Raw genomic sequence first — 56,947 nt, forward strand, 5'->3', positions numbered from 1 at the left:
CCCGAACTACAAAAGCAAGCAAGTGGATTTTCAATCGATCTTGAATAATGCAGCAGCCAACCAAAAAATGACTAGCTACAAAACCGATGCAAAACATATCGAGTTTAGTGGAGGGGCTTTGAATGCTACTCCTGGGATAAAGGAAAATAATTCCACTTCTTATAGTCCGAATGGCAACAACGTCGATATGGATCATGAAATGGCGGAGTTAGCGAAAAATCAACTACACTATAATGCATTGACAGAGCGAATTGGTGGAAAACTTAGCACTTTAAGCACTGTTATTAACGGAGGTAGGTAAGTAAAATGAGCTTGTTTAATGGATTGAATATTAGTGCTTCAGGTTTAACGGCAAACCGCTTGCGCATGGACGTAGTATCCTCTAATATTGCAAACGCAAATACGACGAGAGCTGAATTGGTGAACGGGGAATGGGTTCCTTACCGCCGTAAATCAGTTCAATTGTCCCAAAGCGGCATCTCACCTTTTCAACAACAACTTCAATCGGCCATGAGCAAAGGGAACTCCCAAGTCTCTGGCGTCGCCGTTTCCAAAATTGAAGAAGACCAAACCCCTTTCGTCCAGACTTACGATCCAACCAATGCTGATGCGGATGAAAATGGTTATGTCCAATCACCGAATGTAGACCCGATCAAAGAAATGGTCGACCTTATGTCTGCAACTCGTTCATATGAAGCGAATGTCACTGCAATGAACGCTTCGAAAAGCATGTTCATGAAAGCATTGGAAATCGGAAAATAATACCTAATATAAGTTGAATTGAAGAATTAGCTTTTACACACCGCTTCGGCCGCTCTGGGCAAAGCTCCCGCAATAAGCCGAGAAGGACGCTCGTCTTATTGCTCCGCTCAGCCCGGGGACGCGCCGGCGCTAAAAGATACCTTGATATGGAGCAAAACAGCGGAGACTCCTGCGGGACTAGCGAAGTGCTGAGATCCACTCGGGCGTATAGCCCGAGTTAGCTTAGCGCGAGCCCGCGGAAAGCGTAGCTGTTTTGTGGAATATCAGTTACAGCTATTCAGTTCAACTTATATAATCACATCGTAACGGAGGCCATGATGGAAAAAATAAGTCAGATCCAAACCCCTTTTATCCAAAACCAATCAATCGCAAAACCCCAAACTGAAAACAAGACAGAAGGATTTAGCGAAATTTTTAAAAACCAATTAGAAGAAGTCAATAAGCTCCAAAACACGTCAGATAAATTAACGAATCAGCTCGTGACCGGTGAAGTGGAAGATGTTTCACAAGTAATGGTCGCGGCTCAGAAAGCCAGTCTTTCTTTGCAGCTTACGGTACAAGTCCGCAACAAAGTAGTGGAAGCCTACCAAGAAGTGATGAGAATGCAATTATGATTCTTAATGCAAAGAAGAGGGATGTATGATTCATGAAAGAAAAATTAACCGGTTATAAAAACAAAGCTCAAGAGTCCTGGGGCAATTTATCACCGACGATCAAATGGACGGTGGCAGGATCGTTTTTTGCAACAATTGTGCTGATTTCTGTTTTTGTGTTCATGAATTCCAAGACCGAATACGCGGTTCTTTATTCTGACCTGTCCGCATCAGAGGCGGGCGAAATCAAAGCTGCCATTGAAGGGCAAGGGATTCCTGTCGAAGTTTCGGCAGACAGCAAAACGATCAGCGTTCCGGCAGAACAAGTTTCTAATTTGAAAGTAAGCCTAGCGGCGGATGGCATTCCAGAGAGCGGCAACGTAAACTACAGTATTTTCAGTGAAAATATGGGCTTGGGAATGACCGACCGCCATTTTGATGTCGTCGAACGCGATGCGATGCAAAATGAACTTGCAGGTTTGATTAAACAAATTGACGGTGTGAATGAAGCGAACGTCATGATCACACTTCCAAAAGAAAATATCTGGATCACTGAAGAAGAGCAAGTCGCGACAGCTTCTGTTGTTGTTCAAGGAGATCCTGGTTTTCAATTGGACCAAAAACAAGTAAATGGCTTATACCACTTGATCAGCAAGAGTGTACCGAGCTTGCCCGCAGAAGAAATTGTCATCATGGACCAGAACGGACAAGCTTTTGAAATGATAGAAGAAGGCCAGATGGACACCACCTTGTCTGTCTATCAGCAGCAAAGAGAAATCAAGCAGGATATCGAAAAAGACATCCAGCGCGAATTGCAGCAAATGCTCGGCATGACGCTCGGCCAAGATAAAGTGGTTGTATCGGTTATGGCGAGTGTGGACTTTACAAAAGAAAAGCGCGAAGAAAACTTGGTGGAGCCGGTCAATACAGAAACCGGTGAAGGCATAGATTTGAGCGTTGAGCGAATTGTTGAGTCGTATTCGAGCGAAGGCGCAGTTGTAGAAGAAACAACCGGAACCGGTGATACGGAAATTGCGAACTACCCGGCAGCTGGAGAAGGCGGAACGAGCGAATCTGAAAAAACAGAAGAGCGGATCAACCGGGAAGTCAATCGCATCAACCGGCAGATTGAAGCAAGCCCTTATATCATTGATGATTTGACGGTAAACGTAGGAGTTGAACCTCCGAATCCGCAGAACGTTGCGAGTTTGACGCAGGAAAATATCGATGATATCAGCAACTTATTGAAAAACACAGTAGCGACAGCATTAAGCATGAACGGTACCGAAGTGACGGAAGAAGACTTGGACGACCGGATATCGGTTTTTGCAACGGAATTCCAAGGGAAACCGCAACTTGTTGAAGAAAAACCGGTAGTGACTTCATGGTGGAGCAAAATCCCGGACGGCATTCTTTTAGGAGTTGCTGGAGCGATGGCGCTATTGATCATCGTATTGATCGTTGTATTAGTGAAACGCAGAAGAAAAGTCGACGAATATGACGATGTAGATCTTGACTTCGATATGTTTGAACAGCCAGTCCTTGATGGCGGCGGAATCAACGAAATCGAAGAGATCGATTTGTCGGAACTGGGCTCAAAATCAAATCCGAAGCGTAAGACAATTGAGAAACTGGCTAAAGAACGCCCGGAAGATTTCGCGAAATTGTTGCGCTCATGGATGGCAGATGAATAGGAGAATGGCGCATGTCTAAACGGACAAAAGGATTAAGCGGCGTCCAGAAAGTAGCCGTTTTACTGGTCGGATTAGGGCCGGAAGTATCTGTTGAGATATTCAAGCAGCTGACTGAGGCGGAAATCGACCAATTGACTTTGGAAATTTCAAATGTGCGGCAGTTGAAAAACAGCCAGACGGAACAAGTACTCAATGAATTTTACGGCATGATTCTTGGGCAGGATTTTATGAATGAAGGCGGTTTGGATTACGCGAGGGATATTTTGGAAAAAGCGCTCGGGAAAGATAAGGCGCTCGAAACGATCGGCCGTTTGACGAGCCGTTTGGAAGTGAAACCGTTCAGTTTCGCCAGAAAAGCAGACCCCAATCAGATCTTGACAATCTTGCAGCATGAACATGCGCAGACGATTGCTTTAGTCTTATCTTATCTTGATCCGAAGCAGGCATCATTAATTATTTCGCAATTGCCGCCTGCTAAGCAAGCAGAAGTGGCGAAGCGAATTGCCATGATGGAAAGCACTTCTCCGGAAGTGATCCATCAAGTAGAACAGATTTTAGAACGCAAACTTTCAGCAACGGGTTCACAAGATTACACATCCACCGGCGGCGTAGAAGCCATCGTCAAAGTGTTGAGCAAAGTGGACCGCGGTACGGAAAAAGCGATTCTGACAGAACTCGAAATGGAGTCTCCGGAATTGGTCGAAGAAATCAAGAAACGCATGTTTGTCTTTGAGGATATTGTTCTTCTCGATACACGCACCATTCAGCGCATTATTCGCGAAGTGCAGGACATCGATTTGGTGTATGCATTGAAAGTGGCGAACGAAGACGTCAAAGAAGGCATCTACCGCAATATTTCAACGCGCCGTGCAGACAGCATCAAAGAAGAAATCGACACAATGGGCCCGATCAAGCTGAAAGATGTCGAAAATGCCCAAACGAATATTGTTTCCTTGGTTCGCAGCTTAGAAGAAAAAGGTGAAATTACAGTAGCCCGCGGAGAAGGGGAGGAAATGATTGTCTAATATCATTCGTTCCTATCCGTCTTCCAAACTGGAAAAGAAAATTATTCGCACAAAAAAGATTGAAAATAAGGTATTCCAAATAGAGGTCCCAGAATTGGACCCCGTGCAAAAAAAACAGAGTTTATTGCAGGAAATTGAATCGCTGCAATTGCAGCATGAAAACTTGCGGAACCAAATCAATCTTGACCAGCAACAAGCACAGCTTGAGATGGCAAATTGGCGTGATTCGCAGCGGGAACAAGCTGAAATCGAAGCGAAGAACTTGGCCGAACAAGCGGCAGAACAAGGTTTTCAATCGGGTTTTGATGCCGGTATGGCTCAAGCTTCAGAAGAATACCGGGAAAAACGTATGTATATGCAAGAACTGATCGAACAAGCTTATGAAGAAAAAGCGAAAATCGTTAAACAGGCTGAACCGTTCCTGTTATCAATGAGTGTCCGGATTGCTGAAAAAATCGTAAAAAAAGAACTCAAACAGCATAACGATCAATTATTGAACATCGTCCAGCTTGCACTTAAGCATCTCGAAGAGTCGGAAGATGTCGTGATGCAAGTGGCTTTAGAAGACTACCCGATACTGTTACCCTTCCTCGATGAACTTAAAACCTATATTCGCGGAGATTCCGAATTAAAATTAATTCCGGTCGCCAATCTTTCAAAAGGCGGCTGCATGATTCATACAGCGAGCGGCTCTTATGACGTCACAGTCAGCGGGCAGCTCGAAGAAATTAAACGCCAATTACTCGCTTATAGTGAGGAGCAGACAAATAATGAACCAACGCACAGATGAGTACCTGGAGCTATTAGAAGAAATCGAACCGGTGAAAAAGCACGGCAAAGTGATTCAAGTCATCGGACTTACGATTGAATCGAAAGGGCCTTATGCGAAAATCGGTGAACTTTGTCTTTTGTACCCAAACCATTACGAGCGGCCGATCGAAGCGGAAGTGGTCGGCTTTAAAGAGAATAAGATTTTATTGATGCCGCTTCAGGATCTTTCGCAGGTCGGACCGGGCTGTTTGGTCGTCGCAACGGGGGTTCCGCTGCAGATCAAAGTAGGACCGTCCATTCTCGGGAAAATCCTGGACGGCACCGGCAAACCGCTCGATGAGAGCACATTGCCTGCCGGATTAACGAAGTATTCGACGAACAACATGCCGCCGAATCCGTTAAAGCGCGCGCATCACCAAGTCTTTGGAAGTCGGAGTCCGCGCCATTGATGGACTCTTGACAGTCGGACAAGGCCAGCGCATCGGCGTATTTGCCGGAAGCGGCGTCGGAAAAAGTACCTTGCTCGGAATGATCGCACGAAATACCGAAGCGGACATCAACGTCATCGCATTGATCGGTGAGCGGGGACGTGAAGTCCGGGACTTTATCGAACGCGACCTCGGTCCTGAAGGGTTGAAGAAATCTGTGGTCGTCGCAGCGACATCCGATCAGACACCGCTTCAGCGCATCAAAGGGGCATTGACAGCGACAGCCATTGCGGAATATTTCCGCGACCAAGGCAAAAACGTCATGCTGATGATGGACTCTGTTACGCGTTTCGCGATGGCGCAGCGTGAAGTCGGCCTCGCAGTAGGGGAGCCGCCGACCAGTAAAGGCTACACGCCTTCTGTATTCGCGCTGCTGCCGAAGCTGCTGGAACGGTCCGGAACTTCAAGCAAAGGATCGATCACTGCATTCTACACCGTCCTCGTTGACGGTGATGATATGAACGAACCGATTGCCGATGCAGTCCGCGGGATTCTCGACGGCCACATTGTACTCGACCGGAAGATTGCCCAAAAAGGGCAGTTCCCGGCGATCAATATCATGTCGAGCGTCAGCCGTGTCATGCACGAAGTCGCAACAAAAGAACACAACCAGGCTTCAGTGGAATTCAAACGGCTGCTTGCAGCATACGAATCTTCCGAAGACCTGATCAATATCGGTGCTTACAAGAGCGGCGCCAATAAAGAAATAGACGATGCCATCCGTTCCTATCCGCTGATCCGTGAATTCCTGCAGCAGGATATCTACGAAAAAGCCAAGCTTGATGAAAGTGTTGAACGGTTAACCGCACAATTTGGAGGAATCAAAACGTGACACAATTCAACTTTCGATTTCAAAAGATCCTTGATTTAAAAGGAAATGAAAAAGGGTTTGCCCAAATCCAAATGGCCGATGCCATCAAACAACAAGAAGCAGGATACGAACGCAATGCGATTATCTATCAAAAGCTTGCAGAAGCTGAACACATGAAAAATGAGAAGCAAGAAGACGGCGTCAACATCTCTGAACTCCGCATGCTTGTCAATTACATCCACCAGCTGCAAGAGCAATTGCTTTCTTCCAACCGTGAACTGGAGCGGCTGCAGAACAATGTCTCCAGATCCCAAAATCATTTGCAGGAAAAAGCACAGGAAGAAAAAACCTGGGACAATTTGAAACAGCATAAAGCCGACCTGTTCCATGAGCAGAATAAAATCATCGAACAGAATTTCTTCGATGAACTGGCCAGTACGCGTTTCTACCGCACATCCCAATCCAATATCGCTGAAAGAAGGTGAATCCGATCGACGCCTTGAAGGTATCTTTTCAACCAGCGGTCAACCAGACCGCAAAAGCTTCTAAAACAAAAACAGAAGGAACAGCTGCAGAACTTGGCGCCTTTTCTCAGCTTTTAGCTTCTGCTACCGCTGAAACAACGGAAACAGGCTCTGAACCGACGGCGGAAATCCAAGCGCAGCTGGAAGAAATCTTGGAGGCCCTTCAGGATTTGCCCGAAGAAGAATTAGCTCCTGAGCAGCAGGAAATGCTATCAGCCATGGTCCAGCTCTTATCCCTTCAAGTGAAACAGCTTGAAACAAGTCTGGAAGAACAAAATTTGATTCAAGCAAAACCGATAAATCCAGAAGTTGTCCCCGCCGCACAATCGGGAGACCAACAAAAAACATCGGTTTTATTGCAGCAGATTCAACAGAAACTCCAGCAATTGATGAATAACGATAGTACAGAGTTCGATATACCTAGAGAATTTGTGGGGGTTGAAACAGAAATTCTTTCTGCAGATCCTGAACAGCTTGAACAAGCAGTAAAACAATTAACCCAAATGGTCCAAGAGCTTGAAAATGCAGAAGCGGTGAGCGGGAAACCGACTGCTTCTCAACAGTCAGAGAAGATGGAGCAAGTAATGAAACAACTGGCTCAATTAAATCTGGATGTTGAAGCCCAAGGCCTACCTGCAGAAGCGGCTAAGCCGCCGCTAGCTGAAGCTGGGCGAATGGCTCAAACACCCTCTGCTTTTCAAGCCTTAGAAATAGAGAATTTTTCAGTAGAGTCGGCTCCGCAAACAGAAGCTCCTGCAGCTCCGGTTGAAAGTGCAAAAGCACAAGCTGTTCAACCGGCACCTCGGGCGGAAACGCCGGTAGTGCGCATGGCCAATTTAGTGGAGGACTTAAGCGGACTGCTTCGCGGATCGATGCGCTTGAGCGGAACTGGTGAAAACGCCCAGATCAAGGTGAGCATTTTCCCTGAACATCTCGGACACTTGGATATCCGGTTGACGACAGTTGACGGCAAAGTGGCAGCGCAGATTTTCACGAGCAGTTTGATGGCAAAAGAAGCGATTGAAATGCAGCTGAACCAGCTGCGCAATACAATGCTTCAGCAAGGCGTCAATCTCGACCGCATCGAAATCACACAGCAAAGCGCGGAGCAATCATTTGGACAGCAAACGGCGAACCCGGAACAGCGCTCCGATCAGCAGCAAAAGCAAGGCACGCCGAACAATAAAAACGGTTATCAGCGAATTGAAGAGGAAGTGGCCGCCGCAACTAGCCGCCGCCAAGCTCCAGACGGTTCAATGATGAAAGTCGACTACACAATTTAACCGGAGAAAGGAGCGTTTCCATGAATGTAGCCAATTCAACTTCAGTAAGCACCCAAGCTACCGCCGCAACAAAAGCGACCGAGCCAAGCAACGCGCTCGGCAAAGACGCATTCCTGCGGATTCTGGTGACACAAATGAAAAACCAGAACCCGCTTGAACCGTTGAAAGATACCGAGTTCATCGGCCAGATGGCCCAGTTCAGCAGCCTTGAGCAATTGACGAACTTGAACACGACGATGACCAAATTCGTCGGCGGCCAAGGCAACTCATCCTTAAGCGACTACGCGGATTTGATCGGCAAGAAAGTTTCTTATGAACAAACCGAAAACGGAGAAGTGAAATCAGGGGAAGGCATTATCAAAGCCGTATCGATGAAAAACGGCGAAGTGGTGTTTGAACTTCAAGATCTTGACGCAAAACTGCCAATCGGTTCTATCCAACGCATCGAACAAGCCACGGACCTAAAAAATGAACAGGAGACCGTCTGATCCAGCCGGTACTCGAAAGGGGAAAATCACATGTTGCGTTCAATGTATTCAGGTGTTTCAGGTATGAAAGGCTTCCAAACAAAATTAGACGTTATCGGAAACAATATTGCTAACGTCAATACAATCGGCTACAAAAAAAGCACAATCAACTTCCAGGATCTGCTGAGCCAGAACTTATCAGGCAGCGGCGTGAACCCGATGCAAGTTGGATTGGGCTCAATGACTTCTTCGGTTAATACAATCCATACGCCAGGTTCTTCAATGACAACTGGAGTTGGTACAGATATGTCGATCATGGGCGAAGGTTTCTTCGTTGTCCAAGATCCTGACAATGCAGCTAATCGGTTTTTGACGCGAGCAGGCAATTTTGTCTTAGATAACACAGGCCAACTCGTCAACTCTCAAGGATACCAAGTAGTAGGAACGAACGGTCCGATTACCATTAACCCGCAAACTTATGATTCATTCACAATCAATGGTCAAGGTGAAGTCTATGCGAAAAACGCAGCCGGCGTTGAAACTTTAATTGCGAACATCGGAATTTCAAACCCGCCAAACCCTTCAGGGTTGAATAAAGTCGGCGGTTCACTTTATGAAATCACAAACGCTTCAGGTGGATCTACTGCTGTACAGACAGTAGCAGCAGCTAATACACAACTCGGCACCGGCATGTTAGAAATGTCGAACGTTGACCTTACGGAAGAGTTTACGGAAATGATCGTAGCGCAACGCGGATTCCAAGCAAACTCACGGACAATCACCACTTCTGATGAAATTCTTCAAGAAGTTGTTAACTTGAAACGCTAATTTGGGAGGGACAGGCTGAGTGAGGGGATGCCCCTTCTCAGCTGCTTATATGATCAAATTGACAAAATTGAACCGGACGTCGTTTACGCTGAATGCGATTTACATCGAACGGGTTGAAACGATTCCAGATACAGTGGTCACCATGCTTTCCGGCAAGAAGATCCATGTGCTGGAATCAGTGGATGAAGTCATCGACAAAGTGACGGCTTACTATCAGAAGATCAATCTTCTGCCTAGTCTGCAAAATCCAAATTGGGATGAATGAAGGGAGGGACAACGGTGGAAAATTTATTGACGGATGAAAACATTGAGGCGCTGCTTGCGACCATTAAAGAAGAAGCGCCGAAGCCGAAAGTGGAAATGAAGAAACGGAAAGTGCAGACTTACGATTTCAAAAAAGCGCTGCGCTTCTCACAAGACCAGATCCGGACATTGACGCGGATCCACGAAAACTATGCACGGTTGCTGACTTCGTATTTATCGACTTTATTGCGGAGCTACGTACAGATTTCTGTAACTTCGGTTGAACAATTCTCTTATGAAGAATTTATCCGCAATGTGCAGAAGAAATCGGTGCTGGGCGTTTTCAAAGCTGCGCCGCTCCAGGGCAGCATGCTGATGGAATTTTCTCCGGACGTCACTTATATCATGCTCGACAGAATGCTCGGCGGCCAAGGCGACATCGCCCCGGAACCGAATGATCTGACTGAAATTGAATTGAGCGTCATCGAGCGGGTCTTCATCAATGCCTTAAACAGCTTCCAGGAAGCTTGGTCTTCGGTCGTGAAATTAAATACGGAACTGAAGGAAATTGAAGTGAATCCGCAATTCCTGACGACTTCGCCGCCGAATGAAACTGTCATTCAGGTTTCCTTGCATGCAAAGATCGGCGAAGTCGACGGCATGATCAATATTTGTCTGCCGCACGTCGTCTTGGAACAAGTCTTGCCAAAATTATCGGCGCGCCACTGGCTGGCCAATCAGAAAAAAGCGATTGAGAGCCATGAAGCGGTTGCGCTTGAAAAGAAAGTCCAGAACACCCACATGGAAGTCCGGGCAGTTCTTGGGAAATCGATGATCGAAGTCGGTGATTTCCTGAACTTGAAAATCGGCGATGTGATTCGGCTTGACGAAGCTTACGACGACCCGGTTGTCGTAATGGTCGATGAAAAACAGAAATTCTTTGCGCAGCCTGGTGTTTCAAAAGGCCGGACAGCTGTACAAGTCACTGCGGTTTACGGAGAAGGAGAAGAATCGAATGACAACTGAGAAATTGTCTCCAGATGAAATCAATGGCCTGCTTGGCCAAGGAGCGGAGGGAAAACCGATGTCCACAAATACATTATTGCAAGTTGAAAAAGAAGCCTTAACCGAATTGCTGACTGTTTCACTCGGCGGTTCATCCACAGTGCTTTCCACGCTGTTCTCAGAACAAGCGAAAGTGAGCACGCCTACCATCTCCATTAAACGAAAAGATGATTTACTATCGGCGACTGCCGCTCCTTTCTTCGTTGTACTCGGGGAATATACAGGAGGCGCAGAAGGCATCCAGATTCTATCGGTCAATAAAAACGATGTCCACATGCTCGCAAAAGCAATGGATGCAGAAACTGAAGCGGAAGATATGGAGAAACAATTCCAGATGCTCCAGGAAATGATCACAGCGATGTTTGCTTCAGTGACCCAGTCGATGGAAGCTGTGCTTGAGCAGGACATTTCCTACTCACTTTCAGGCATGGACGTCGTGGAAAAACAAAAAGATTTTCCGGTATCAAAATTCACCCAAGAAGAATGGTTCGTTGAAGCGGGCTTCCAAGTGAAAGTCGGCAGCTTGAACAAAGCGGATTTCCATCTTTGCATCCCGGTGCAGCTGGCGAAACAATTAGTGGGAATTTTAACGAATGACATACAGGAAGAGTACGTAGAGGAGCCACAGCAGATGCAATTTGAATCGAACAACCAAACGCAGTCAACCAGCAAGCTAAGACGGACAAACGAAGAACCGAATATCCAATCGGTGCAGTTTTCGAGTTTTGATGAAACGGCTTCTGTCCAATCCGAACCGAATAATTTGAACATGCTGCTGGACATTCCGCTTCAAGTGACAGTGGAACTTGGGCGTACAAAACGCATGGTCAAAGAAATCCTCAGTGTTTCCCACGGTTCTATCATTGAACTGGATAAGTTAGCCGGAGAACCGGTTGATATATTGATCAACAATAAATTGATCGCGGTAGGAGAAGTGGTCGTCATCGATGAAAACTTCGGCGTCCGCGTCACCGACATTCTAAGTACAGCAGACCGCATTTCCAAATTGCGCTAATGCTTGAAGCAAGGAGAACATCGAGTTTGAACCAGAAAAAAACTTTTTATGCAGCAATGGCCATCTTTTTCTTATCTCTTTTTGCATGGTTCACGCCGGCTGCAGCTTATGCAGCGGCGGATACGAACGTCACGGACTGGTTGGAAGAAAAAGATAGCGATGCGGAGCAGCCGGCTGAAACCGTAGCAGTAGAACCGGTGGAAAAGCAAAGCTTCGTATCGATTATTGCCAAACTCTTTTTCTTTACGGCGTTGATCGTCGTGCTGATCTACGGATTGATAAAGTTCTTAGCAGTCCGCCAGCAAAAACTGCAGCCGAACCAGGCTGTCAAATTGATGGGCGGCACCCCGCTCGGGAATAATAAGTCGCTGCAGCTTGTCAAAGTCGGCGGCAAAATCTACATGATCGGTGTCGGAGACGAAGTCACGTTGATCAAAGAATTCACGGATGAAGTGGAAGTTGGCTCAATCGAAAAAGATTTGGAGAAACAGCCGACCCTCTTCTCGAATCCGAAGTTCAAACTGCCAACGAAACTTTTTGGCGGAGCGACGGAACCGACAGAAATCGAAATGCAGTCCGACCGAGGCTTTGAGAATTTATTCAAACAAAGTTTGAGCGAACAAAAGCAGAAACAGCAGCAGTTCGAACAGCGGCTTTCTGAGAGCGATGATGATAAAGAAGGTAATTCATGATGATGCTAGATATTCTTTCGTTCATAAATATTCCAGGCATCGACATCGGCGGCAGTGATGCACCGGAAGATGTGGGTACGACGCTCCAGCTTTTTGCGCTTTTGACGATTTTGTCGCTGGCACCGGGAATTCTCATCATGATGACAAGTTTTGCACGCATCATCATCGTGTTGTCGTTTGTCCGCACAGGGCTCGGCACCCAGTCGATGCCGCCGAACCAAGTATTGGTCGGCCTGGCCTTATTCCTAACTTTTTTCATCATGGCACCGGTGTTTACGGAAATAAACGAAACAGCGCTTCAACCGTATTTATCAGGTGAAGTGACCCAGGAAGAAGCGCTCGACAGTGCATCGCTTCCGATCAAGACCTTTATGGCAGAACATACACGTGAGAAAGATCTCGCCTTGTTCTTTAAATATGCCGGCCTCGAAAAACCGGACAGCATCGCAGAAATTCCGCTGACTTCCTTGATTCCGGCGTTTGCCATCAGTGAATTAAAGACGGCGTTCCAAATCGGCTTCGTTATTTTCATCCCGTTCTTGATCATCGATATGGTCGTGGCCAGTACGTTAATGGCGATGGGGATGATGATGCTTCCGCCGGTAATGATTTCGTTGCCATTTAAAATCTTATTATTTGTCTTAGTTGACGGCTGGTATTTGATCATCGAATCCTTGCTGGTCAGCTTCTAGCGAAGGGAAGAACACGATGACACCAGATGTAGTAATTAAACTCGCGGAACAATCGATTTATATGATTCTGATCATTTCTGCACCGATGCTCTTAATCGCGCTTGGCGTCGGCTTATTGGTCAGTATTTTTCAGGCGATGACGCAAATCCAGGAACAGACTTTGGCCTTCATTCCGAAAATCTTGGCCGTGTTCTTGTCGATCATCATCTTCGGACCGTGGATGCTGACGCTGCTACTGGATTTCACAAGAGATCTATTCCAGCAGCTTCCGCAAATGATCGGGTAGGGGACGCATATGGAAGAAATTCTTCAAGCATTGCCGTATTTCCTTTTAATCTTAGTCCGCATCAGCAGCTTCTTTATCATCGCGCCGCTGTTTTCACAGCGCGGTGTACCGACGCAGTTCAAACTGGGGCTTGCCGCTTTTCTTTCCTTGCTGGCGCTGTCCGCATTGCCGGTAGAAGAGACGCTTGCGCTGGACGGCTATTACATCATGATGGTCATCAAGGAATTCGGCGTCGGCATTGCACTCGGTTTTACCGCTGCACTCGTCCTGTATACCGTCCAGATTGCCGGCGCGTTCATCGATTTTCAAATGGGTTTCGCGATGGCGAGTGTCATGGATCCGCAAACTGGATCGCAAGTGCCGATTATCGGACGTTTTAAATACATTCTTGCCTTGTTGTTCCTGTTGACGGTCAATGGCCATCACTTGATGCTCGACGGCGTCATGCAGAGCCTGCAGACGATTCCGGTCGAATCGTTGTCTTTTGACATCAAGTTTGAAGACCTTGCAAAGTTTATATCGGATCTTTTCGTTGAAATGTTTATGGTTGCGCTGCAAATTTCTTTGCCGATTGTCGGATCTTTGTTTTTAGTGGATGTGGCACTCGGGATTTTAGCGAAAACCGTTCCGCAATTAAACATTTTTGCTGTCGGTTTCCCGGTGAAAATCTTGGTGGGCTTTGTATTATTGATGTTTTCAATGCCCTTTTTCTTTTATTTGCTGCAAATGTTATTCGGACAGATCATGGAAAGCATGGCGGAGTTGACCCGCTTAATAGGGGGAGCATAGATGGCACGGAGATTGACCTTGGACCTGCAGTTTTTCTCAGGCGAAAAAACAGAAAAAGCGACGCCTCAGAAACGGCAGGAATCCAAGCGGAAAGGGCAGGTTGCCAAAAGCCAGGAATTGCCCGCAGCCATGATCATGATCGGCGGCATCATGCTGCTAAGCTTTCTTGGCGGCTGGATGCTGGATCAAATCTTGGCTATCTACCGCGTGAGCTTCACCCAGTATATCGGCTGGGAATGGACACCGAAAAACGTCCGGACCTTGTTTGAACAAATGACCTTCGATGCCATGCTGTTGATGGCGCCGATTATGGGAGTTGCTATTATCTTCGGCATCCTCGGAAACTTCGTCCAAGTGGGTGCCATGTTTACAACTGAACCATTAAAGGCCCAATTGAGCCGGTTAAACCCCATACAAGGCGCGAAGAAAATCTTTGCGGTCCGTGCGCTTGTCGAGCTGGCAAAATCGCTAGCGAAGATTGCGATTATCGGCTACGCCGCATTCAGTGTCCTTTGGGGAGAAAAAGATGAACTGTTTTTATTGTCGCAGAAAAGCCTTAGCTACTCGCTGAGCTTCATCGGCGGATTAACGCTGAAAATGGCGCTTGTAGCCGCCATTATTTTATTGATATTAGCTGTATTTGACTATATGTACCAAAAATACGAATTTGAAAAAGGCATCAAGATGTCGAAACAGGACATCAAAGATGAATACAAGAAATCCGAAGGGGATCCTTTGATCAAACAGAAAATCAAAGAAAAGCAGCGTTCGATGAGTATGAACCGCATGATCCAGGACCTTCCATCAGCCGATGTGCTGATCGTCAACCCGACGCATTATGCCATCGCCATTAAATACGACGCGGAAACAATGGCCGCGCCGACTGTCATTGCCATGGGGAAAGACCATCTGGCACTGAAACTTAAAGAAAAAGCAAAAGAATTTGGCGTTGTGATTATGGAAAACAAACCGCTCGCCCGCGCATTATACGCACAAGTGGATGTAGGGGACCCTGTCCCGGAAGACTTGTTCTTAGCGGTCGCAGAAGTTTTAGCATATATATACCGGTTAAAAGGAAAGATTAGATAAGTGGAATAGAAATTAGCTTTTATATGCCGCTTCGGCGCTTTGGGCATGACTTTCGCAATAAGCCGAGAAAACCACTCGACTTATTGCTTCGTCTAGCCAAGAGTTGGCCGAAGCCTGCGAAGGCAACTCTTTGCGACGAAGCTAGCGCAGCGATGCAGGAGCACGGGTTTTGGAAAGCGGAGTTGTTTTGCGGAGTAGCCATAAAAATAGTGAAAACAATCAATCCAATTATAAAGAGTGAGGAGGAGAACGCGTGAAAATTAAAGATTATGCCATATTGGTTTCAGTCATTATGATTGTTGTCATGATGGTAATCCCTCTTCCGACTCTCCTGTTAGATGTATTGATCATGGTTAATATCAGTATCGCGTTAACCATTATTTTAGTAGCGATGAACACAAAAGAAGCATTGGAATTTTCGATTTTCCCGACCTTGCTTTTGTTAACTACCTTATTCCGCCTCGGCTTGAACGTCTCAACAACCCGTTCGATTTTAACCAACCAAACAGGCGGTGAAGTTATTGAGACCTTCGGTTCGTTTGTAGTCGGCGGAAGCGCCATTATCGGGATTTTGGTCTTCTTGATCCTTGTCATCATTCAGTTTTTGGTCATCACGAAAGGTTCGGAACGTGTTGCTGAAGTGGCAGCCCGTTTCACGCTCGATTCGATGCCAGGTAAGCAGATGAGCATTGATGCCGATCTTGGAGCTGGAATGATTTCCGACCAGGAAGCGAAAAAGCGCCGGGAGAAAGTCAGCCAGGAAGCGGATTTCTATGGTGCCATGGATGGTGCCAGTAAATTCGTTAAAGGGGACGCCATTGCCGGTATTATCATTACCGTTATTAATATCGTAGGCGGTTTGGCGATCGGGGTTGTGGTTCACGGCCTGCCATTTGGCGAGGCAGCAAACCTCTTTACGCTCCTTTCCATCGGAGATGGGCTTGTCAGCCAAATTCCGGCATTGTTGATTTCAACAGCTGCCGGCATCGTCGTAACCCGTGCGGTTTCTGAAGGGAACTTGGGATCCGATATCACTAAGCAATTATTCGCGTATCCGAAATTGCTTTATATTGTAGCGGGAACTTTGACTTTGCTTGCTGTCTTCACACCGATCAGCCCGATGCTGATCTTGCCGGTCGCAGCGGTCGTCGCCTTTGGGGCGTTCCGGATGCAGAGCAATTTGAAAAAAGAAGAAAAAGTCGAGAAAGAAGCGAACATTGGCGGCCAGGAAGCGGAAGAATTGAAGAAGCCGGAAAGTGTCATCGATCTCTTGCATGTTGACGCTATCGAATTTGAATTCGGCTACGGTTTGATTCCGATTGCCGATAAAAACCAGGGCGGCGATTTGCTTGACCGGGTTATCATGATCCGCCGCCAATGTGCGATGGAGCTTGGCATCGTGGTACCGGTCATCCGTATCCGCGATAATATCCAGCTTCAGCCGAACGAATACGTCATTAAAATCAAAGGCAACCGCGTCGCTTCCGGACAAATCATGCTGGACCATTACTTGGCAATGAGCCCTGGAGTGGACGATGACAGCATCATCGGCATCGAAACAGTGGAACCGGCATTCGGCATGCCAGCGCTTTGGGTCAATGAAGAAATGAAAGAAGAAGCGGAAATGTCCGGCTATGCAATCGTCGACCCGCCTTCTGTTGTATCGACCCATCTGACAGAAGTCATCAAGCGCCATGCACATGAATTGGTCGGGCGCCAGGAAGTGAAAGCCTTGATCGAGAACGTCCGCGAAAATTCGCCGGCCGTTGTCGAAGAATTGATCCCGAACTTGATGGCGCTCGGCGAAGTGCAAAAAGTGCTCATGAAGCTCTTGAAAGAGAAAGTATCCATCCGCAATATGCTGATGATTTTAGAAACCTTAGCAGATTATGCAACTTACTCAAAAGATCCGGATGTCTTAACGGAATATGTGCGCCAAGCCTTATCGCGCCAGATTACATTGCAATACGCAACACCAGGACAGCCGCTGCAAGTCATTACAGCAGGCGCGAGCTTGGAGAAGAAATTTGCAGAATCGGTGCACCGTTCAGACCAAGGGAATTATCTATCGATTGATCCGGAAACGTCGCAAGTGATTTTCCAGAACATTTCTGAACAGGCAGGCCAGCTGCAGCAAACCGGCGTCCAGCCGATTTTGCTGACGTCTCCTGCAACCCGCATGTATATGCGTCAATTTATCGAGCGGTTTGCGCCGGACCTTCCTGTTCTCTCTTATAACGAACTGGAGCCGGACATTGAAATCCAAAGTGTCGGAGCAGTGAATATTTCAAGTGGGGCGGTTAGTGGGCTATGAGATTGAAAACATACATCGTCAATAACGTAACGGAAGCGATTCCGATGATAAAAAAGGACCTTGGCACAGATGCCTTGATCTTGAATACGAAAAAAGTGAAAAACAGGCGGGTTTCTTGGCTTTTTCAAAACGGAAAAGCTAGAAGTCATTGCAGCAGTGGAAACAAAGGCGCCGGAAAAAGCAAAAGTGAAAGCGGAAGCGAAGCCGAAGCAAAAACAGCCGGTGAAAACAGCAAAAACCCAGCAAGCGACGGTCATTCCTTTTCAGCAGCGAGAAGAAACACAAAAGAATGATCCGATGACGGAAGAATTGATGAGCGAAATCAAAGGAATCAAACAATTCATGCTGCAGGTAATGGAAGAAGACCGGTTGCCGGTAGCTTTGAAAGGTTTGAATAAGCGATTGATGGAGCAGGGCATTTCAAAAGAAATCCAGTCTGAGCTTTATGCGAAGTTGATAACGGCACTGGAACAAAATCCAAAAATGTCTGAATCAGAAATACGCGAATTCGCCCGGACGGAAATCATCGAAATGATCGGCTTCCATCAACCGGCACCGGTTGATAAAAATCCGGAAATCATTTGTTTTATTGGACCGACAGGGGTTGGGAAAACGACGACGATTGCGAAAATTGCGGCTGACTTCATGCTGCGGGAAGACAAGAAAGTCGGGCTGATTACGTCGGATACTTACCGCATTGCCGCAGTTGAGCAACTGAAAACTTACGCTGGGATTTTGAATATCCCGATCGAAGTCGTTGAATCTGCTTCTGAGTTGACCCATGCGATGGAAGTGCTGAGCGACTGCGACATTGTGCTAATGGATACGGCTGGAAGAAACTATCAGCAAAAACAATACATCGAAGAGCTGGAAGCTTTGCTAAGCGACAAAAACAAAGTCCAGATCAATTTGGTGTTGAGCCTGACTTCCAAATACGAAGACATGAAAAAAATCGTCGATAACTTCCAGACGATTGTCATGGATGAGCTGTTATTGACCAAAATGGATGAAACGAGTTCATCCGGTGCGATCTTGAACTTGATCCATCATTATTCCATCCCGATACGTTACATTGCCAACGGACAAAGTGTTCCAGACGATATCTTCACAGTTACTCCTGAATTAATCGCAGACTTCGTATTAGGGGAAGATGAAAATGATTGATCAAGCAAAATTACTAAGAGAAAAAGTTACGCAAAAAAAGCCAAAAAAGACAAGCGTCCAACGCGGTCATCGCCGTCACAAGCGGCAAAGGCGGAGTGGGGAAATCCAATTTCGCTTTAAATTTCGCGCTTAGCCTCGTCCAGCAAAATAAGAAAGTGCTGATTTTCGATGTCGATCTTGGATTTGCGAATATCGATGTCTTGCTCGGCCGGTCGCCGCAAGAATCCATTGCGACGATGATTGAAAAGAATCTGTCCATCTGGGACATCATCGAAGAAGGGCCGAATGGCCTCCAATTCATCTCAGGCGGAACCGGATTCGACGAAATGTTCCGGTTGGATGAAACCAAAATGACGAAATTTTTTGATGAACTGAGCCAAATTCAAGGCCATGTCGATTACATCATTCTTGATACAGGGGCAGGGCTTTCTTACGAGAATCTGCGTTTCATCTTAGCTGCTGATGACGTTATTTTGGTGACAACCCCAGAACCGACTTCTATCACAGATGCATATTCCGTTGTGAAAATGGTTCATGCAAAAGACGAGAACGTCCATATCAAATTAGTCATCAACCAATGCACCAGCGATAAAGAAGGCACACAAACAGCCGAAAACTTCAAAAAAGTCACAGAGCAATTCTTAAACAAGCAAATCGGTACCTTGGGCTATATTCCAAGCGATGCGCAAGTGCCGAGCGCAGTGAAAAAACAGGTTCCTTTCACCCTCGCCTATCCGAACGGCCAAGCATCGAAGGCGATGCAAGCATTAACCTGCGATTATCTAGAACTTCCCGTTCCTTATAAACTCGGACTCAAAGGCTTTTTACTTAAAATGCTTTTTAAATAAATGCTCTTGCTGATGCTTTGCTTATCTTTTTATAAAAGACATTCTACTTTGATATACCTCAATAAGAGGACGAGTTAATAGCAGTTCAGTATCTTGCTCAGTTAGCTTGTCATACAAGCGCTAGTTTTATTTTAATAAATCTATAACTCGAAGAAAGAGTGGAAGGCGGCGACTCCTGCGGGAATAGCGTGAGTCCTGAGACCCCACAGCGAAGCGAGGAGGCTCAGGCCACGCCCGCGGAAAGCGTCCGCCTGCAACGATTTCTTCTCCCTTATATAATTCAAGAAAACAAAACATGATCACATAGATGGTGGTGACACTCATATTGAATACAAGATTATCAAAAGACGAACGCAGTTACTGGGAAGATTGGCAGCAGCATAAGGATCCGGAAGCCGGGAACTACTTAGTCGAACGCTATCTTCCGCTGGTCGATTACATCATACAGCGCTTTGCGTTCAGTTTGCCGAAAACCGTAGATAAAGACGATATACGCAGCCTTGCATACGAAGGACTGCTGGATGCATTTGATAAATTCAATATCGAGCGCGATTTGAAGTTTGAGACTTATGCAACTTGGCGGATCAAAGGAGCCGTAATTGACGGGCTCCGGACGCGCGACTGGCTCCCCCGGTCGATTCGCGACAAAGTCAAAAAGATCGAGAAAGCGTATATCGAACTCGAACAGCAAAATAATGCGTCCGTTACAGATGAAGACGTCAGTGCTTATCTCGGCATTACAAAAGCCGAGCTCAATAAAACCGTAGCGGAAGCTGCCTTGTCGTCAATGGTTTCAATCGATGAGCCTGATTACAATGAAAACGATCCATCCGGCAAATACAATACGCTTGAAGATAAGCGGGGCCGCTTCCCCTGAAAAGCATTTAACGGATCAAGCGATTAAAGAATCGTTGGCACAGGCCATTGATCGGCTTCCGGAAAAAGAAAAATTAGTCGTTTCGCTTTGTTATTTCGAAGAGCTGAAATTGACGGAAATTGCCGAAGTATTGAGCGTCAGCGTTTCCGCGTGTCACAATTGCATTCAAAAGCGATTTTGCGTTTGCGTGCAGCAACGCTTGCTGTACACGATCATTATTAGAAATAGCTTAGAAGGTCAAGGTGATCCCGATGGAATGGTTATTAATTGAATTGATAGTCCTTGTATTATTGCTGAACATCCGTGCCATCATTGTATTGGTGCAAAATAAGCAAAAACGCGAGGAATTGAGTGAAGACACAGCCCTTATTCACCAAGGGATGGAAGAATTTGTAGAAAAAATAGAAAAAGAGAACGAAGAACTCTATCAAAAACTTGCTGATTATATTAAAGTAAGAGAAGACAAGTTCGAAAAAAGAATCCGTCTACTGGAAAAGCAGCTAGCTGCGGGGGAAAATAGAGGTTCCAGTGCAACTGGAAATGCCTGAACAACAAGAGGAAAGCCATTTTTATGACGAAGTTGAATCGGATCAAGAAAAAATTTCGAAATTGCATAAGCAAGGTTTCGCGCCCAAGCAGATTGCGAAAGTTTTGAAGATGGAGCATGGCGAAGTGGAATTGATCGTCAATATGCTAAAGAAAAAGAAAAGCTATCAAAAATGAAATGAGGGGTTCTTTTGCGGATCGAAGGTCAAGCAAAATTTCCAAGTGAATTGATGCGTAAAGGGGCTGTCGAAGGGAAGTCTACAGATGCCTTCGCCACTATTATGCGGAATTCCCAGTCAAAACTGCAATTGGATTCACTCAATCAGTTAATGGACCGCATCGATTTTCAAGGCCAGCGTTTAGCGAAACAGCGCACCATTGAAAATCTGATCGATTATAAGAATTCAGTGAAGCAATTTGTCAGTGAATCATTGAGCTACGGCTTGGAACTATCAGAGAAACAAAGTTTCCATCCAAATGGCGGCATGAAATCCCATCAACTGGTGGAAGTGATCGATGAAAAGCTGCTCGCGATCAATGATGAAGTGCTGGACAATGAAAAAGAAGGCATCGAAGTGCTTCGCCTGGTCGGAGAAATGAAGGGCCTGTTAGTGAATCTCTATATGTAAGCAAAGATTTCTACAAGTAATGGGGGAGCAAAAATGAGCAAGAATCGACGTGAATTTTTTCGTGTGGATTTTGATGGGTTGATTGATGGGGAAATTAGACGCGAAGGCTGGGAAGAGGCATTGCCGATTGAAATCGAAAATGTCAGTGCTGGCGGCCTTGTGTTTTACTCTCCTGAGGAATTTCCGATGGATGAAAAGGTTGAATGCAGCTTCCGTATTTTAGGGCGCCCTTTCCTTTTAGATGGATCGATTGTCCGCAAAACCAAGAAAATGGTCATGAATGAACACGGAGTGGCATTTACGGTCGACCAAGGCACGTCATCCGAATTATTCAAGCAATTAAACTATTACCAGATCCGTCAGCGCAAAGGCGACTTAATCGAAGAATAAGGCATCTTTTAGTATGTTAATATATTAAAAAAGAAATATAGAGTTTGAAATTTTTTCAAAAGAAAAGCGACTCTTAGCCAGTTAAGGCAAAAGCATTTTCTGCTTCGTCACTAAAATGCGCAAAAATATGTTATAATCAAAAAACAAGTGGTTTAACCCGTTCGAGCACAAGATGCTGCCGGGAAAAATCCACCTGTTTTTTTTGTTTGAGTGGCGGCATTTCTGCCCGGAAACTCTGCTGTTCCTAGACAAAAGAATATTCTAAGTATGGAAAGGAAGTCGATCGCATGAGATCTGAGATTACTGCAGATCAAGAATGGACGAAAAAGAAAGAAGAACAAAAGAGAATGGTTCCGAAAAAAGAAGCGACAGATGACTATTCCTTTGACCGCGTGCCGCGCGAAGAAAGGAAAATGGGTTGGCTGAGCATAACGAATATCACATTCGGCATCGCTACCGCTATTTTTTATTTTCAGATGGGATCTGTCATGGCCCTGCAGTTTGGAGCCGTTAATGCCCTCATCTCAGCAGGATATGCAATCGTTGTAGCCGGTATTTTAGGTTCAATCATTGTGTATCTATCCGCAAAATCAGGTATGAACGTTAACTTACTTTCCCGTGGAGGATTCGGTTACATCGGAGCTTCCCTCACCTCATTAATCTATGCTTCGAACTTTATCATGTACTGCGCTTTTGAAGGAATGATCCTTGTTTCAGCAGTCCATGCCTACTTCCCCGCCATCCCCATGTGGCTTTTAATCGTATTTTTTGGCGCAATCGTCATTCCGCTCAACTGGTTTGGCATTAAACAATTGGACAAACTCCAAAAATGGTCGCTGCCGATTTTCGGCGCATTCCTAATCGCTGCCATTTACATGGCTTTCAATACAACTTCCGTATATGAAGGCAATTTCTGGACGTATATGCCAGAAGGTGTGCAAGTCGGCGGAACGGCCCTTTTGCTTTGCATCGGCATGCAGCACGGCATCATGGGGCTTACTGCATTGATCGCATCTGATTACGCGCGCTTTTTAAAACCGAAAGACATCAAAATCGGTTCAATCGCCATCGGTTTTATTCCGCAGATTTTCTGTTTCGGTGTAATGGGCGGTTTAGGGATCTGGTTCGGCGTTACCTTAGGCGAATCAAACCCGGGCGTTTACATTGTCTTGCTTCTCGGACTTGGCGGCGTGCTATTTACGATGCTGACGCAAGTGCGCATTAACATCACGAATATCTACAGCAGTTCGCTGTCGTTATCGAGTTTCTTTGAAAACATGTTCCGCTTTACACCAGGAAGACGTTTCTGGATCATCGTGGCAGGGGTCATCGCCATTATCCTGATGCTTGGCGGAATCGTCGATCATCTTGGAACGGCAATGACTTTCCAAGGAGTTGCCTTGATGACATGGGCTGCCGTTTTAGTGGCCGATGCTTTAATCGTCAAACGCCTCTTGAAAATCGGGCCGCGCTACTATGAAGCGCGCCAGGAAAAATTGTATAAATGGAATCCGGTCGGCGTCATTTCGCTTCTGATACCGAGCATCCTCGGCACGATTGCAGCGCTTGGCTATATGGGCACGTTCCTGCAAAGCACGGCCGCGTTCTTCTCGGCAATTCTCGCTGCCATCATGACGGTGGTCCTGGCTGTCCTGACAAAAGGCCGCTACTACGGCGACCGCGATGCGGAGGATATTCCAAGCGAAGATTATGTTGCCTGAAACAAAAGCTTGAGCTAATATGGCATTAAAGCTGGTGCTGCAATTGCTTGGCACTCCATTACCGAACGCTGAAAGGGTGGATCTGATGGCAACGTCAACCGTAACTTTAACCATGGCGCGAAGATTTCAAACCACGGAAGAAAAAGTGTTTGCTGCTTGGACCAAACCGGAACTCATGAAAAAATGGCTACTCACTTCTGAAGCAACCAATCAAAAGGCCGTTAACCAACCTGTGCAAGGCGGCAGTTGGGAAATCATCGACCGGCGAGGCGGCACCGATTACCGGGCAATCGGCAATTACATCGAAGTAAACCCGCCGCATAAGCTGGTGTTCACTTTTGAAATGCCGGAATTCAATAGCTTGGAAGACCGCATCACCGTTTGGATTTCTTCAGTAGAAAACAGCGTGGAAATGGCCTTTATCCAAGAAATAGTTGTGCCGCATGAAGAAGGCTGGACAGATGAAGACATTAAGCGAGCCGGCATGGAATTCAGCGGCCAATCCGAAGAAGGTTGGGACCAGATGTTCCAAAACCTGCAGCAATTGGTTGAGAAACCCGCAAGCGATGAAATGGAATGACAAATGGAAGCCCAGCGATTGCTGGGCTTTTTGTTTGTCCTTTTTTAAAGGAATCACCGCGTTTTGAACCGAAATACATATGTATCGATAGTTTCGAAAGAGGTGGAGAAAATGAATGCACCTGAAGAAATCGTGAAAGTCTGGAGGGAATTTGATGGATTTCCAATGGAAACATTGACGAAAGCCTGGTATTACGAGAAAGCAGGGACCAAAAAGCAGCGTTCTATTGAATTAATGAAAGCCCATCGCGAAAGATACGGGATTACGGGGAATTGTTTTGATTTGGCGCTTTGGTTATTGGAAGAATTTAAAAAAGCTGGCATAAAGGCATATCCGATTGGCAGCCATTTGGGTACAATGGAAGCACATGCGGCCATTGCTGCTGAGGATAAGGAAGGCTATCGGTATTTATGCGATTTGGGCGACCAATGGCTGGAACCGATATTGATCGAGGAGAGCAGTAAATCGTTTCAAAGCGGTAAGCTAGCCGGCTTTTTTCCGGGTGCTGAAGTGGAAGTATTGCCCGGGAAATCCGAAGTGGAGATTTTCTACTACCGCCCGAACGGAAAAATATCCAATCAGAAATATGCATTGGAACCGGTAAGCGAAGACGCTTTCTGGGAAGCGGCGGAGTTTTCGCAGAACCATATCTATCCGAAAGTGCTTTTTGAAACGCGTATGCCTTATAAAAATGAGATTGCCCACTGGGAATTTGAAGACTGGCAAAGTCGTCTAAGCACCTCCCAAGGGCTCATTGAAGATACGCCGCTCTCAACACTGGATGAGTGGGTGGAACGGCTGCATCAAAAGAGTGGATTTGATCGGAGTTTTTTAAAAGAAGCACTCGAAATTTATAAAGAAATGAATAGCGGAAAGAGTGGATAAATTGCAGACGCATTTATATTTAGTGAGGCATGCACATTCTGTTTATTCAAGGGATGAACGGAATCGGCCCTTATCGGAAAAAGGATTTCAGGACGCACAGAAAGTGGTGGAAGCATTAAATGAAGAAAAAATCGACCATGTGCTGTCCAGTCCGTATAAACGTGCAATCCAAACCGTCGAGGGCTTGGCGGAAGAGTTAGATCAAGAAATTGAATGCTATGAGGATTTTAAAGAGCGTTTATTGAGCAATGAACCATTACTCGACTTTGAATCGGCGATTGCGCGCGTTTGGGAAGATGAGCAATTCGCTTTTCCAGGAGGCGAATCTAACCGTGATGCCCAAAAGCGAGGGGTGGCGCAATTAACGGAAGTTTTAGAGCGTTACGAAGGAAAGCGCGTGGCAATTGGCATGCACGGCAATCTGATGGTGCTGATCATGAATTATTTCGATGCTAGCTATCATGTGGGTTTCTGGCAGAAACTTCAAATGCCGGATATCTACTGTTTGAGTTTTGAAGGGACGGAGCTTGTCGCTGTAAAACAGATTCCCCTATTGCTTAGTTCTGCTGATAGAATGAATCTTCAAGTACGTCCATATTGCCCAGAAGACACAGCGAAACTCGTCGACCTGTTCTACGAAACGGTCCACACCGTCAATGCCGCTCAGTACACGCCGGAGCAGCTGAATGCATGGGCGCCACTGGAGGAAAAAGAAGAACGGATCGAAAAATGGCGGGATTCGCTTGGCCGGAATGTTTCGTTTGTCGCAGAACAAGCAGGAAAGATTGTAGGTTTTAGCGACTTGCAAAAAGATGGCTATTTGAACCGGCTGTATATCCATAAAGACTATCAGCGGCAAGGGATTGCTGCCGCCCTATTAAATGCGGTCGAAAAAGAAGCCGAGAAATTGGCTCTCGCGGAAATCACGGTAGACGCCAGCTTGACTGCCAAGCCTTTCTTTGAAAAGCATGGCTACGAAACGATCCGGCAGCAAACAGTCGTGCGAAAAGGAGTGGCATTGATTAATTTTAAAATGGTAAAGACAATGTATTAAGCCACTTATATGCGTGGCTATTCAGAAGGGAAGCGATGACATGAAAGAAAACTTTCATTTTGAATTAACTGCTTTTATGGACGATGAATTTAGCATGCGGGTGCCGGAAAATGAAGATTACGGATATTGGCTATTGCTGATGGATCGTTTCTTGAAAACGGCCAATCAGATTGAAATTCATTGTTGGAATGAAGAGCTTGAGGCAATGGAAGGGTTGGAGAGCCACTTGCAAAAGCATGAGGAAGGACTTTATACCGTATTTTCAGGAGAAATGAGCCTTGCGCTAAACCAGCTGTTAACAGAAGAGTATTTGGACAGCAACGGAAGGTTCAAATGGTTTTCAGTTTTCCTGTCTTCAAATGAAAAGACAATTGCCACTTTCGAGCATTGGGCGACTGAATTTTTTGTCCCGGATATTTCCAAAGAAACGGAGCTTTATATTAGAAAAATAATGCCTGCCGAAACTTCTTTCGATTTACATGAAGATGAATCCTACACCTCCCAATAATCGGCTATTTAAATGGACTTTGGACTAAATTTTGATAAACTTAAGAAATAGTTCAATTGGTTAGAGAAGTGGGTGGGAGTTATGGCAATGAATGATCTACTGTTTTTTTTCCTGGAAAATATGGCCTTGATCATCGCTTTGATGTATCTGGCCTTAAAATTGAAAGAAGCCTTATTGGTTGAATGGACGAGTTCTGCTCAATTCCTTTGGCTTTCTTCGGTATTTATCAGTTTCGTTGCATTTTCAGTCATGTATAATCCGTTTATCCATGAAGGAATGCGCCTCGACCTGCGTGAAGTGCCGATTTTCTTCATCTCCTTTATCGCCGGATGGCCGTTCGGCATTCTGTCGGCCATCGCTCCCGGAATTTTCCGGGCATCGCTTGGCGGACCGACTGCGGTGGCCGGGATTTTACAATCGTTGATTTTGCCCATTATTATCGGAAGTCTATTCCGGGAGAAAATTTCTTTTAATCATTTGTATACGATTGTAAATATCAAACGGATGTTAATAGGGTTTGTTGTATTTGAAGTGATCAAATCGGTTTGGATGCTGCTTACGACGCCAGCGACGCTATTCATCGAGTTGTCGATGTTCTTTTTCGCCAGTATTGCGATTTTAGCTATGGCTCTTATTTTAAACGGGGAAAACCGGAACTTGATCTTGCGGAAAGAGCTTGAATTTTATTCAAACCAGGATCCAATGACGCATCTGCCAAATATCCGGTTCTTTAAAAACAAGGTCGGCGGATTGGTCGATCAAAAACTGCCGCTTTCGATCGCCATGGTCGACGTGGACTTTTTTAAAGTCTACAACGACACCCATGGACATCAAAAAGGGGATCAAGTGCTGAGGACGATCGGCCAATTGCTGATCGACAGCACAGAAGACCACGATGTAGTCGCCAGGTATGGCGGCGAAGAATTCATCCTTTGTTTTACAAAAGAAACCGATCTGGAACAAATTTTTGCAAAAGCCGACAAAGTGCGAAAAGCTATCGAAGAGTACCGGTTTGACGGAGAAGAACTTCAGCCGGGAGGCATCGTTTCTGTTTCGGTCGGCACAAGCTATTCAGACGGCTCAGCGTCTCTGGATCAGCTTATCAAAGAAGCCGATAACGCTCTTTACCAATCCAAAAAAAGTGGACGCAACCGCGTAACGTTTTATAAGCAGGAAAATGAAAACCTTCAGCGTTTAAATGGCTGAAGGTTTTTTTATGGTTAGGAGAAAAAATAATAAAGCGCAGACGACAGGATTAAGCTGCAAAGGCTTAGCGCAATGCCGATAAAGAGCAGATCTTTCCGGATCGGGAAGTTTTTTTGGTAAGCCACAGCGTCGCTTGTCCGCCTTTCGCTTTCGCGTATGTATTTTTCCTTATGGTTAACCCGTGAGAAAAAGTTTTTAAAACTTTTGATGAACGCATTGAAAAATTCGGCTTCGATCAAGACCATCACGGAAGCAGCCATAATTAAAAGCAGGCCGATTAAAAAAACAGCGTCCAGCCATTTGGACAAATTCCATGGTCCATCTAATAAAAAGGATACAGCAAAAGATGCGAGAAGAGATCCCAACAGAATGATGAGTTTATTGGTCATGGGGCATGGTCCTTTCAGTGGATAATTAAAGATTAACACGGTTCCTTTATTTTTGAAAATTTAAATATCTTATTGCGTAATAGTAGAATAACAATTATGATTAAAAAGAATTATTAGAAAAATTAGGGGGTAGGGGAAATGGAGAGAAAGATTAGAGCACAAGCATTATTATTATTGATGGCTTTTGTGTTGATTCTGTCCGGCTGTAATTTTAGTTCTTCTGACAGCGGTAATTCAGAAGGTTCTAAAGCAGACGGAGGAGAAGGTGAAGCAAGCCAGGTTTTGAATATCTCGGCAACAGCGGACATTCCTACTCTAGATTCTACAAAAGCGCATGACGGCGTTGCATTTACCGTATTGAACAACGTCAATGAAGGGCTTTACCGCCAAGATGAAAATCACCAGCCAATTGAAGCTTTAGTAACGGAACATACAGAAAATGAAGACCAAACCGTCCACACATTCACATTGCGTGAGTCAAAATGGAGCAATGGGGATCCTGTGACAGCGCAAGACTTTGAATATGCATGGAAACGCGTGATGAAAGATGCAAGCCCGTACAACTTCATGTTCGTTACGGCAAGCATTAAAAATGCAGAAGCGATCATGAACGGCGAAGCGGATGCAGATGAATTAGGGGTTAAAGCAATCGATGAGCAAACTTTGGAAGTGACGCTTGAAAGCGCCAACCCATTATTGCAATCGTTGCTGACATTCCCGACATTCTTGCCGCAAAACCAGAAATTCGTTGAAGAACAAGGCGACCAGTACGCATTGGAAGCCGAGAACATCCTGTTCAACGGTCCATTCACATTAACGGATTGGACGCATGAGCAAGGCTGGAACTATGAAAAGAACGAAGACTACTGGGATGCAGAAGCAGTTAAATTGGATAAGATCAACGCTTTCGTAGTAAAAGATCCAACAACAGGCGTTAACTTATACGAAACAAACAAAGTTGACCGCATCGAGTTAAGTTCTGAATCGGTTGACCAGTATAAAGAAGATCCGAACTTTGACACAATCCTTGAACCAAGCATGATTTTCCTTCGCTTCAACCATACACATCCGGTTCTTGGCAATAAAAACATCCGCCAGGCAATCAATATGGCGATTGACAAAGAAAGCTTGACTGACGTTATTTTGAAAGATGGCTCGACTGCATTGAACGGGGTCGTTCCTAAAGGCTTCTTCCAATCTCCAGAAGGAGAAGATTACCGTGATTTGAACGGTGACTTCAACACAGGATCTGCAGAAGACGCTCAAAAACTATGGGAAACTGGATTGAAAGAAGCAGGCGTTTCGGACTTGACTGTTTCGATCAACATCTCTGATTCTGACGACCATAAAAAAGTGGCAGAATACCTTCAAGCACAATTAGAAGATAATCTTCCAGGCTTCAAATTGGAAATCAAAGCGGTTCCTTTCGCTCAACGCCTTGAAATTGAAAAAGCGATTGAATATGATTTGTCCTTGTCTTCATGGGGCCCTGACTACAGTGACCCGATGACTTACCTTGATATGTGGGTAGAAGGCGGATCCGCTAACCGCATGGATTACCATAACCCGAAATTGGATGAATTGGTAAACCAGGCACGCGTGGAAACAGATCTATCTAAACGCTTTGAAATGCTGTTGAACATCGAGAAAATCCTATTGGAAGAAGATGCAGCGATCGTGCCGCTATACCAAGATGGAACTTCAATCTTAATGAGAGAAAAAATCAAAGGTTTAATTGTACACCCTACTGGTGCTTCACATACGTATAAGTGGGCATCAATCGAAGAATAATCTACAGTTAGGCAGCTTTAGATACGAGGGTGTGGCCGGAAATCCGGTCCCCTCGTATTTTTTCATCCAGAAGATTACTCAACTCATAGAATAGAGGTGTTTCCATGAAGGGATATTTAGTTAAGCGGATTGGATATATGCTGATTACGCTGTTTATCATCGTGACAGCCACGTTCTTCCTCATGCAGCTTCTGCCAGGGACGCCGTTTACGAACCCGGAGAAATTAGGCGCTGAGCAATTGGCTGTATTAAATGCAAAATATGGATTGGATCAGCCAGTAGCTATCCAGTATTTTCACTACCTTGGAAATTTGGTGCAAGGCGACTTGGGCTATTCATTCCAGCATGAAGGCAGAACCGTTACAAGCATGATCAGCACCCGCATCGGGCCATCCGCTTTTATCGGTTTGCAGGCATTGGTCATTGGTGCCATTCTAGGGCTTATTCTTGGCATCATTTCAGCTTTGAAGCATAATTCGATTTTTGATTATGGTTCAGTGGCGCTTGCGGTCATCGGCATGTCGATCCCTTCTTTCGTTTTTGCGGCATTGCTGCAATATTATATCGGTGTAAAGCTTGAATGGCTGCCGGTTGCGCTCTGGGAGGGCTATTCCAGCACTTTGCTGCCTTCTATCGCTTTATCGGTGACAGTCACTGCGACGGTCGCCCGGTTTATCCGCAGTGAAATGCTCGAAGTGCTCGGCCAGGATTACGTCATAACGGCCCGCGCAAAAGGGATGCGGGAAAATCAGGTCATTGTAAAGCACGTCATCCGCAATGCGCTGATTCCGGTTGTCACTATGCTCGGGCCGCTAGCGGTTTCGATTATGACAGGGACACTCGTTATCGAGAAAATCTTCTCGGTTCCAGGGCTCGGAGAACAATTCACCTTATCCATCCTGGTACTGGATTACAGCGTCATCATGGGAATCACGATCTTCTATAGTGCGTTATTTATTTTCGTCGTGTTTGTCGTCGATATCATTTACGGCTTCTTAGATCCGCGCATCAACTATAAGGGGGAAGCGACATGAAAGAATTCGATGCAAAACTTCCAACTATGCATACGCAGAACGATTACAGCCTAGACAATATTCCGGACGATTTATTCGTCAAAGCGCCTTTAGACCAAAAGAAGAGCGAAGAGATTTCGACGCCTTCTGTTTCGTTTTGGAAAGAAGCGTTTCAGCGCTTGGCTAAAAATAAAGGCGCTATGATTTCTCTCGTACTGCTTGTTATATTGATTATTATGGCGTTGATCGGTCCAAGCATGAACGAATTTACGTACCGTGGACAGAATTTGGCGCATTCGAATATGCCGCCTAAAGTCGCGGGCCTTGAATGGCTCGGCTTTGACGGTTTGAATGCCCAGGGCACGGATGTCTATGCCGAGCGCGAAGTCGCTACAAATTATTGGTTCGGCACGGATGAATTCGGCCGCGATTTATGGACGCGCGTATGGAAAGGGACGCAAATCTCTCTATTCATCGCGTTAGTTGCCGCATTCCTCGATTTGGCCATCGGCGTTATTTACGGCGGCATCTCCTCGTTCTACGGAGGCCGGGTCGATAATGTCATGCAGCGGATCATTGAAATACTCATGGGGATACCGAATTTGATCGTCATCATCCTCTTCATTCTCGTCCTTCAGCCTGGGATTACATCGATTATCCTGGCGATGATTGTCACCGGCTGGGTCGGCATGGCCCGGGTTGTCCGGGGGCAGATCCTTCAGCTGAAAGGACAGGAATTCATCTTAGCCTCCGCACATTAGGGGCTTCGAACAAGCGCTTGATCTGGAAACATTTAATGCCGAATATTATGGGTCCTGTCATCGTCACCGTCATGTTCACCATTCCGACAGCGATTTTCTTTGAAGCCTTCCTGAGCTTTATCGGTTTGGGTCTGCAGGCACCACAGGCGTCGCTCGGTGTATTGATTGAAGATGGCTATAAATCGATGCGGTATTTCCCGTATAAACTGATTTATCCGGCACTCGTCATCAGTGCCATCATGATTTGCTTCAACTTGCTTGCAGACGGGCTGCGTGATGCGCTCGATCCGAAGATGAAAAAATAGGGGAGGGTCCAGAAAATGAAGAAGACTATCTTAAAAGTGGAAGATCTGCATGTTTCATTCAAGACCCAAACCGGGAAAATTACGGCAGTGCGAGGCGTCAATTTCGAGTTGAATAAAGGCGAGACTTTGGCGATTGTCGGAGAGTCCGGTTCTGGGAAATCGGTGACGGCCAAGTCCATTATGCAGCTATTGCCGAAAAGCACGACCGAAATTTCAAAAGGCGATATTGTCTACGACGGCAAAAGCCTGTTGGAGCTTTCAAGCAAACAAATTACCGATATCCGCGGATCGGAAATATCGATGGTGTTCCAAGATCCAATGACCTCATTGAACCCGACGATGAAAGTCGGAAAGCAAATCATGGAAGGCCTTCAGCGCCATCAAAAAATGACGAAGCAGCAAGCGCGGAGCGGGCATTGGAAATGCTGAAACTGGTGGGTATCCCGAAAGCGGAAATGCGGTTGGACAGCTTTCCTCACCAATTTTCAGGCGGGATGCGTCAGCGGGTCGTGATCGCTTTGGCGCTCGCCTGCAATCCGAAAGTGCTGATTGCCGATGAACCGACGACGGCGCTAGATGTAACGATTCAGGCACAAATCCTGGATTTGATGAAAGATCTTCAGCAAAAAACCGAAACCGCGATTATCTTGATTACACATGATTTAGGAGTCGTGGCGAATATGGCGGACCGGGTAGCGGTCATGTACGGCGGGAAAATCGTCGAACAAGGGACGCTGGACGAAATTTTCTATAATCCCCAGCATCCGTATACATTGGGCTTGATGCAATCCATGCCGAAAATGAACGAAGACCGTTCAAAGCCATTATTGCCAATCGGCGGATCTCCGCCAAATCTGGCAACGCTTGGAGAAGGCTGTGCATTTGCAGCACGTTGCCCTCATACAATGAAAGTGTGCCACAGCTTTACGCCGCGTGATACCGTAGTGGGAGAAGACAACCACACAGCTGCTTGCTGGCTGCAGGATCCGCGTGTGCAGAAGCCGGAAGCAGAACCGCTGGAAACAGCGGAAGTGGTTGGCGCCACTTGAAAATTCAAAAGCTTGCCTGCATTTTTGGGCAGGCTTTTTGATTGGGGAGGCAAAAGACATGGAAACAGAAAAGCTGCGCGTGTTCGATGAAGACGGCAACGCGACTGGCGTAGCAAGCCGCGAAGAAGTGCATCAAAGGGGCTATTGGCATGAAACGTTCCATTGCTGGATGGTCAGCCGGAAAGAAGGAAAAGATTTTATTCACCTTCAGCTTCGGAGCCCATTGAAAAAGGATTTCTCCAATCTTTTTGATATTACAGCAGCAGGCCATTTGACGGCAGAAGAAACGGTGGAAGATGGGATCCGAGAAGTTGAAGAAGAGTTGGGGCTGACGGTCGCATTTGAAGAGCTCATCCCTTTAGGCATCATTAAAGACCAAATTCACTTGGGTGGTTTCCTGGACAATGAACGGTGCCACAACTTTCTTTATCGTACAACAGAAAACCCTCACGCAGTGTTGGAGTTGCAAAAAGAAGAAGTGGCAGGCATGGCTGCTGTTGAATTAAAGGCATTTACAGAGCTATGCCTTAGAGAAAGAACGGAAGTTGAAGCAAAAGGATTTGAAGTGGCAGAAGATGGCGAAAAGAACCTGTTTGTAACCACCATCCGCATGGATAACCTGGTGCCGCACAGTACGGATTACTTAAGAGAAGTGGTGGAAGGGATATCACGAGTACTTTAAGGACACTGAAATTCATTTCCAGGGAAATAAGCTTTCGATGAAAGAGGTGGGCGATGAATAGTGATAAGCGGAACCGCTTAGGGGAAAATCCATTCACTTATACCATCAGTAAAAATCAGACCGTTTTCATTTCTTACGAAGGCAAGCAAATAAAAATTGCTAAAGGAAAAGAAGCGGAAAAATTGATCGGGAAGATTCAGCAAGCTGAAACCGATAAAGACGTGCAGTTGGTTTTGGCAAAGGCGACAGGGAATTTCAAGCACGGCAATGAAAAGATGGGGAAGTGAAAAAGGGCGCCCAGATGGAATTCCACCTGGGCGCCTTTTATGCTTATTCGAATAATTGAGGGATGCCGTTCGACAAGGTATAGATTCCCATCCACGCCATGGCAATAACGATGATAATGCCAAAAATGGTCATCCAAAGCGGATGTTTATAGTCTCCGACAATTTTCGCTTTATGGGCAGCAATCAGCATTACGCCGAGTGCAATCGGCAAAATCAACCCATTCAATGAGCCGACAAGCACGAGAATCAGAACCGGCTGGCCAATGAAGACGAAAACGGAAGTCGAAATAACGATGAAGGAAATGACCAGGAACCGATTGTATTTTTCCAAAACAGGGCTGAACGTCCGGATAAAAGAAACAGATGTATAAGCGGCACCGACAACTGAAGTGACAGCAGCTGCCCACATCACGACTCCGAAGATCTTATAGCCGACGTTTCCGGCTGCCAACTGGAAGACAGAAGCCGGGGGATTGTCAGGATTCAGGGAAAGCCCTTGGGAGACGACTCCAAGTACAGCTAAAAATAAAATGATGCGCATAATGGAAGCAATCCCGATGGCATAGATGGAACTGCGGGTCACTTCCGGAACAGCCGCTCTGCCGGTCAATCCGGCATCGATCAAGCGGTGACCGCCGGCAAAAGTGATATAGCCGCCGACCGTCCCGCCGACCAGTGTGACGATTGCAAAAATGTCGATATTGTCGGGAATAAAGGTTTTGGTCACTGCTTCTCCAATAGGAGGCTGGGCAGTGAACATGACGTAAAGCGTCAGTGCAATCATCACAAAACCGAGGATTTGAGCAAAGCGGTCCATCGCCTGGCCCGCTTCTTTCACAACGAAAATGCCTACGGCGAGCAAGCCGCTCAAGATAGCCCCTGTTTTCGGATCGATGCCGAAAAGCACATTCATCCCCAGCCCTGCACCGCCGACGTTTCCGATATTAAATGCCAGGCCACCCATTACCACTAATAAGGCGAGGAAATAGCCAAGCCCCGGAAGCACATCATTGGCAATATCTTGTGCGCGTTTGCCGGAAACCGCAATGATCCGCCAAATATTCGTCTGTGCCCCGATATCGATGATGATGGAAATTAAAATGACAAAACCGAATGAGGCCAGCAATTGCTCTGTAAAAACGGTAGTCTGTGTTAAAAAGCCAGGGCCGATGGCAGAAGTGGCCATGAGAAAAGCGGCACCCAGCAGAATACTGCGGTTTGATGTTTTCATCCAATCCCTCCTCCTTTAAATGAACTCCTCCACTTTTTGAATCGTGATTCCTGTATGGCTCAGCGACTTCGACAAGCTCTCAGCAAATTCCAACGCCGCCACGCCGTCACCGTGAATGCAAATGGTTTCTGCCTTCAATTCGACGTCTTGATTTTGCAGCGTCTTTACCTTGTTCTCTTTAACCATGCGGATCACTTGTTCTAGTGCCGAGTCTGTATCGGTAATCAGCGCATTCGCTTCTGTACGCGGCGTCAAACTGCCATCGAGTTGGTAAGTGCGGTCTGAAAAGACTTCGCTCGCTGTCCGCAAGCCGACTTTTTCACCGGCTTTCACCAATTCGCTGCCGGATAAGCCGAATAAGATCAGCTCAGGGTCAATCTTGTAGACGGCTTCCGCGATCGCTTCGGAAAGCGCCGCATTTTTAGCCGCCATATTGTACAAGGCGCCATGCGCTTTCACATGCTGCAAGCGTCCGCCTTCGGCTTGGACAAATCCGGATAAGGCGCCGATTTGATAAACCGTCAAGTCGTATGCTTCTTGCGGCGAAATCGCCATATTCCGGCGGCCGAAACCGACAAGGTCTTGCAATCCGGGGTGGGCGCCGATGCCGACGTTCTTATCCAACGCCATCTTCACCGTTTTCCGCATAGTTGCCGGATCACCGGCATGAAAGCCGCAGGCTATGTTGGCAGAAGTCACGAAATTTAAAATCTCCGCATCATTCCCCATTTGATAAGCGCCAAAGCTTTCTCCCATATCACAGTTTAAATCCACTTTATAGCTCATGTTCATTCCTCCCTTTTCAATTGGATGCCAAGCTTTAATTGGCGGATCTGCTGTTCTTGTTCAAGAAAAAGATTTTGTGCTTCTTCGAGCGTGATTTCTTTGAAGCGAATCCGGTCACCAGGCTTTAATTGAGTGGCGAGCGGCAAGTCGACGGACGCAATCTGTCCGATTTTGGGATAGCCGCCTGTCGTCTGCCGGTCTGCAAGCAGGATAATCGGATTGCCATCAGCCGGTACTTGGATGGATCCGAAAGCGACAGCCTCCGAAATCAATTCCTTTGGTTCAATCAATGACAAGCGCGGACCTTCCAAGCGGTAGCCCATACGGTCCGAATCGGTCGAGATGGAAAAAGCTTCGGTAAAAAGCTGCTTCTGGCTCATGTCGTCGAATAAATGAAATTGACGGCCGCGCATCAAACGGACAACAGGCTCAGTTGAGTAGCGATAGGCAGGAACTTGCCATTCCACTTCTTGATGGGCAGCCTTGGCTAGCGCATCTGCTGCCTCGTCTCTTAGCTTTCCAATTTGCAGCCCATCGCCAGCGGCTAAGGCACGCCCTTTAAATCCACCGATTCCTGCCCGCAAATAAGTCGATTTGCTGTTCATGACGGAGGTTAGGGAAATTCCCCCAGCGATGGCCAAGTAAGTGCGGCAGCCAGAGCGGGGAGCGCCGAATTTCAGGACGCTTCCTTTATTTACTGAAAGAGTGCGCCATAGTTTGACCGGGCTGCCGTCGATTTCTGGCGAAAGGTCAGCGCCGCATATGGCGATGAAAGTTTGTTCTTGAAATTCAATGGCCGGACCTACTAAAGCAATTTCGAGTGTGGCCTCTTGTTCCGCATTGCCGACAAGAAGATTCGCTATCCGATGGGCAAAAGGGTCCATCGCACCGCTCGCGATGACGCCGTATTTCTGAAAACCGGAACGGCCAAGATCTTGGACAGTGGTTTGAAGCCCGCCTTTAATGATTTTCAGCATGGCGATCCTCCTTCCAAGAAGCGTATTCCTGTTCTGTAATTTGCATAAAAACGATTTTATCGCCAGCGCGCAATAAACTTGGAGTTTCCTCTTCCGGGCGAAAAAGGCGCATCGGCGTACGACCGATCAATTGCCAGCCGCCGGGAGTTTCGATCGGATAAATTCCTGTTTGCATGCCGGCAATGCCGACGGTGCGTTCTGGAATCCGAAGTCTCGGAGAATCCGCCTCGGCGCCGCAATTTTCTCAGACATGCCGCCGATAAAAGGAAAGCCCGGGGCAAAGCCGATCATGTAGACGGAATACTCGCCGCCTGTATGGAAATCGATGACTTGCTGCTGGGTGAGTCCGTTGTGCTTGGCCACAAATTCCAAGTCAGGACCGAACTCACCGCCATAGCAAACCGGAATTTCAACAGTTCTCGGGGTTACAGCCAGTTCTTCTCCAGTTTGGCTGAGCAACTCTTCAAGTTCTGATTTAACTGTTCCATATAAAGCCTTTATCGGGTCATAAAAAACAGTGACCGTTGTAAAAGCTGGAATGGTTTCAATAAGCCAGGAAGGAGGAGAAGCTTCAAGCAACGCCGAAATGGTGCGTACGGCTTTTTGTGCAGATTCATTAATTTCGTTTCCGGCTTCAATGACAATCGCTTGGTCGCTAAGTGGAGAAAAAGAAAAATCCATATTGCCACCTCTTAATCAGATTATTTTAATTATTTTATCCAGTATAAGACTTAATAGAGGAACGTGAAAGGATGGGCTGGAATTTAAAGAATATTTATTGTAAGAATCGAAGGAATCTTGAAACGGAAGCTTGGCGGCTCTCGTATGTAGATTAAAGATTTTCGGAGGCATGAAATTTAAAAACGGCAAAAAATTTAACGCGCTGGAGGCGAAATGCTACATGCGGTCCTATTGGTTTTGGTTAATGGTGTTAGGGATTTCCTGGACGATGGGAATTGTCCAGTTATCGGTTGATATGAGTGAGTTGCCGCTTCGCATCCTTGGAAGTGCATTGTTTTTCGGTTTTTTCTTCTTAGCGCCTTTAGTAAGGAAAACGCCATTGCTCGCATTTATGAATTTGGCATTGATGGCGTTATTGGCGATCCTCATTTTCTGGCCGCAGCAAGAAGGGGCCTTGAATCCATATCCGCTATTGGTATTTACTATAATTGCCGGGAAAGCGGTCTACCGTCTTTCTGCAAAATTGGCTATAGCCATCGCTTTGATATTGGTGGCAGGCGCTTTGCTGCATAGTTTAGCCGGGAATTTAGGGCTAGCACCTTTGTTTATCGGCCTTTACAGTTTAATGGCATGTACGGCTCTAGTGTTCTTTAAGAAGAGCCATGTAGTAGAAGAAGGGCTGAAGGAACGAAATGAAGCGCTGTTGAGTGAATACCGGAAAATGAAGCGCCGGCTCTTGACGAATGAACAGGCAGCGAGGCAGGAAGAACGCACGCAAATTGCACGCGATATCCACGACTCGGTCGGCCATAAGCTGACCGCGCTCTTGATGCAATTGGAAGTCTCGCGGCTGCAAGCGGAAGGCGAAACGGCAAGACAGCTGGAAGAATTAAAGAGCTTAGCGAAAGAAAGCTTAGAAGAAACACGCAGCGCCGTGAAAACCTTGAAACACGATGAACCGGGAGGCGTAACGGCAATCATCAGTTTGATCCGCAAACTGGAAGCTGAAAACTTTCTTCGCATCCAATTTGCGGTTAAGCATGGCGCTTTATCTGCGCCTCTCAGCAATGACCAGATGGTGATTGTTTACCGGGCAGTGCAAGAAGCATTGACGAATATCATGCGGCATAGCGGCGCACGGGAAGCGGATATTGTCTTCGAAGCGCCTGCAGGGAAAGTGTTCCGTTTCGTAATCACCAATAAAGCAGCAAGTACGATTTCATTTCATGAAGGGTTCGGTTTGTCTTCCATGCGGGAGAGAATCGAGCAAATCGGTGGTGAATTCAGGGCAGGGCCGGAAAACGGGTTGTTTGTCGTTAGCGGTTCGTTGCCATTAACGGATGAGGAGAGTGGATTGGAATGATCCGAATATTACTTGCAGAGGACCAGGCGATGGTGCGGCAAGGGTTGAAAATGATGATTGAAACCGACCCCGGCATTGAAGTGACTGGAGAAGCGGTGAATGGAAAACAGGCAGTCGCACTATGTGAAACCAAGCGTTTGATCTGATCATCATGGATATCCGGATGCCTAAGATGGATGGGCTTGAAGCGACGCGCATTATCCTCTCGCGCTGGCCAACATGCAAAGTGTTGATTTTAACGACTTTCAATGATGATGAATATGCGCTCGAGGCGCTGAAGAGCGGGGCTTGTGGTTATATGTTAAAAGATGCCGATACGTCAGAGTTGATCCGGTCCATCCGAAGCTGTTTAGAAGGCGGTCTGGTGTTGGAAGGCCAAGTGGCTGCTAATATTATGCCGAAATTGATGAAACAGCCTGTTCAAGAAAAGGTGCTCGAGTCGCTGACGCCGAGGGAACTCGATATCATTTGCCGAATCGGTGAAGGGCGAAGCAACCGGGAAATTTCCGATGAACTGGCTTTATCCGTTGGGACGGTTAAAAACCATATCAGTATGATTTTGGACAAATTGGAGCTTCGCGACCGCACCCAGATTGCGATTTACGCCATCCGCCATGGCCTTGTTTAACAAAAAATGACGGAAGTCATGGCATTTTCTAAAAGTAATGACGCAAGACAGTGGGCGCACTGTCTTTTTTTACATACACTGGGTTCACAAGATCGAAAGGAGAGGGAGATTTTGCTCGAAACCGAAGAACTGAAAAAGGTATTCAAAGGCAAGACCGCCGTGGAAGGGGCCAGTTTGTATTTAGACAAAGGGGAATCGGTCGGCTTGCTCGGGCCGAACGGCGCAGGAAAATCCACGACGATTTCCATGATTTCAACTTTATTGAAACCGACGTCTGGAGATGTGCGGCTTAACGGGAAAAGCGTGATTAAGAATCCAAGTGAGATGAGGCGGGTGCTAGGGGTGGTGCCGCAGGAAATCGCTCTTTACGGGGAATTGACGGCATATGAGAATTTAAAGTTCTTTGGGCGGATCTACGGCCTTTCGGGAAAGGCCCTTGAAGATGCGATCCAACGTTCCTTGAATTTGGTCGGCTTGGTTGAGCGGCAAAAAGAAATTGTTAAAACCTATTCCGGTGGGATGAAGCGCCGGGTGAATATTGCTGCGGCGATGATGCATGAACCGGAAGTGATTATCATGGACGAACCGACTGTTGGAATCGATCCGCAATCCCGGAGCCACATTTTAGAAATGGTGCGGGGAACTCAATCAGGAAAAGGGGTTGACCGTCCTCTATACGAGCCATTACATGGAAGAAGTGGAGCGGTTGTGCGATCGGGTTTATATCATGGACCACGGAAAAATCATTGCGAGCGGGACAAAAGAAGAGCTGAAAAGCATCCTTTCAAGTGAAGAAACGATATGGATTGAATTGGACCGGCCCTATCCCGAATTTTTCAAAGAGCTGCAAAAGATTAACACAATCAAACAGGCAGCGGAGACTGAAAAAGGCATTAAGCTCATTATTCCGAAAGGGAGCCGGATATTAGGCGAAGTATTTCAGGCTTCTGAGCACCATCAAGCACAAATCATCAACGTCAACGTCCAGACCCCGAGCCTCGAAGATGTGTTTTTGCATTTGACCGGCCGGAAACTGAGAGATTGAGGAGGCGGTCCCATGTTTACGTTTTTGAAAAAAGACCTGCTTGTTTTATTTCGCGACCGGACTGAGCTGATCATTCTCTTGGCAATGCCGTTCATTTTGATTGCGATTCTGGGCTTTGCATTAAGCGGGCTTCTTAGTGGGAATTCGGAAGTCCTGTCGATGGAAGTCGCGGTTGTCCAGGAAGACGACGAGCAGCAAGGGCTCAGCCGCTTTAAAGAGGCATTAGGGAATTCGGAACTGCCAGCTGAAGCGCAAAACGGCATGATGGCGGCGGCAGAAGAAATGAGCCCTTCAGCTCTGCTGCAGGAAGTGTTGAAAGATGAGAGTTTGAGCAGTTTAGTGACGGCGAGGGAAATGAATGCAGCCGCCGCCAAACGTGCACTCGAAGATGAGGAGATCGTAGCCATTCTCACACTCCCTGAAAACTTCACGTTCGATGCTTTGCAAAAAATGATGTTGGGTGCAGGCAACGGGAGTGAACTTCAATTGATGGTTTCCGATTATGCAGAAACGCAGTCTGGAGTGTTCCAGAATATTTTGGACGAATTTGTCTGGTCGCTGAATTTTGAAAGTGCGATTGCGCAAGCAGCAAACGGAGAGCGTGCAGCTAGTGAAACCCAATCTGAAATCGGAGGGGTGGAAAGCGTCTCTGCTGTCGCGCCGATCAGTTCTTTCCAATACTATACGATTGGCATGGCGGTTATGTTTGCGCTTTTTGTGGGCGGTTCCATCGCCGGCATTGCTTTTGTGGAAAAACAGCAATTCGTCTTTAACCGAATTTTGCTGTCAGACCGCCATCCCTTCGCTTATCTTGGAGGAAAAGCCATTTCGGCAACATTGGTCACTTTTTTCCAGTTCTGTATTTTGTTTTTCTTTTCATCGTTGATTTTTCAAGCCTTCGATTTGACGGATCTGTCGTTCTGGCCAGGCATGCTGTTGATCGCTTTCTGTTTAGCGTTATGTGTCGGAGCGATTGCAGCATTTCTAACGGCTTTACTGATGCGGTTCAATAATGACACCATCGCTACGGTATTTTCAGGCGGCATTGTCACGATTTTCGCCTTTTTAGGAGGAAGCTTTACACCAACTGAAGGCTTGCCTGTTTTCATCCGGCAATTGGGCAGCTGGACGCCAAATGGTGCTTCTTTGAATGCTTTTCTGTTGTGGGTGCAAAACTTGGATATCGGCCTGCTTTGGGAACCGCTTAGCCGGGTTCTATTGGCAACGGTCATCCTGCTCGTTTTAAGCTTTCTGTTATTTCCAAGAAAAGGGGAGGCGTAAGCATGAAATCAGTATTTCTATTGCAATGGCAAAGATTTCGCCGGGCCCCAGTCATGGTCTTGTCATTCTTGGTCATGACCATTGTCTTTGTAGCAGCACTGGCCGGCAATAATCCGGCGGAAAGGCCGGCTATTCTTGCTTATGCTGATGAATCATTGCCTGTAGCGGAGGCCGAAGAATGGGTGGCTTCGTTAAATGAATCGGAAGAGTTTAAGTTTGAATTGATGAATGAAAATGAGGTACGTGAAGCGGTTTCCGCAGGGGATACCCCGCTTGCTTTGCGACTCATGGATGACGATTACCGGATTGTGCTGGCGGCAGACGATATGGGACGCTTTGTCCTGGAAGCATTTTTGGATCGGAAATACCGCGAGGAAATACGATTTCAGCAAATCGAACAGCAAATAGCCGGAGGCGATATCCGGACAGAAGTGGCAGCTGGTTTGGAAGAACCGCACTCCAAGTAACGACTTCCACTTTGGATGGCAAGGCGGAATTCCAGTACGACAACCAATTGCAGCTGCTGTTTGGGATGACGCTGTTTTTCTCGGTTTATACCATTATGTTCAGTTTGATGAAAATTGTAGAAGAAAAAAGAATGGGCACCTGGAATCGTTTGATCTTATCGCCAGTCGGGAAATGGGAGATCTATCTTGGCCATCTGGCGTATAGCTTTACCATCGGGTATGTGCAGATTTCCTTGATTTTCATTTTGTTTAAGTATGCATTCGGATTTGATGTGGGTGACCGTTTCGGTGCCATCTTGCTGATCATCGCTTGCTATACGTTCGCTATCGTCGCACTCAGCATGCTTGTGATGAGCCTTGTCAGCCGGCCGCAGCAGCTTCAAGCGGTCGTTCCGATTATCGCAACAGGCATGGCCATGATCGGCGGCGCGTTTTGGCCGATTGAATTGGTCAGCAACAATATCTTATTGACGATCTCCAAAATCCTACCGATCACTTACGGATTAGATGCACTGAAAGGCGTCGCCATCTATGACCGCACCTGGCAAGAACTGAGTGAACCGTTGTCGATTCTCTTGCTGTTCGGCGTTGTCTGCATGGGCATTGGGATCAATTTGATGGAACGTCGGAGTTCTTAATGGAGTAAGCTAAGTCGAGCTTAGAAAAATCAATAAAACACAAAAAAGAGGAACCGCTGCTCGCGGTCCCTCTTTGCTTTTATTCCTCGATTTCAACTTTCTGGGTAACATCTGCTCCGTTGAAGAATTCAGCGGAAATTTCCGCGATTGTGCCGTCTTCAAGCATTTCTTCAATAGCGCCATTGATGTTTTCAGCTAGTTCCTGATGATCTTTGTTCATTACCACGCCGACATCAGAAGGGCTGTATTTCAAGTTCGGATGAATCGTAATTTCCAGTTCCGGGAAAGCTGCAATCGCCAAAGTCTGCAGGTAATAATCGTTTAAAATGACGTCCGTGCGACCGATTGCCACGTCGCGAAGGTAGACTTCGTTCGTAGCGTTGTCGTAGACAACTTCTTCAGCGCCGTATTCACGTGCTGTATCCATATAGACGGAAGTAGAGGCGCCGGCTGCTTTCTTGCCTTTTAAATCTTCCAAAGTTTCGATGCCTGACAAATCGTCTTTACGGACAATGGCTGTCCCGTATGAATATTTAAAAGGTGTTGAGAAAGTAAATTTCTCTTTGCGGTCTTCCGTAATCTCAATGTCGTTAGAAGCAAGATCCACTTGCCCGGTCTGTACGGAAGTCAGCATTTCGTCAAACCCGAGTTCGGTGAATTCAATTTCAAGTTCCAAGCGTTCCCCCAGTTCCCGTACAACTTCCACCTCGAAGCCGGTCAATTTATCTGTACCTTCTTCGCGGTAAGAAGTGGGGAATAAGGTGCCGGATGTCGCCACATTCAACGTACCTTCTTCTTGAATTTCATCCCATGCTGTCGCTTCTTCTTTAACCGTTTCTTCTTCGTTGCCGCAAGCAGCCAATAATGACAAGGAAAGCGTTCCCGCTATCAATGCCAACCCTTTGTTCGTGAATAACCTCTTCATTTCAATCTCCCTTTCTTTTATAAATACTCTATTCAAAACATATCATTTAATTGCGCAAATCAAACCTGTTTCAAAATTCTTTTTATTCTATTGACCATAGTGGTCGAAAGGTGTATTCTAGAGTCGACCAAGGTGGTCTAAAGAGGGCGGGGAACGAAATATGGAGAAATTCAAAAGTTTAGATGTGTTGAAACAACAGGCCATTCTAGAAGCGGCATTGGAAGAGTTTGCGGAATATGGATACGATACCGCTTCCACTAATCGCATTGTCAAAAAGGCTGGAATCGGAAAAGGCATGTTGTTTTATTATTTTAATAGCAAGAAAGAATTGTTCCATCATTTGGTGAGTTATAGTTTTGATCTCGTTGTAAAAGAATATTTCAATTTAGTAGACCTGTCAGAAAGGGATTTTATCGAACGGTTTAAACAGGCGTCGAAAGTGAAGTTGAAAGCGCAGACGGAAAACAGGCATGTATTCAATTTTATCGGGATGGTGATGCTCGAAAAGGAGCTGGAGCTGCCGGAAGATCTGCAAAAGCAATTCAAAGAATTACAGCGCTTGGGCTATGCACTGCTCTATGAAGGAATTGACAAATCATTGTTCAAGCAAGAGATGGATGTTGAAAAGACCTTCAATTTAATCCGCTGGGCTATTGAGGGCTATCAAAATGAACTGCTGCGAAAGCTGGAAGGGCAGAAGATGGCAGCGATCGATTTTGATCCGTATTGGCAGGAGTTTTATGAATACCTGGATATTTTAAAACGCAGCTTTTATAAGTAAGGGGTGAAAGTGATGAGCGTATTGAAGACTAGCGGACTGACAAAAAAATTCGGTGATTTCGCGGCGTTAGACGGCGTGGATATTGAAGTGGCCGAAGGCGAAGTGTACGGCTTTATCGGTCCGAACGGCGCTGGTAAATCAACGGCGATCCGGGTGCTGTTGGGGATTTTGAAAGCGAGTTCCGGCAAAGCGGAAATCTTCGGGATGGATGCTTGGAAAGAATCGGTGAACATCCATAAAAGAGTGGCTTATGTACCGGGGGATGTGAATTTATGGCCGAATTTGACGGGCGGTGAAGTAATCGACCTGTTCATGAAGCTGAATGGAAACGGTGATAAGGGCAGAAGAGACGAATTGACCCGTCGATTCGATTTGGATCCGACCAAAAAATGCCGGACCTATTCGAAAGGGAACCGGCAAAAAGTCGCGCTGGTTGCCGCTTTTTCGTCAAACGCAGATTTGTATATTCTGGATGAACCAACTTCAGGCTTGGATCCGTTAATGGAGCGCATCTTCCAAGAATGTGTCATGGAAGCGAAAGCACAAGGGAAAAGTATTTTATTGTCGAGCCACATCTTATCGGAAGTGGAAAAATTATGCGATAAAGTGGCGATCATCCGGCAAGGGAAAATTATCGAAACCGGCAGCTTGCAGGATCTCCGGCATTTGACAGGGACGGTCATGCTTGTCGAAACGCAACGGCCGATGCCTTTATTGCATGAAGTCAAAGGAGTTCGAGGCATCGAGGAACAAGGGGATGCCCTTTCTTTCCAAGTGGATGCGGAGGAATTGGATCGTGTGATCCGCTATGTCAGCGAATTTGGCATCGTGCGGATGGAAAGCGCTCCACCAACTTTGGAAGAGTTGTTCATGCGCCATTACGAAGAAAGCAGCGAAGTGGACCGGAAAGGGGAGGAGGCGGTACACCGTGGCTAATCACCTTTTTGACGGAACCGGCGAGCTGATTCGGTTAATCGTGCGGCGCGATCGCATCCGGATTGCCGCTTGGCTCCTGGGCTTTGCACTGATGACACTGGCCACTGCCGCCGCTTTTACCGACTTATATCAAAATGCGGCAGAACGGCAAGCGCTCGCGGAAACGATGAAGAACCCGGCGATGACCGCGATGGTAGGACCAGGATTCGGTCTGGCGAACTATACGAACGGAGCCATGATGGCGCATCAAATGCTCTTGATGACCGCAGTCGTTGTCGGATTGATGAGTGTGTTGCTGGTGACGCGGAATACCCGTGCAGAGGAAGAAGACGGACGAACAGAAATGATCCGTTCACTTCCGGTTGGCCGGTTGTCCGGATTGCAGTCGACTTTATGGGTCATGCTGGCAGTCAATGTCCTGCTCACTTTAATTATCGGTTTCGGTTTGTATGCGCTCGGAATTGAAGGCATGGATTTGGAAGGCTCTCTTTTATACGGGGCGGCTTTAGGCTCAACAGGTTTGGTGTTCGCCGCTATTACGGCCGTATTTGCCCAGTTGTCTCAAAGTTCGCGGGGAACGCTTGGCTGGTCAGTAGCTGTATTGTTGCTCGCGTATTTGATCCGAGGGATTGGAGATGTCGGCAACGAAGTCTTATCCTGGTTCTCGCCGCTTGGCTGGGCAGTCCGCTCGGAAGTCTACGTCAATAACTACTGGTGGCCGGTTTTATTGACCATTGGTGTGGCTTTGGCAATTTCAGGACTCGCCCTTTACTTGAATTCGATCCGTGATTTGGGTTCAGGATTCTTTCCGGCGAGAACGGGCCGGATCCACGCATCTTCGGCAATGTTGAGCCCTTTCGGTTTGGCGTTCCGTTTGCAGCGCACCGGCATCATCGCTTGGGCGATCGGCATGTTCGTGCTCGGAGCTTCTTACGGCTCGGTGCTTGGAGACTTAGAAGCCTTTTTCGCCGATGTAGATTTGATGCAGGAGCTGCTGGTAGTCCAGGAAGGCTTTACTCTAGTGGAACAATTTTTGCCGATTTTGATGTCTGTGCTCGCGATTATCGCTGCCATTCCGTCTCTCCTGGCCTTTTTGAAATTAAAGAGTGAAGAAAAAAATGGCCGTATCGAACATCTCCTGGGAAGAGCGGTATCGAGAACCCGTTTGATGGGAAGTTATTTGGTGCTCGCTTTTCTTATCAGCATTGTGATGACTTCCATGGCGGGCCTCGGAATGGGGATCGTCGGCAATTCGTTGATGGATGAAACACTGCCGCTTTCCACTTTCTATTATGCAGCCATCGTCTATTTGCCTGCTATTTGGGCGATGATTGGCTTGTCGGCCTTGTTAATGGGGTGGTTCAAATCGTTGACCGGTTTTGTCTGGCTTTATTTGGCGTTTTCCTTTGTGGTGGTTTACATGGGCAGCCTGTTTCAATTTCCGGAATGGGTGGTGAAAATCTCGCCGTTCGGCCACATCCCCGGATGGCCGATCGAATCGATGGATTTCGGAACAGCCGCTATGCTGACAGGAATTGCAGTCCTATTGGCGATTGCCGGCGTTATCGGCTACAACAAAAGAGATATCGGATTGTGAACAAGCCGGTGGAAGATGAAATCCTTCATTTTCCGCCGGCTTTTTGCGTGGATTCGGCTGAACGCACGTATTTTTGTTTGAGCGCGCGCAAATCTTTCTGAACGCGCGCATTTTCAAACCAACGCGCGTATTTAGAGCTGAACACGCGCATTTCGAAATAAATGCGCGCAATTTCGCCAAAACAAAAAGCTGTTCTTCTCTAAAAGAACAGCCAAACGATAGCGGGACCGAGAAATGAGCCGACAACCGCACTTAATGTCATCGCAACAGAGCTCATGGATGCTTCTTCAGGTCCGTATTCAAATGCTTTCGAAGTCCCAAGGCCATGAGCTGAGGAGCCGAGGCCGATGCCGCGCCCGATGGGTGATTCGATGCGCAGCACTTTCAAAAGCCAAGGGCCAGCCAGGATGCCGGTAAATCCGGCTACCATGACGAACACAGCTGCCAGCGAAGGAATGCCTCCAAAGCCTTCTGCCAGTTGCATCGCCACCGGAGTGGTGATGGATTTCGGCAAGATGGTCAGCACGACTTCTTCCGAAAACTGAAAAGCCCGGGTGAGCAGCATGCCGCTGAACATCCCGACAGCTGCACCGCCGGAAACGCCGATGACAATCGGCAGCAAATTTTGCAGCAGCAAATCGCGCTGCTTGTAGAGTGGAACTGCTAAAGCGACAACTGCCGGCCCGAGCAGTGAACCAATCCATTGGCCGCCGAGCATATAGCGGTCATAAGGAATGTCGAAAACGAGCAAGAGAGCAATCAACGCAACTGTCGTAGTCAAGACCGGCGTCAGAATGGTCCATCTATATTTGACATATAGACTGTTTAAAACGAGGTAAAGGCCGATTGTCAGCCCGGCAAACAGCAAGGATAAAAGAAAAATAGCCATGGTCAGTCCACCTCTTTTTCGCGAGGGGAATGCGCCGTTCGCTGGCTAAGATAACCGGATACAGCCATCGTCAAAAGTGTACTGAAAACGCCAATGACAATCAGCAAGATACCTTTTCCGGTAAAGACATCGCCGTAGTTCATAACGCCGACCGTCGCGGAATGAAGTACAGCGACAAGAAAGCGAGCAGGAACTGGGCGCCAGATTCGATCCAGCGAAGGGGATAAACTTTCAAGGCTAAAGCTGCGAATAACAGCAAGAACCCGATGATGCTGCCGGGAAGCGGCAAGTTCAGGAAGTCGCCCAACCATTCACCGGCTAAATAAAACCCGTATAAAACGAGAAACTGAATAAAGATAATGAAAAATTTCATAAGCGATCGCGCCTTCCGATTGAAATGCGAAACAAAGCGGTTAAGCTTCATCGTACATAATTCTACATCATTTTAAGCGAAAAGCGAGAGGCTGCGGCTCAGAAAGGAATTCCAGCCGGTCTTAAACGAATCGATGTTTAAGTTCGAAGGAAAATGGATAAGGGAAGCAAAACGCCAAGGCAATGATGGAGGTGCGGTGATGGCTGCAGACTTGTTGGGGTTTGTCGTTCTTGGGTTCTCGCTTTCTGTTCCGGTCGGCGCAATCACGATTGAGATGGTGAAAAGAGGGATGCATGGCGGTTTTTGGCCCGCATGGTTTGTCGGGTTAGGCGGCATGTCAGCAGATATTCTCTTGATGCTGCTGATTTATTTTGGAATGGCCGCTATGTTGATGACGGCTGCTGCGCAAACCGTAATGTGGAGCATCGGCTTCATCGTGCTGGTCTATTTAGGGTTGGATAGCATTCGGGCATCGGCCGCACCTTTTGACTTGGACCAGGGAAGAAGAGAGGGGAATAAATCACTGGCGGCTTGCTTTTGGGCAGGCTTTGCCATTGCGATTTCCAATCCATTGAATATCCTCTTCTGGGTAGGCATATACGGATCGGTCCTGTCGTCCACGCTTCAAGGCAAAAGCGGTGGGAGCGTCCTTTTTTACAGCAGCGCCATTTTCATCGGCATGGCAATCTGGGACGCAATCGTTGCGGCAGCAGTTCATTTTGGCAAAAATTTTGCGGGGCATAAATTTATGAAAGTCTTTTCAATTTGCGCAGGCTTCGCCCTCATCGGTTTTGGTTTATATTTCGGGTGGCAGGCGCTGCAAAATATTCTGGCGAGCTTTGTTTGAAACCTGCGAACCCGCTTATCCGTAAATGAAGACAAGCCAATTGAAAGGGGAAATGAAACATGGGAAATTATACAATCTCAGAATTTGTACGCAAGACACAGCAAGACGAACAGGAAAATGATTATTTCGAGCTTGAGACCGAACGGATATTGGAAGTGAATCTAATGGATACGGTATGGGCAAAAGCCGGCTCCATGATTTCTTATACCGGCCAGATTAAATTTGAACGTGAGCGCATGCTTGAACATGGCGTCAGCAAAATGTTCAAAAAAGCATTGACCGGCGAAGGCACTTCATTAATGAAAGCAACCGGGCAAGGCCGCTTGTATTTAGCTGACCAAGGGAAGAAAGTCACCGTCTTCGATTTGAACAATGAATCCATTACGGTAAACGGCAATGACTTATTAGCTTTTGAACCAAGCATTGAATGGGAAATCAAACTGATGCGGAAAGTTGCCGGCATGATGGCTGGGGGATTATTCAATGTCCAGTTAAGCGGGCAAGGCCGTGTTGCCATCACTTCCCATTACGAGCCGCTCACACTTCTCGTACGCCCGGGAGAATCGGTTATCACGGATCCTAATGCAACGGTCGCTTGGTCAGGAAATTTGGTGCCGGAATTCAAGACTGACATCAGTTTCCGGACTTTGATCGGCCGAGGAAGCGGGGAATCGATTCAAATGGAGTTTAAAGGCGAAGGTTTTGTCATTGTTCAGCCATTCGAAGAAGTTTACAGTGCGGGGACAACCACTTCTTAATTTCAACTAACGGCCAACTTGCCGTTTCAGGCAAGGAGATTCGGGAATAAGGGAACCATCAACTTTAAGAAAGGGGTGGAGCCATGGCCAGGCACTCCCAATTAGAGGATGAACTGGAATGGCAGTTTCAGAATGAACTCGATAAGCAGATCCGAAAGACGTATGAAACCGGTCAGACGCTCTACCACTACACGAGCTTGCAGAGTTTGATGGGAATGGTGGAAACCAATAACTTATGGATGAGCAAAGGGACTTTTCTGAACGACTCGAGTGAATTGATTTATTTTTCTAATGTGTTGAAAACGGTAATCGGCAAGATGGAGATCCAAACAGAAACTGAACTGTGGAAGTTATTTATCAACGAGCTCGAAGCGGCAATGGACCATTTTTTGAAGGAAATAGAAGAAAGCGGATTTGAAGTTTATATCTTCTCTCTATCTCATTCTCGGGATTCATTGGCCCTTTGGTATAACTACGCAAAAGGAGAAGGCTATAATCTGGGGTTTTACGCAGAAGATCTTTTGGGGAAACTGGGGAACTTGCCAGATGGGCAACGGGCGCTCCACGGCTTTGTCGAATACGATCGCAAAGAACAGGAATTGCTATTGATGAACTTTTTAATGGAAACATTTAAAGTGGCTATCAATCACGATATCCAAAAAGTGAAAAAAGCATTGCCCAAGCATTTCTTTACGGTGATTTCCAGCTGTGCAGTATTTTTCAAAGACCTGCTTTTAAAAGTGAAGAAGAATACCGCATCGCTTTATTGGATACAGGCGATAAATTAAAGCAGGCAGTTAGCTTTAGGGCCCAAAATGGCATCATTATCCCTTATATCGCAGTGGATTTTAAGGGGAGATTGCCGCTCAGCCACATTACCATCGGCCCTAAGAACAATATCGATATCGCCAAAAGAGGCATGGAACATTATATGAAGAGCAAAGGATATGACATGGACCAACTCACAATCAGTAAATCAGTAGCGGCCCTTCGGTATTGATTTCATTAAAATGAGGAGTGATTGAATGTATCCAGATCTAGTAGGAAAAACAGCCATTGTTACTGGGGCATCTAAAGGGATTGGCAAGGGGATTGCTGAACGGTTCGGAAAAGAAAAGATGAATGTGGTGGTGGATTATTTCACGGATCCGGAAGGTGCTGAAGATACCGTAGCTGTTATCCGTGAAAATGGAGGCAATGCAGTGGCGGTTAAAGCCGACGTTGCCAATGAAAAAAGCATCGCCAAACTGGTTGAAGCGGCATTAGAGAATTTTGGTTCTCTGGATGTATTGGTGAATAACGCGGGGTTCAGTGAAAGCGCGCCGACAGAAGAGATGGATTTGGAAACGTGGCAGCGCGTGTTGGATGTGAACTTGACCGGCGCCTTTATCGCGAGCCGGGAAGTGCTCAAGTATATGTCAGAAAACAAGGTGCAAGGAAGCATCGTTAATATTACGAGTGTGCATCAAGCCATTCCGAAAGTGGACAATGTCCATTATGCCGTCACAAAGGCAGGGCTCAAAATGATGACGGAAACTTTAGCTCTTGAATATGCCGACCAAGGAATCCGCATCAATGCCATTGGTCCGGGAACGATCCATACACCGGCAAACCCGGCTGAAGAACAAGAAGGCGAAGAACAGGCAAAAACGATGGAGAAAATACCGATGAAAAAAATCGGTAAGCCCAAACAAATTGCGGCTGCCGCGGCTTGGCTTGTATCAGAGGAAGCGGATTATGTAACCGGTGCTACACTATTTGTGGACGGCGGCATGACTTTATATCCATCCCAATTAAAATGAAATGAAGTCGTTCATTCAACTAAAGACAAAGGCAAAACAGCTTTGCAGCCAGCGAAGTTGTTTTTTATTTGATGGGGATATTATTTCGAGAAAACAGTCTTTAGTACCAAAATTATTGAATTGACAGATTTTTTAAAATATCTTCACAAAATTCCTTGCATTTTAGCTTAAATATTGTATTATTACTTTAAGCGATATATTGCATACGGAATTTTGAGCAACGAAGTATTATTTCGAAATCATTAAATGTTGAAATACAGCCACTTAGGCCAGCGTTTCAGTCATCAAGGAGGAAAAAAGATGGACCGTAAGTTATCATTTAGTCAATATTCAATAGTAGGTATGATGTTGTTTGCATTGTTCTTTGGAGCAGGGAACTTAATTTTCCCGGCGCAGCTTGGCCAATATGCAGGATCAGAAGTGTGGATCGCCATTGCCGGGTTCTTAATCACAGGCGTCGGGTTGCCATTGCTTGGGATTTTAGCAATCGGCTATTCGAAAAGCAGTGATTTGCAGGATCTCTCTAGCCGGGTGCACCCTGTATTCGGGCTTGTTTTCACCGCATTATTGTATCTGACAATCGGGCCGTTCTTCGCTTTGCCGAGAACTGGCGCTGTTTCTTATGAAGTAGGGATTGCACCATTTATCGGAGAAGGCAATCTGGCAATCGGCTTGATCATCTTTTCCGTAATCTTTTACGCCATTTCCCTGTGGCTTTCATTAAATCCTTCAAAGTTAGTTGATAATGTCGGGAAGTATTTATCTCCTGCGATTTTATTGACGCTTGCGGCTTTGTTGATCATGGCGATCATCAAACCGATGGGTTCACCTGAAGCTCCTCAAGAAGCTTATGCAAGCGGCGCTTTTTTGAAAGGCTTTACGGAAGGCTATAACACCATGGATGCATTGGCCTCTTTAGTATTTGGGATTATCGTCATTGCGACCGTCCGTAAATTGGGTGTGAATTCTCCAAAAGGAATCTTAGGCGCAACATTGAAAAGCGGTGTCGTTGCCGCTGCACTTTTGGCGATCGTTTATACGGGAATTGCTTACCTTGGCGCAACGAGCACCAACACATTAGGGCTTATGGATACAGGCGGCCCTGTATTAAGCGGCGCTTCTGCCCATTATTTCGGGACATTCGGTGCGTCTTTACTGGCCATCATCATCACGCTGGCATGTTTGACAACGGCGATCGGGTTGACAGTAGCGAACGCGGAATTCTTCCATAAACTGACGCCGAAGATCAGCTATAAAACTTATGTCGTTATATTCTCAGTCTTCTCCTTGATCGTTACCAATGCGGGACTTGCGAATATCATCACGTATTCAATTCCAGTATTGATGTTCTTGTACCCACTTGCGATTGTTTTGATTATCTTGGCATTCTTGTCGCCATTGTTCAAACATGACCGTCTTGTCTATGTATCAGCGATGACGGTAACGTTTTTCATCGCAATCATTGATGGCTTTAAGACGTTGACGAGTTCACTTGAAATAGCGAATCCGGGCTGGCTGCAAGCTATCATCGATTTCTATGCTTCCTCGTTGCCGCTCTATGCGGATGGGCTTGGCTGGTTATTGCCGGCACTCATCGTCATTGCGATTACGGGAGTCATTGCCCGCAGCAAAAAAGGCGTCAATGTCCAAGGTGTACAGAATGAAGCTTACAATAAATAAAAATAGAAAAAGCTGCAACAGAAGCGAATCTGCTTCTGTTGCAGCTTTTTTCTTTGAGAATCAATGGGTCAATTCGTCCGTGGTACGGATCCAATTCGATTTCATGAGTTGAGCGGCCTTTTCGCCATCTTTCTTTTTCAATGCGTCAATGATCTGCACGTGTTCATCATGTGAATGCATCGTCAATATCAATGAATGATGGAAAAACTGTCTTCTGACATGGGCTTGCAGGCGATTGAGTATGGTCGTGATATACGTATTATTTGCTGCATCCACCATGTATTGATGAAACTCTTCGTCAATTCGAAGCGATGAGGAATGGTCTCCGGATTTGATGGCTTTTGCGAAACGGTGGTTCGTCTCTTCCAATAGTTCGATCAGCTCATCGTCCAAATTCGGAATGGCGAGCTCAGCCGCTAAAGCCTGTAATGCTGCAAGCGGCGGCAATAATTCTTTAATGTCTTCCTTGTCGACTTTGGTAACGCGTGTCGCTTTTCCTGGGAACATTTCAACGAAGCCTTGTGTTTCCAAAAGTTGAAGGGCTTCCCGTATCGGCGTTCTGCTTAAATTTAAGGCAGTTGCAAGTTCAGTGTCTGTCAATTTTTCTTCAGGCTGCAAAGTACCATCGATGATCCACTGCTGTAGTTGAAGATATGCGCTTTCTTTCGCAGTGACCCGAACAGGTTTTGCATGGTTTACTGGAATCGGCATAAAGTACTCTCCCTTTCTGATGCATGAATTAAGTATAATTATACACTAGTTTGTAGAAAATGGATATATGCATTATGCAATATATTACTTGCTTACTGCTTTTGGAATGATTTGCTGTTTTATTTTTATGGTGAAGGGAATAGATGGAATAACTAGCAATAAGAAGAGGAGTGTGGAAGCCTTGCTGACATTTACACCGAGCCAAGATACGAATACGGTAGCAGTGGAATTTGACGGGAAAGCCCGTTTAGAAGACGCATTGAAACTAGATAAAATTATCCAAGAGAAATTTTCGGAAAAAGGAAAGTTTAATATTTATGCGGTGATCGATGATTTAGACGATGCCACGATTCGAGGCATTATAGAAGGCATGAAGATGGATCTGAGTCGCTGGAATCACTTTGAAAAACTTGCGGTCATCAGTGAAAAGAACTGGAGCAACTTAAAAGTGAAACTGGAAGAGTTGCTGTCGGATATCGATATCAAACATTTTAAAATGGAAGAAATGCACGAAGCCTGGGATTGGATCCAAAAAGCGGGGAAAGCGCGATGCTCTGTAGCATCGCGCTTTTCTGCTTTTAGAATTCTTCTACATGGATCAACTCGGCTTTTACAATGTGATACATATTAAGCACGATGGATTTTCCTTGTTCGTTTTCCACTTGGATAAAACTGACGGCAACACCTGGGAAATTGTCTTCTAGCGACTCTTCAATGCGGATGCTTCTCAGCCACTCGCCGGTGGTCAAGAGAATATCATAGGTGTAGAATACTTTCTTCATGCAAATTCCTCCTTCAGGAAAGATGAATGAATCTGAATCCGGCAGAAGCGTTTGGTATGCGAAGGTATGAATGCGCCAAGCTTTGTATTACACTTATTATAAAACAAATGGGCTTTGACAGATAGGATGAGAAATGATGAAACAGGAAATTACGGTAAAATTGAATGATAAATTCAAAGCGAGCTATGCGGCAGGCTATCCGTTGATCGAAAAAGAGGCTTTAGCCGATACTCAAATGTTGAAAGAAGAAGGATCCCTTCTCAGGTTGACAGATTCGCAAGGGCGCTTTTTAGCCCGCGGCTATTACGGCAAGCAAAATAAGGGGCTTGGATGGATTTGGACACGCAATGAAGAGGAAAGCATCGACCAGGCTTTCATGGAACGCAAGTTGGCTAAATCCATTAACAGAAGGCAGCCCTATTTCGATGATCCGGCAACTACAGCTTTTCGCGTAGTGAACGGGGAAGGTGACGGCTTCGGAGGGTTGACGATCGATTATTACGGCGGCTATTACTTGTTGAGCTGGTACAGTGAAGGAATCTACACATTTAAAAAAGACATCATTGCGGCGCTTCAGAACGTAGTGGAATTCAAAGGGATCTACGAGAAGAAACGTTTTGATACGAAAGGCCAGTACATTGAAGACGATGATTTTGTAGCGGGAGAACGCGGCGAGTTCCCATTGATTGTTAAAGAAAATGGCATGAATTATGCCGTTTACTTAAATGACGGTGCAATGACCGGTATTTTCTTGGACCAGCGCGATGTGCGCCGGACGATCCGGGACACCTATGCAAAAGGAAAAACCGTCTTAAATACTTTCTCATATACCGGTGCTTTTTCGGTGGCTGCTGCACTTGGCGGCGCGGCAAAAACCACGAGCGTGGATTTGGCAAAACGCAGCTCGAGCAAAACCATCGAGCAGTTTAGTGTGAATGGAATCGATTACGAACAACAAGACATCCTTGTCATGGACGTTTTCAATTATTTTAAATACGCAAAGCGCAAAGAATTGAAATTCGATATGGTCATCTTGGATCCGCCGAGTTTTGCCCGTTCGAAAAAATACACGTTCAGCACGTCAAAAGATTACACCAACTTGATGCGTGAAGCCATTGCCATCACAGAAAAGAACGGAATCATCGTTGCTTCTACCAATAGCGCTTCATTTGGCATGAAGAAATTTAAAGGCTTTATCGATAAGGCTTTTAAAGAAGAAGGAAAGAAATACAGCATTGTAGAAGAATTCACTTTGCCTGCAGATTTCCGCGTCCAAAAAGAGTTTAAAGAAGGCGACTATCTAAAGGTCTTGTTTATTAAGTTGAAATAGGCCTGAAACTATGGCGAAATCTTGAAGAGGTGCATGGAACATTTTCTAAATCAAGAGGCTGGCTCTTGTGCATAGAAGCCCACTCTCCCTATAATGATAAACAGAGAACAAGGGGGAGAACGATGAAAAATTCACTGAAAAAACTTTCGGATCATGGGCTTGATCGAAGGAAGTTCCTTATTGATCCTTCTTTTCATTGCCATGCCATTGAAATATTTTGTTGATTTGCCGGAAGCGGTCAGCTTTGTCGGGCCGATCCACGGTGCGCTGTTTACGTTATACATTCTCTTTATCGCTTATATGACGTTCATTGCCAGATGGCC

General features: G+C 46.3%; 62 protein-coding genes and 7 pseudogenes (2 of these 69 cut by a window edge). 58 read left to right on the plus strand and 11 right to left on the minus strand.

Going from position 1 to position 56,947, the window contains the following annotated elements:
* The 33 genes and pseudogenes from flgB to L0M13_RS00870 all read left to right on the plus strand — a co-directional run.
* Positions 1–301: the 3' portion of a flagellar basal body rod protein FlgB gene (gene flgB / locus L0M13_RS00705; protein ID WP_235197868.1), read on the plus strand. It extends 101 nt beyond the left edge of the window; 301 of the gene's 402 nt are visible here — the last part of the coding sequence; its start codon lies off the left edge, out of view; the stop codon is at positions 299–301.
* 5 nt (positions 302–306) lie between these two features.
* Positions 307–762 carry a flagellar basal body rod protein FlgC gene (flgC, locus tag L0M13_RS00710; RefSeq protein ID WP_052653900.1) on the plus strand — a complete coding sequence of 152 codons (456 nt, stop codon included), beginning with the start codon at positions 307–309 and terminating at the stop codon, positions 760–762.
* A gap of 314 nt (positions 763–1,076) precedes the next feature.
* On the plus strand, positions 1,077–1,376 hold the full coding sequence (gene fliE, locus L0M13_RS00715; protein ID WP_260107715.1) for a flagellar hook-basal body complex protein FliE: 300 nt from the start codon (positions 1,077–1,079) through the stop codon (positions 1,374–1,376).
* 32 nt (positions 1,377–1,408) lie between these two features.
* Positions 1,409–3,049, plus strand: a complete 1,641-nt coding sequence (fliF, locus tag L0M13_RS00720) for a flagellar basal-body MS-ring/collar protein FliF (protein ID WP_235197870.1) — start codon at positions 1,409–1,411, stop codon at positions 3,047–3,049.
* Between the two features lie 11 nt (positions 3,050–3,060).
* Positions 3,061–4,074 carry a flagellar motor switch protein FliG gene (gene fliG, locus L0M13_RS00725; RefSeq protein ID WP_235197871.1) on the plus strand — a complete coding sequence of 338 codons (1,014 nt, stop codon included), beginning with the start codon at positions 3,061–3,063 and terminating at the stop codon, positions 4,072–4,074.
* Complete coding sequence (locus tag L0M13_RS00730) at positions 4,067–4,864, plus strand: FliH/SctL family protein (protein ID WP_235197872.1); 798 nt, start codon at positions 4,067–4,069, stop codon at positions 4,862–4,864. The genes fliG and L0M13_RS00730 overlap by 8 nt, the downstream gene beginning before the upstream one ends.
* Positions 4,845–6,165 (plus strand): annotated as a pseudogene (gene fliI, locus L0M13_RS00735) (flagellar protein export ATPase FliI). The gene L0M13_RS00730 and the pseudogene fliI overlap by 20 nt, the downstream one beginning before the upstream one ends.
* Positions 6,162–6,629 (plus strand): flagellar export protein FliJ, encoded by a 468-nt coding sequence (gene fliJ / locus L0M13_RS00740; RefSeq protein ID WP_235197873.1) that lies wholly within the window; start codon positions 6,162–6,164, stop codon positions 6,627–6,629. The pseudogene fliI and the gene fliJ overlap by 4 nt, the downstream one beginning before the upstream one ends.
* Complete coding sequence (locus tag L0M13_RS00745) at positions 6,626–7,951, plus strand: flagellar hook-length control protein FliK (protein WP_235197874.1); 1,326 nt, start codon at positions 6,626–6,628, stop codon at positions 7,949–7,951. Before fliJ ends, L0M13_RS00745 begins: the two co-directional genes overlap by 4 nt.
* 20 nt (positions 7,952–7,971) lie before the next feature.
* Complete coding sequence (gene flgD / locus L0M13_RS00750; RefSeq protein ID WP_235197875.1) at positions 7,972–8,439, plus strand: flagellar hook assembly protein FlgD; 468 nt, start codon at positions 7,972–7,974, stop codon at positions 8,437–8,439.
* Positions 8,440–8,469: 30 nt separating this feature from the next.
* Positions 8,470–9,246, plus strand: coding sequence for a flagellar basal-body rod protein FlgF (gene flgF, locus L0M13_RS00755; RefSeq protein ID WP_235197876.1), 777 nt, complete (start codon positions 8,470–8,472; stop codon positions 9,244–9,246).
* Between the two features lie 19 nt (positions 9,247–9,265).
* On the plus strand, positions 9,266–9,511 hold the full coding sequence (locus L0M13_RS00760) for a flagellar FlbD family protein (protein WP_397443508.1): 246 nt from the start codon (positions 9,266–9,268) through the stop codon (positions 9,509–9,511).
* A gap of 14 nt (positions 9,512–9,525) precedes the next feature.
* On the plus strand, positions 9,526–10,515 hold the full coding sequence (fliM, locus tag L0M13_RS00765; protein WP_235197877.1) for a flagellar motor switch protein FliM: 990 nt from the start codon (positions 9,526–9,528) through the stop codon (positions 10,513–10,515).
* A complete protein-coding gene (gene fliY / locus L0M13_RS00770; protein ID WP_235197878.1) occupies positions 10,505–11,569 on the plus strand; it encodes a flagellar motor switch phosphatase FliY in 1,065 nt (354 codons plus the stop codon). Before fliM ends, fliY begins: the two co-directional genes overlap by 11 nt.
* Before the next feature lie 26 nt (positions 11,570–11,595).
* Entirely contained in the window at positions 11,596–12,261 is a 666-nt protein-coding gene (locus L0M13_RS00775) for a flagellar biosynthetic protein FliO (protein ID WP_235197879.1), read from the plus strand.
* The gene (fliP, locus tag L0M13_RS00780) at positions 12,261–12,953 is read left to right on the plus strand and encodes a flagellar type III secretion system pore protein FliP (RefSeq protein WP_235199235.1); all 693 of its coding nucleotides are present in this window, start codon (positions 12,261–12,263) and stop codon (positions 12,951–12,953) included. Before L0M13_RS00775 ends, fliP begins: the two co-directional genes overlap by 1 nt.
* 16 nt (positions 12,954–12,969) lie before the next feature.
* Entirely contained in the window at positions 12,970–13,239 is a 270-nt protein-coding gene (gene fliQ / locus L0M13_RS00785; protein WP_235197880.1) for a flagellar biosynthesis protein FliQ, read from the plus strand.
* 9 nt (positions 13,240–13,248) lie between these two features.
* Positions 13,249–14,028: a flagellar biosynthetic protein FliR gene (fliR, locus tag L0M13_RS00790; RefSeq protein WP_235197881.1), complete on the plus strand. Its 780-nt coding sequence runs from the start codon at positions 13,249–13,251 to the stop codon at positions 14,026–14,028.
* Positions 14,029–15,117, plus strand: coding sequence for a flagellar biosynthesis protein FlhB (flhB, locus tag L0M13_RS00795; protein WP_235197882.1), 1,089 nt, complete (start codon positions 14,029–14,031; stop codon positions 15,115–15,117).
* Positions 15,118–15,370: 253 nt separating this feature from the next.
* Positions 15,371–17,431: a flagellar biosynthesis protein FlhA gene (flhA, locus tag L0M13_RS00800; RefSeq protein ID WP_235197883.1), complete on the plus strand. Its 2,061-nt coding sequence runs from the start codon at positions 15,371–15,373 to the stop codon at positions 17,429–17,431.
* A 156-nt stretch (positions 17,432–17,587) separates the two neighbouring features.
* Positions 17,588–18,595 (plus strand): flagellar biosynthesis GTPase FlhF, encoded by a 1,008-nt coding sequence (gene flhF, locus L0M13_RS00805; protein WP_235197884.1) that lies wholly within the window; start codon positions 17,588–17,590, stop codon positions 18,593–18,595.
* Positions 18,596–18,690: 95 nt separating this feature from the next.
* Positions 18,691–19,443, plus strand: a complete 753-nt coding sequence (locus tag L0M13_RS00810; protein ID WP_235197885.1) for a MinD/ParA family protein — start codon at positions 18,691–18,693, stop codon at positions 19,441–19,443.
* Positions 19,444–19,765: 322 nt separating this feature from the next.
* Positions 19,766–20,542 (plus strand): annotated as a pseudogene (locus L0M13_RS00815) (FliA/WhiG family RNA polymerase sigma factor).
* Positions 20,543–20,571: 29 nt separating this feature from the next.
* Positions 20,572–20,868: a hypothetical protein gene (locus L0M13_RS00820; protein WP_235197886.1), complete on the plus strand. Its 297-nt coding sequence runs from the start codon at positions 20,572–20,574 to the stop codon at positions 20,866–20,868.
* Positions 20,849–21,043 (plus strand): DUF6115 domain-containing protein, encoded by a 195-nt coding sequence (locus tag L0M13_RS00825; protein WP_235197887.1) that lies wholly within the window; start codon positions 20,849–20,851, stop codon positions 21,041–21,043. Before L0M13_RS00820 ends, L0M13_RS00825 begins: the two co-directional genes overlap by 20 nt.
* Positions 21,044–21,057: 14 nt before the next feature.
* Positions 21,058–21,495, plus strand: coding sequence for a YaaR family protein (locus L0M13_RS00830; protein ID WP_235197888.1), 438 nt, complete (start codon positions 21,058–21,060; stop codon positions 21,493–21,495).
* Positions 21,496–21,528: 33 nt separating this feature from the next.
* Positions 21,529–21,885, plus strand: a complete 357-nt coding sequence (locus L0M13_RS00835) for a PilZ domain-containing protein (protein ID WP_235197889.1) — start codon at positions 21,529–21,531, stop codon at positions 21,883–21,885.
* Between the two features lie 347 nt (positions 21,886–22,232).
* Positions 22,233–23,606, plus strand: coding sequence for a purine-cytosine permease family protein (locus L0M13_RS00840; protein WP_235199236.1), 1,374 nt, complete (start codon positions 22,233–22,235; stop codon positions 23,604–23,606).
* A 19-nt stretch (positions 23,607–23,625) separates the two neighbouring features.
* Positions 23,626–24,186, plus strand: a complete 561-nt coding sequence (locus L0M13_RS00845; RefSeq protein WP_311195602.1) for an SRPBCC family protein — start codon at positions 23,626–23,628, stop codon at positions 24,184–24,186.
* 111 nt (positions 24,187–24,297) lie between these two features.
* Entirely contained in the window at positions 24,298–25,071 is a 774-nt protein-coding gene (locus tag L0M13_RS00850; protein ID WP_235197890.1) for a hypothetical protein, read from the plus strand.
* A 1-nt stretch (position 25,072) separates the two neighbouring features.
* Positions 25,073–26,125: a GNAT family N-acetyltransferase gene (locus L0M13_RS18675; protein ID WP_397443509.1), complete on the plus strand. Its 1,053-nt coding sequence runs from the start codon at positions 25,073–25,075 to the stop codon at positions 26,123–26,125.
* 40 nt (positions 26,126–26,165) lie between these two features.
* Entirely contained in the window at positions 26,166–26,633 is a 468-nt protein-coding gene (locus L0M13_RS00865) for a hypothetical protein (protein ID WP_235197891.1), read from the plus strand.
* A gap of 87 nt (positions 26,634–26,720) precedes the next feature.
* Positions 26,721–27,839 carry a GGDEF domain-containing protein gene (locus L0M13_RS00870; RefSeq protein WP_235197892.1) on the plus strand — a complete coding sequence of 373 codons (1,119 nt, stop codon included), beginning with the start codon at positions 26,721–26,723 and terminating at the stop codon, positions 27,837–27,839.
* A 14-nt stretch (positions 27,840–27,853) separates the two neighbouring features.
* Here the strand turns inward: L0M13_RS00870 and L0M13_RS00875 are convergent, their stop codons facing one another.
* Complete coding sequence (locus L0M13_RS00875; RefSeq protein ID WP_235197893.1) at positions 27,854–28,228, minus strand: DUF3899 domain-containing protein; 375 nt, start codon at positions 28,226–28,228, stop codon at positions 27,854–27,856.
* Between the two features lie 138 nt (positions 28,229–28,366).
* Here L0M13_RS00875 and L0M13_RS00880 point away from each other — a divergent pair, with 138 nt between their 5' ends.
* The 7 genes and pseudogenes from L0M13_RS00880 to L0M13_RS00910 all read left to right on the plus strand — a co-directional run bounded on the left by L0M13_RS00880 (position 28,367) and on the right by L0M13_RS00910 (position 34,116).
* A complete protein-coding gene (locus L0M13_RS00880) occupies positions 28,367–30,019 on the plus strand; it encodes a peptide ABC transporter substrate-binding protein (protein ID WP_235197894.1) in 1,653 nt (550 codons plus the stop codon).
* 104 nt (positions 30,020–30,123) lie between these two features.
* Positions 30,124–31,053 carry an ABC transporter permease gene (locus tag L0M13_RS00885; RefSeq protein WP_235197895.1) on the plus strand — a complete coding sequence of 310 codons (930 nt, stop codon included), beginning with the start codon at positions 30,124–30,126 and terminating at the stop codon, positions 31,051–31,053.
* Positions 31,054–31,079: 26 nt separating this feature from the next.
* Positions 31,080–32,098 (plus strand): annotated as a pseudogene (gene opp3C / locus L0M13_RS00890) (oligopeptide ABC transporter permease).
* 15 nt (positions 32,099–32,113) lie between these two features.
* Positions 32,114–32,712, plus strand: a pseudogene (locus tag L0M13_RS00895) (ABC transporter ATP-binding protein); the annotation flags it as partial.
* Positions 32,707–33,147 carry an oligopeptide/dipeptide ABC transporter ATP-binding protein gene (locus tag L0M13_RS00900; protein ID WP_397443531.1) on the plus strand — a complete coding sequence of 147 codons (441 nt, stop codon included), beginning with the start codon at positions 32,707–32,709 and terminating at the stop codon, positions 33,145–33,147. The pseudogene L0M13_RS00895 and the gene L0M13_RS00900, both read left to right, overlap by 6 nt.
* 58 nt (positions 33,148–33,205) lie before the next feature.
* Positions 33,206–33,829, plus strand: coding sequence for an NUDIX hydrolase (locus L0M13_RS00905; protein ID WP_235197896.1), 624 nt, complete (start codon positions 33,206–33,208; stop codon positions 33,827–33,829).
* Between the two features lie 53 nt (positions 33,830–33,882).
* Positions 33,883–34,116: a hypothetical protein gene (locus L0M13_RS00910; protein ID WP_235197897.1), complete on the plus strand. Its 234-nt coding sequence runs from the start codon at positions 33,883–33,885 to the stop codon at positions 34,114–34,116.
* Positions 34,117–34,159: 43 nt separating this feature from the next.
* Here L0M13_RS00910 and L0M13_RS00915 read toward each other — a convergent pair whose 3' ends face one another.
* From L0M13_RS00915 to pxpB, 4 genes and pseudogenes are all read right to left on the minus strand, one after another.
* Positions 34,160–35,347 (minus strand): NRAMP family divalent metal transporter, encoded by a 1,188-nt coding sequence (locus L0M13_RS00915; RefSeq protein WP_235197898.1) that lies wholly within the window; start codon positions 35,345–35,347, stop codon positions 34,160–34,162.
* Between the two features lie 15 nt (positions 35,348–35,362).
* Positions 35,363–36,133: a 5-oxoprolinase subunit PxpA gene (locus L0M13_RS00920; RefSeq protein ID WP_235197899.1), complete on the minus strand. Its 771-nt coding sequence runs from the start codon at positions 36,131–36,133 to the stop codon at positions 35,363–35,365.
* 2 nt (positions 36,134–36,135) lie between these two features.
* Entirely contained in the window at positions 36,136–37,110 is a 975-nt protein-coding gene (locus L0M13_RS00925) for a 5-oxoprolinase subunit C family protein (protein ID WP_235197900.1), read from the minus strand.
* Positions 37,094–37,791 (minus strand): annotated as a pseudogene (gene pxpB / locus L0M13_RS00930) (5-oxoprolinase subunit PxpB). Before pxpB ends, L0M13_RS00925 begins: the two are co-directional and overlap by 17 nt.
* A gap of 220 nt (positions 37,792–38,011) precedes the next feature.
* Here pxpB and L0M13_RS00935 point away from each other — a divergent pair.
* From L0M13_RS00935 to L0M13_RS00960, 6 genes and pseudogenes are all read left to right on the plus strand, one after another.
* On the plus strand, positions 38,012–39,154 hold the full coding sequence (locus L0M13_RS00935) for a sensor histidine kinase (RefSeq protein ID WP_235197901.1): 1,143 nt from the start codon (positions 38,012–38,014) through the stop codon (positions 39,152–39,154).
* Positions 39,151–39,782, plus strand: a pseudogene (locus tag L0M13_RS00940) (response regulator). Before L0M13_RS00935 ends, L0M13_RS00940 begins: the two are co-directional and overlap by 4 nt.
* A gap of 111 nt (positions 39,783–39,893) precedes the next feature.
* Positions 39,894–40,827, plus strand: a pseudogene (locus tag L0M13_RS00945) (ABC transporter ATP-binding protein).
* Positions 40,828–40,839: 12 nt separating this feature from the next.
* Positions 40,840–42,108 (plus strand): ABC transporter permease, encoded by a 1,269-nt coding sequence (locus L0M13_RS00950; RefSeq protein ID WP_235197902.1) that lies wholly within the window; start codon positions 40,840–40,842, stop codon positions 42,106–42,108.
* A 2-nt stretch (positions 42,109–42,110) separates the two neighbouring features.
* Entirely contained in the window at positions 42,111–42,575 is a 465-nt protein-coding gene (locus L0M13_RS00955; protein WP_235197903.1) for a hypothetical protein, read from the plus strand.
* A gap of 11 nt (positions 42,576–42,586) precedes the next feature.
* Positions 42,587–43,213 (plus strand): ABC transporter permease, encoded by a 627-nt coding sequence (locus L0M13_RS00960; protein WP_235197904.1) that lies wholly within the window; start codon positions 42,587–42,589, stop codon positions 43,211–43,213.
* Positions 43,214–43,292: 79 nt separating this feature from the next.
* Here the strand turns inward: L0M13_RS00960 and L0M13_RS00965 are convergent, their stop codons facing one another.
* Positions 43,293–44,138 (minus strand): transporter substrate-binding domain-containing protein, encoded by an 846-nt coding sequence (locus tag L0M13_RS00965; protein WP_235197905.1) that lies wholly within the window; start codon positions 44,136–44,138, stop codon positions 43,293–43,295.
* Between the two features lie 160 nt (positions 44,139–44,298).
* Here L0M13_RS00965 and L0M13_RS00970 point away from each other — a divergent pair, with 160 nt between their 5' ends.
* From L0M13_RS00970 to L0M13_RS00980, 3 genes are read left to right on the plus strand one after another with little or no spacing between them, the layout of a single operon-like run.
* Positions 44,299–44,919: a TetR/AcrR family transcriptional regulator gene (locus L0M13_RS00970; protein ID WP_235197906.1), complete on the plus strand. Its 621-nt coding sequence runs from the start codon at positions 44,299–44,301 to the stop codon at positions 44,917–44,919.
* Between the two features lie 12 nt (positions 44,920–44,931).
* On the plus strand, positions 44,932–45,855 hold the full coding sequence (locus tag L0M13_RS00975) for an ABC transporter ATP-binding protein (RefSeq protein ID WP_235197907.1): 924 nt from the start codon (positions 44,932–44,934) through the stop codon (positions 45,853–45,855).
* Positions 45,848–47,452, plus strand: coding sequence for an ABC transporter permease (locus L0M13_RS00980; protein ID WP_235197908.1), 1,605 nt, complete (start codon positions 45,848–45,850; stop codon positions 47,450–47,452). Before L0M13_RS00975 ends, L0M13_RS00980 begins: the two co-directional genes overlap by 8 nt.
* 199 nt (positions 47,453–47,651) lie before the next feature.
* On the opposite strand, the gene L0M13_RS00985 is transcribed toward L0M13_RS00980, so the two are convergent.
* Genes L0M13_RS00985 through L0M13_RS00995 form a run of 3 tightly spaced genes read right to left on the minus strand, consistent with a single transcriptional unit; the run spans position 47,652 to position 48,714 of the window.
* Positions 47,652–48,341, minus strand: coding sequence for an LrgB family protein (locus L0M13_RS00985; RefSeq protein ID WP_235197909.1), 690 nt, complete (start codon positions 48,339–48,341; stop codon positions 47,652–47,654).
* Positions 48,342–48,343: 2 nt separating this feature from the next.
* Positions 48,344–48,484 (minus strand): CidA/LrgA family protein, encoded by a 141-nt coding sequence (locus L0M13_RS00990; protein WP_235197910.1) that lies wholly within the window; start codon positions 48,482–48,484, stop codon positions 48,344–48,346.
* Positions 48,481–48,714, minus strand: a complete 234-nt coding sequence (locus tag L0M13_RS00995) for a CidA/LrgA family protein (protein ID WP_235197911.1) — start codon at positions 48,712–48,714, stop codon at positions 48,481–48,483. The genes L0M13_RS00990 and L0M13_RS00995 overlap by 4 nt, the downstream gene beginning before the upstream one ends.
* A gap of 199 nt (positions 48,715–48,913) precedes the next feature.
* Here L0M13_RS00995 and L0M13_RS01000 point away from each other — a divergent pair, with 199 nt between their 5' ends.
* The 6 genes from L0M13_RS01000 to brnQ all read left to right on the plus strand — a co-directional run bounded on the left by L0M13_RS01000 (position 48,914) and on the right by brnQ (position 53,801).
* Positions 48,914–49,561, plus strand: coding sequence for a LysE family translocator (locus tag L0M13_RS01000; RefSeq protein ID WP_235197912.1), 648 nt, complete (start codon positions 48,914–48,916; stop codon positions 49,559–49,561).
* 59 nt (positions 49,562–49,620) lie between these two features.
* A complete protein-coding gene (locus L0M13_RS01005; protein WP_235197913.1) occupies positions 49,621–50,319 on the plus strand; it encodes an AIM24 family protein in 699 nt (232 codons plus the stop codon).
* Positions 50,320–50,402: 83 nt separating this feature from the next.
* Positions 50,403–51,107 (plus strand): hypothetical protein, encoded by a 705-nt coding sequence (locus L0M13_RS01010; RefSeq protein WP_235197914.1) that lies wholly within the window; start codon positions 50,403–50,405, stop codon positions 51,105–51,107.
* Positions 51,086–51,319 (plus strand): hypothetical protein, encoded by a 234-nt coding sequence (locus L0M13_RS01015; RefSeq protein WP_235197915.1) that lies wholly within the window; start codon positions 51,086–51,088, stop codon positions 51,317–51,319. Before L0M13_RS01010 ends, L0M13_RS01015 begins: the two co-directional genes overlap by 22 nt.
* Before the next feature lie 25 nt (positions 51,320–51,344).
* The gene (locus L0M13_RS01020; RefSeq protein ID WP_235197916.1) at positions 51,345–52,121 is read left to right on the plus strand and encodes a glucose 1-dehydrogenase; all 777 of its coding nucleotides are present in this window, start codon (positions 51,345–51,347) and stop codon (positions 52,119–52,121) included.
* Between the two features lie 300 nt (positions 52,122–52,421).
* Entirely contained in the window at positions 52,422–53,801 is a 1,380-nt protein-coding gene (gene brnQ / locus L0M13_RS01025) for a branched-chain amino acid transport system II carrier protein (protein WP_235197917.1), read from the plus strand.
* Between the two features lie 60 nt (positions 53,802–53,861).
* Here the strand turns inward: brnQ and L0M13_RS01030 are convergent, their stop codons facing one another.
* Positions 53,862–54,512 (minus strand): GntR family transcriptional regulator, encoded by a 651-nt coding sequence (locus tag L0M13_RS01030; RefSeq protein ID WP_235197918.1) that lies wholly within the window; start codon positions 54,510–54,512, stop codon positions 53,862–53,864.
* Between the two features lie 181 nt (positions 54,513–54,693).
* On the opposite strand from L0M13_RS01030, the gene L0M13_RS01035 reads away from it, so the two are divergent.
* Positions 54,694–55,143, plus strand: a complete 450-nt coding sequence (locus L0M13_RS01035) for a SpoIIAA family protein (RefSeq protein WP_235197919.1) — start codon at positions 54,694–54,696, stop codon at positions 55,141–55,143.
* Here the strand turns inward: L0M13_RS01035 and L0M13_RS01040 are convergent.
* Positions 55,091–55,294: a hypothetical protein gene (locus tag L0M13_RS01040; RefSeq protein WP_235197920.1), complete on the minus strand. Its 204-nt coding sequence runs from the start codon at positions 55,292–55,294 to the stop codon at positions 55,091–55,093. The two genes, L0M13_RS01035 and L0M13_RS01040, sit on opposite strands and share 53 nt — an antisense overlap.
* A gap of 136 nt (positions 55,295–55,430) precedes the next feature.
* On the opposite strand from L0M13_RS01040, the gene L0M13_RS01045 reads away from it, so the two are divergent.
* Positions 55,431–56,624 carry a class I SAM-dependent rRNA methyltransferase gene (locus L0M13_RS01045; RefSeq protein ID WP_235197921.1) on the plus strand — a complete coding sequence of 398 codons (1,194 nt, stop codon included), beginning with the start codon at positions 55,431–55,433 and terminating at the stop codon, positions 56,622–56,624.
* A 153-nt stretch (positions 56,625–56,777) separates the two neighbouring features.
* Positions 56,778–56,947 carry the 5' portion of a DUF3817 domain-containing protein gene (locus L0M13_RS01050; protein WP_235197922.1) on the plus strand. The gene runs 118 nt beyond the window's last position, so only the first 170 of its 288 coding nucleotides appear in the window; the start codon lies at positions 56,778–56,780; the stop codon falls past the right edge of the window.

This window comes from Planococcus sp. 107-1, assembly GCF_021513255.1.
Lineage (GTDB): Bacteria > Bacillota > Bacilli > Bacillales_A > Planococcaceae > Planococcus.

Excerpts from the sequence above, each read along its gene's own strand:
- flgC (WP_052653900.1), top strand. The coding sequence starts at position 307 with ATGAGCTTGTTTAATGGATTGAATATTAGTGCTTCAGGTTTAACGGCA.
- fliE (WP_260107715.1), top strand. The coding sequence starts at position 1,077 with ATGATGGAAAAAATAAGTCAGATCCAAACCCCTTTTATCCAAAACCAA.
- fliF (WP_235197870.1), top strand. The coding sequence starts at position 1,409 with ATGAAAGAAAAATTAACCGGTTATAAAAACAAAGCTCAAGAGTCCTGG.
- fliG (WP_235197871.1), top strand. The coding sequence starts at position 3,061 with ATGTCTAAACGGACAAAAGGATTAAGCGGCGTCCAGAAAGTAGCCGTT.
- flgD (WP_235197875.1), top strand. The coding sequence starts at position 7,972 with ATGAATGTAGCCAATTCAACTTCAGTAAGCACCCAAGCTACCGCCGCA.
- flgF (WP_235197876.1), top strand. The coding sequence starts at position 8,470 with ATGTTGCGTTCAATGTATTCAGGTGTTTCAGGTATGAAAGGCTTCCAA.
- fliY (WP_235197878.1), top strand. The coding sequence starts at position 10,505 with ATGACAACTGAGAAATTGTCTCCAGATGAAATCAATGGCCTGCTTGGC.
- fliP (WP_235199235.1), top strand. The coding sequence starts at position 12,261 with ATGATGCTAGATATTCTTTCGTTCATAAATATTCCAGGCATCGACATC.
- fliQ (WP_235197880.1), top strand. The coding sequence starts at position 12,970 with ATGACACCAGATGTAGTAATTAAACTCGCGGAACAATCGATTTATATG.
- fliR (WP_235197881.1), top strand. The coding sequence starts at position 13,249 with ATGGAAGAAATTCTTCAAGCATTGCCGTATTTCCTTTTAATCTTAGTC.
- flhB (WP_235197882.1), top strand. The coding sequence starts at position 14,029 with ATGGCACGGAGATTGACCTTGGACCTGCAGTTTTTCTCAGGCGAAAAA.
- L0M13_RS00820 (WP_235197886.1), top strand. The coding sequence starts at position 20,572 with ATGGAATGGTTATTAATTGAATTGATAGTCCTTGTATTATTGCTGAAC.
- L0M13_RS00835 (WP_235197889.1), top strand. The coding sequence starts at position 21,529 with ATGAGCAAGAATCGACGTGAATTTTTTCGTGTGGATTTTGATGGGTTG.
- L0M13_RS00840 (WP_235199236.1), top strand. The coding sequence starts at position 22,233 with ATGGTTCCGAAAAAAGAAGCGACAGATGACTATTCCTTTGACCGCGTG.
- L0M13_RS00845 (WP_311195602.1), top strand. The coding sequence starts at position 23,626 with ATGGCATTAAAGCTGGTGCTGCAATTGCTTGGCACTCCATTACCGAAC.
- L0M13_RS00850 (WP_235197890.1), top strand. The coding sequence starts at position 24,298 with ATGAATGCACCTGAAGAAATCGTGAAAGTCTGGAGGGAATTTGATGGA.
- L0M13_RS00865 (WP_235197891.1), top strand. The coding sequence starts at position 26,166 with ATGAAAGAAAACTTTCATTTTGAATTAACTGCTTTTATGGACGATGAA.
- L0M13_RS00870 (WP_235197892.1), top strand. The coding sequence starts at position 26,721 with ATGAATGATCTACTGTTTTTTTTCCTGGAAAATATGGCCTTGATCATC.
- L0M13_RS00875 (WP_235197893.1), bottom strand. The coding sequence starts at position 28,228 with ATGACCAATAAACTCATCATTCTGTTGGGATCTCTTCTCGCATCTTTT.
- L0M13_RS00880 (WP_235197894.1), top strand. The coding sequence starts at position 28,367 with ATGGAGAGAAAGATTAGAGCACAAGCATTATTATTATTGATGGCTTTT.
- L0M13_RS00885 (WP_235197895.1), top strand. The coding sequence starts at position 30,124 with ATGAAGGGATATTTAGTTAAGCGGATTGGATATATGCTGATTACGCTG.
- L0M13_RS00900 (WP_397443531.1), top strand. The coding sequence starts at position 32,707 with ATGAAAGATCTTCAGCAAAAAACCGAAACCGCGATTATCTTGATTACA.
- L0M13_RS00905 (WP_235197896.1), top strand. The coding sequence starts at position 33,206 with ATGGAAACAGAAAAGCTGCGCGTGTTCGATGAAGACGGCAACGCGACT.
- L0M13_RS00910 (WP_235197897.1), top strand. The coding sequence starts at position 33,883 with ATGAATAGTGATAAGCGGAACCGCTTAGGGGAAAATCCATTCACTTAT.
- L0M13_RS00915 (WP_235197898.1), bottom strand. The coding sequence starts at position 35,347 with ATGAAAACATCAAACCGCAGTATTCTGCTGGGTGCCGCTTTTCTCATG.
- L0M13_RS00920 (WP_235197899.1), bottom strand. The coding sequence starts at position 36,133 with ATGAGCTATAAAGTGGATTTAAACTGTGATATGGGAGAAAGCTTTGGC.
- L0M13_RS00925 (WP_235197900.1), bottom strand. The coding sequence starts at position 37,110 with ATGCTGAAAATCATTAAAGGCGGGCTTCAAACCACTGTCCAAGATCTT.
- L0M13_RS00935 (WP_235197901.1), top strand. The coding sequence starts at position 38,012 with ATGCGGTCCTATTGGTTTTGGTTAATGGTGTTAGGGATTTCCTGGACG.
- L0M13_RS00950 (WP_235197902.1), top strand. The coding sequence starts at position 40,840 with ATGTTTACGTTTTTGAAAAAAGACCTGCTTGTTTTATTTCGCGACCGG.
- L0M13_RS00955 (WP_235197903.1), top strand. The coding sequence starts at position 42,111 with ATGAAATCAGTATTTCTATTGCAATGGCAAAGATTTCGCCGGGCCCCA.
- L0M13_RS00965 (WP_235197905.1), bottom strand. The coding sequence starts at position 44,138 with ATGAAGAGGTTATTCACGAACAAAGGGTTGGCATTGATAGCGGGAACG.
- L0M13_RS00970 (WP_235197906.1), top strand. The coding sequence starts at position 44,299 with ATGGAGAAATTCAAAAGTTTAGATGTGTTGAAACAACAGGCCATTCTA.
- L0M13_RS00975 (WP_235197907.1), top strand. The coding sequence starts at position 44,932 with ATGAGCGTATTGAAGACTAGCGGACTGACAAAAAAATTCGGTGATTTC.
- L0M13_RS00985 (WP_235197909.1), bottom strand. The coding sequence starts at position 48,341 with ATGGCTATTTTTCTTTTATCCTTGCTGTTTGCCGGGCTGACAATCGGC.
- L0M13_RS00990 (WP_235197910.1), bottom strand. The coding sequence starts at position 48,484 with ATGAACTACGGCGATGTCTTTACCGGAAAAGGTATCTTGCTGATTGTC.
- L0M13_RS00995 (WP_235197911.1), bottom strand. The coding sequence starts at position 48,714 with ATGAAATTTTTCATTATCTTTATTCAGTTTCTCGTTTTATACGGGTTT.
- L0M13_RS01000 (WP_235197912.1), top strand. The coding sequence starts at position 48,914 with ATGGCTGCAGACTTGTTGGGGTTTGTCGTTCTTGGGTTCTCGCTTTCT.
- L0M13_RS01005 (WP_235197913.1), top strand. The coding sequence starts at position 49,621 with ATGGGAAATTATACAATCTCAGAATTTGTACGCAAGACACAGCAAGAC.
- L0M13_RS01010 (WP_235197914.1), top strand. The coding sequence starts at position 50,403 with ATGGCCAGGCACTCCCAATTAGAGGATGAACTGGAATGGCAGTTTCAG.
- L0M13_RS01020 (WP_235197916.1), top strand. The coding sequence starts at position 51,345 with ATGTATCCAGATCTAGTAGGAAAAACAGCCATTGTTACTGGGGCATCT.
- brnQ (WP_235197917.1), top strand. The coding sequence starts at position 52,422 with ATGGACCGTAAGTTATCATTTAGTCAATATTCAATAGTAGGTATGATG.
- L0M13_RS01030 (WP_235197918.1), bottom strand. The coding sequence starts at position 54,512 with ATGCCGATTCCAGTAAACCATGCAAAACCTGTTCGGGTCACTGCGAAA.
- L0M13_RS01040 (WP_235197920.1), bottom strand. The coding sequence starts at position 55,294 with ATGAAGAAAGTATTCTACACCTATGATATTCTCTTGACCACCGGCGAG.
- L0M13_RS01045 (WP_235197921.1), top strand. The coding sequence starts at position 55,431 with ATGAAACAGGAAATTACGGTAAAATTGAATGATAAATTCAAAGCGAGC.